The 55,930-nt window shown below is 70.7% G+C and carries 56 protein-coding genes and 1 pseudogene (2 of these 57 running past the window's edge); 35 read left to right on the top strand and 22 right to left on the bottom strand.

Going from position 1 to position 55,930, the window contains the following annotated elements; genetic code table 11:
• The 17 genes from rpmE to ACZ64A_RS15015 form a co-directional block, all read left to right on the top strand.
• Positions 1–23, top strand: partial view of a 50S ribosomal protein L31 gene (rpmE, locus tag ACZ64A_RS14935; protein ID WP_190013247.1) — the end only. 199 nt of this gene lie to the left of the window's left edge; only the last 23 of its 222 coding nucleotides appear in the window; the start codon falls outside the window, past its left edge; it ends in the stop codon at positions 21–23.
• Positions 24–133: 110 nt separating this feature from the next.
• Positions 134–1,201, top strand: coding sequence for a peptide chain release factor 1 (gene prfA / locus ACZ64A_RS14940; RefSeq protein WP_469810614.1), 1,068 nt, complete (start codon positions 134–136; stop codon positions 1,199–1,201).
• A gap of 29 nt (positions 1,202–1,230) precedes the next feature.
• Positions 1,231–2,076, top strand: coding sequence for a peptide chain release factor N(5)-glutamine methyltransferase (prmC, locus tag ACZ64A_RS14945; protein ID WP_469810615.1), 846 nt, complete (start codon positions 1,231–1,233; stop codon positions 2,074–2,076).
• A gap of 52 nt (positions 2,077–2,128) precedes the next feature.
• Positions 2,129–2,776, top strand: coding sequence for an L-threonylcarbamoyladenylate synthase (locus ACZ64A_RS14950; RefSeq protein WP_363262500.1), 648 nt, complete (start codon positions 2,129–2,131; stop codon positions 2,774–2,776).
• On the top strand, positions 2,773–3,450 hold the full coding sequence (locus ACZ64A_RS14955; protein ID WP_469810616.1) for an arsenate reductase/protein-tyrosine-phosphatase family protein: 678 nt from the start codon (positions 2,773–2,775) through the stop codon (positions 3,448–3,450). Before ACZ64A_RS14950 ends, ACZ64A_RS14955 begins: the two co-directional genes overlap by 4 nt.
• A 364-nt stretch (positions 3,451–3,814) precedes the next feature.
• Positions 3,815–5,071 (top strand): serine hydroxymethyltransferase, encoded by a 1,257-nt coding sequence (locus ACZ64A_RS14960; protein WP_469810617.1) that lies wholly within the window; start codon positions 3,815–3,817, stop codon positions 5,069–5,071.
• A gap of 179 nt (positions 5,072–5,250) precedes the next feature.
• A complete protein-coding gene (locus tag ACZ64A_RS14965; protein ID WP_469810619.1) occupies positions 5,251–6,594 on the top strand; it encodes an MraY family glycosyltransferase in 1,344 nt (447 codons plus the stop codon).
• Between the two features lie 315 nt (positions 6,595–6,909).
• Positions 6,910–7,332 carry a hypothetical protein gene (locus tag ACZ64A_RS14970; RefSeq protein WP_469810620.1) on the top strand — a complete coding sequence of 141 codons (423 nt, stop codon included), beginning with the start codon at positions 6,910–6,912 and terminating at the stop codon, positions 7,330–7,332.
• A gap of 225 nt (positions 7,333–7,557) precedes the next feature.
• The gene (gene atpB / locus ACZ64A_RS14975; protein WP_469810621.1) at positions 7,558–8,382 is read left to right on the top strand and encodes a F0F1 ATP synthase subunit A; all 825 of its coding nucleotides are present in this window, start codon (positions 7,558–7,560) and stop codon (positions 8,380–8,382) included.
• A 74-nt stretch (positions 8,383–8,456) separates the two neighbouring features.
• A complete protein-coding gene (atpE, locus tag ACZ64A_RS14980; RefSeq protein WP_228623583.1) occupies positions 8,457–8,681 on the top strand; it encodes an ATP synthase F0 subunit C in 225 nt (74 codons plus the stop codon).
• Between the two features lie 51 nt (positions 8,682–8,732).
• Positions 8,733–9,263 carry a F0F1 ATP synthase subunit B gene (locus ACZ64A_RS14985; protein WP_469810834.1) on the top strand — a complete coding sequence of 177 codons (531 nt, stop codon included), beginning with the start codon at positions 8,733–8,735 and terminating at the stop codon, positions 9,261–9,263.
• The gene (locus ACZ64A_RS14990; protein WP_469810623.1) at positions 9,260–10,081 is read left to right on the top strand and encodes a F0F1 ATP synthase subunit delta; all 822 of its coding nucleotides are present in this window, start codon (positions 9,260–9,262) and stop codon (positions 10,079–10,081) included. Before ACZ64A_RS14985 ends, ACZ64A_RS14990 begins: the two co-directional genes overlap by 4 nt.
• Before the next feature lie 139 nt (positions 10,082–10,220).
• Complete coding sequence (atpA, locus tag ACZ64A_RS14995) at positions 10,221–11,810, top strand: F0F1 ATP synthase subunit alpha (RefSeq protein ID WP_469810625.1); 1,590 nt, start codon at positions 10,221–10,223, stop codon at positions 11,808–11,810.
• A gap of 21 nt (positions 11,811–11,831) precedes the next feature.
• The gene (locus ACZ64A_RS15000; protein ID WP_469810627.1) at positions 11,832–12,749 is read left to right on the top strand and encodes a F0F1 ATP synthase subunit gamma; all 918 of its coding nucleotides are present in this window, start codon (positions 11,832–11,834) and stop codon (positions 12,747–12,749) included.
• Positions 12,750–14,186 carry a F0F1 ATP synthase subunit beta gene (gene atpD / locus ACZ64A_RS15005; RefSeq protein WP_469810629.1) on the top strand — a complete coding sequence of 479 codons (1,437 nt, stop codon included), beginning with the start codon at positions 12,750–12,752 and terminating at the stop codon, positions 14,184–14,186.
• 113 nt (positions 14,187–14,299) lie between these two features.
• Complete coding sequence (locus ACZ64A_RS15010; protein ID WP_469810631.1) at positions 14,300–14,674, top strand: F0F1 ATP synthase subunit epsilon; 375 nt, start codon at positions 14,300–14,302, stop codon at positions 14,672–14,674.
• A gap of 132 nt (positions 14,675–14,806) precedes the next feature.
• Positions 14,807–15,253 carry a DUF2550 domain-containing protein gene (locus ACZ64A_RS15015; RefSeq protein WP_469810633.1) on the top strand — a complete coding sequence of 149 codons (447 nt, stop codon included), beginning with the start codon at positions 14,807–14,809 and terminating at the stop codon, positions 15,251–15,253.
• 62 nt (positions 15,254–15,315) lie between these two features.
• Here ACZ64A_RS15015 and ACZ64A_RS15020 read toward each other — a convergent pair whose 3' ends face one another.
• The 4 genes from ACZ64A_RS15020 to ACZ64A_RS15035 form a co-directional block, all read right to left on the bottom strand.
• The gene (locus tag ACZ64A_RS15020) at positions 15,316–17,136 is read right to left on the bottom strand and encodes a glycosyl hydrolase family 18 protein (RefSeq protein ID WP_469810634.1); all 1,821 of its coding nucleotides are present in this window, start codon (positions 17,134–17,136) and stop codon (positions 15,316–15,318) included.
• 225 nt (positions 17,137–17,361) lie between these two features.
• Positions 17,362–17,934 (bottom strand): cob(I)yrinic acid a,c-diamide adenosyltransferase, encoded by a 573-nt coding sequence (locus ACZ64A_RS15025; protein WP_469810636.1) that lies wholly within the window; start codon positions 17,932–17,934, stop codon positions 17,362–17,364.
• A 13-nt stretch (positions 17,935–17,947) separates the two neighbouring features.
• Positions 17,948–18,697 carry an ABC transporter permease gene (locus tag ACZ64A_RS15030; RefSeq protein ID WP_469810637.1) on the bottom strand — a complete coding sequence of 250 codons (750 nt, stop codon included), beginning with the start codon at positions 18,695–18,697 and terminating at the stop codon, positions 17,948–17,950.
• Between the two features lie 13 nt (positions 18,698–18,710).
• Positions 18,711–19,496, bottom strand: a complete 786-nt coding sequence (locus ACZ64A_RS15035) for an ABC transporter ATP-binding protein (protein WP_469810638.1) — start codon at positions 19,494–19,496, stop codon at positions 18,711–18,713.
• Positions 19,497–19,576: 80 nt separating this feature from the next.
• Here ACZ64A_RS15035 and ACZ64A_RS15040 point away from each other — a divergent pair, with 80 nt between their 5' ends.
• The 5 genes from ACZ64A_RS15040 to ACZ64A_RS15060 all read left to right on the top strand — a co-directional run bounded on the left by ACZ64A_RS15040 (position 19,577) and on the right by ACZ64A_RS15060 (position 25,574).
• On the top strand, positions 19,577–20,215 hold the full coding sequence (locus ACZ64A_RS15040) for a TetR/AcrR family transcriptional regulator (RefSeq protein WP_469810640.1): 639 nt from the start codon (positions 19,577–19,579) through the stop codon (positions 20,213–20,215).
• A 312-nt stretch (positions 20,216–20,527) separates the two neighbouring features.
• Positions 20,528–20,998 (top strand): hypothetical protein, encoded by a 471-nt coding sequence (locus ACZ64A_RS15045; protein WP_469810641.1) that lies wholly within the window; start codon positions 20,528–20,530, stop codon positions 20,996–20,998.
• Between the two features lie 305 nt (positions 20,999–21,303).
• Entirely contained in the window at positions 21,304–22,152 is an 849-nt protein-coding gene (locus ACZ64A_RS15050; RefSeq protein ID WP_469810642.1) for a 3-hydroxyacyl-CoA dehydrogenase family protein, read from the top strand.
• A 146-nt stretch (positions 22,153–22,298) separates the two neighbouring features.
• A complete protein-coding gene (locus ACZ64A_RS15055) occupies positions 22,299–22,622 on the top strand; it encodes an STAS domain-containing protein (RefSeq protein WP_247463973.1) in 324 nt (107 codons plus the stop codon).
• Positions 22,623–23,042: 420 nt separating this feature from the next.
• Positions 23,043–25,574, top strand: coding sequence for an ATP-binding protein (locus tag ACZ64A_RS15060; protein ID WP_469810644.1), 2,532 nt, complete (start codon positions 23,043–23,045; stop codon positions 25,572–25,574).
• Positions 25,575–25,643: 69 nt separating this feature from the next.
• Here ACZ64A_RS15060 and nucS read toward each other — a convergent pair whose 3' ends face one another.
• Complete coding sequence (gene nucS / locus ACZ64A_RS15065; protein WP_361631784.1) at positions 25,644–26,315, bottom strand: endonuclease NucS; 672 nt, start codon at positions 26,313–26,315, stop codon at positions 25,644–25,646.
• A gap of 275 nt (positions 26,316–26,590) precedes the next feature.
• On the opposite strand from nucS, the gene ACZ64A_RS15070 reads away from it, so the two are divergent.
• Positions 26,591–26,983, top strand: coding sequence for an SCO5389 family protein (locus tag ACZ64A_RS15070; RefSeq protein ID WP_361631786.1), 393 nt, complete (start codon positions 26,591–26,593; stop codon positions 26,981–26,983).
• A gap of 82 nt (positions 26,984–27,065) precedes the next feature.
• Here the strand turns inward: ACZ64A_RS15070 and ACZ64A_RS15075 are convergent, their stop codons facing one another.
• Positions 27,066–28,094, bottom strand: a complete 1,029-nt coding sequence (locus ACZ64A_RS15075; protein WP_469810645.1) for an LLM class flavin-dependent oxidoreductase — start codon at positions 28,092–28,094, stop codon at positions 27,066–27,068.
• 241 nt (positions 28,095–28,335) lie between these two features.
• Here ACZ64A_RS15075 and ACZ64A_RS15080 point away from each other — a divergent pair, with 241 nt between their 5' ends.
• Positions 28,336–28,668, top strand: coding sequence for an ATP/GTP-binding protein (locus ACZ64A_RS15080; RefSeq protein WP_469810646.1), 333 nt, complete (start codon positions 28,336–28,338; stop codon positions 28,666–28,668).
• A 6-nt stretch (positions 28,669–28,674) separates the two neighbouring features.
• Here the strand turns inward: ACZ64A_RS15080 and ACZ64A_RS15085 are convergent, their stop codons facing one another.
• From ACZ64A_RS15085 to mce, 7 genes are all read right to left on the bottom strand, one after another.
• Positions 28,675–29,538 (bottom strand): ABC transporter permease, encoded by an 864-nt coding sequence (locus ACZ64A_RS15085; RefSeq protein WP_469810648.1) that lies wholly within the window; start codon positions 29,536–29,538, stop codon positions 28,675–28,677.
• Entirely contained in the window at positions 29,535–30,851 is a 1,317-nt protein-coding gene (locus ACZ64A_RS15090; protein ID WP_469810649.1) for an ABC transporter ATP-binding protein, read from the bottom strand. Before ACZ64A_RS15090 ends, ACZ64A_RS15085 begins: the two co-directional genes overlap by 4 nt.
• Before the next feature lie 139 nt (positions 30,852–30,990).
• A complete protein-coding gene (locus tag ACZ64A_RS15095; protein WP_469810651.1) occupies positions 30,991–31,761 on the bottom strand; it encodes an ABC transporter permease in 771 nt (256 codons plus the stop codon).
• A 3-nt stretch (positions 31,762–31,764) separates the two neighbouring features.
• Positions 31,765–32,724, bottom strand: coding sequence for an ABC transporter ATP-binding protein (locus tag ACZ64A_RS15100; RefSeq protein ID WP_469810652.1), 960 nt, complete (start codon positions 32,722–32,724; stop codon positions 31,765–31,767).
• A gap of 97 nt (positions 32,725–32,821) precedes the next feature.
• Positions 32,822–33,757, bottom strand: a complete 936-nt coding sequence (locus ACZ64A_RS15105; RefSeq protein ID WP_469810653.1) for a cellulose-binding protein — start codon at positions 33,755–33,757, stop codon at positions 32,822–32,824.
• A 239-nt stretch (positions 33,758–33,996) separates the two neighbouring features.
• Complete coding sequence (gene scy, locus ACZ64A_RS15110; RefSeq protein WP_469810654.1) at positions 33,997–38,229, bottom strand: polarized growth protein Scy; 4,233 nt, start codon at positions 38,227–38,229, stop codon at positions 33,997–33,999.
• A 234-nt stretch (positions 38,230–38,463) separates the two neighbouring features.
• Positions 38,464–38,904, bottom strand: coding sequence for a methylmalonyl-CoA epimerase (gene mce / locus ACZ64A_RS15115; protein ID WP_469810655.1), 441 nt, complete (start codon positions 38,902–38,904; stop codon positions 38,464–38,466).
• Positions 38,905–39,053: 149 nt separating this feature from the next.
• Here mce and ACZ64A_RS15120 point away from each other — a divergent pair, with 149 nt between their 5' ends.
• The gene (locus tag ACZ64A_RS15120; protein ID WP_469810656.1) at positions 39,054–40,253 is read left to right on the top strand and encodes an acetyl-CoA C-acetyltransferase; all 1,200 of its coding nucleotides are present in this window, start codon (positions 39,054–39,056) and stop codon (positions 40,251–40,253) included.
• A gap of 43 nt (positions 40,254–40,296) precedes the next feature.
• Positions 40,297–41,253 (top strand): methylmalonyl Co-A mutase-associated GTPase MeaB, encoded by a 957-nt coding sequence (gene meaB / locus ACZ64A_RS15125; protein ID WP_469810657.1) that lies wholly within the window; start codon positions 40,297–40,299, stop codon positions 41,251–41,253.
• Between the two features lie 103 nt (positions 41,254–41,356).
• Here meaB and ACZ64A_RS15130 read toward each other — a convergent pair whose 3' ends face one another.
• From ACZ64A_RS15130 to ACZ64A_RS15145, 4 genes are all read right to left on the bottom strand, one after another.
• Positions 41,357–41,833 (bottom strand): MarR family winged helix-turn-helix transcriptional regulator, encoded by a 477-nt coding sequence (locus ACZ64A_RS15130; RefSeq protein WP_361631810.1) that lies wholly within the window; start codon positions 41,831–41,833, stop codon positions 41,357–41,359.
• 92 nt (positions 41,834–41,925) lie between these two features.
• On the bottom strand, positions 41,926–42,726 hold the full coding sequence (locus ACZ64A_RS15135; RefSeq protein ID WP_469810659.1) for an AIM24 family protein: 801 nt from the start codon (positions 42,724–42,726) through the stop codon (positions 41,926–41,928).
• Positions 42,723–43,373 (bottom strand): AIM24 family protein, encoded by a 651-nt coding sequence (locus ACZ64A_RS15140; RefSeq protein WP_469810660.1) that lies wholly within the window; start codon positions 43,371–43,373, stop codon positions 42,723–42,725. Before ACZ64A_RS15140 ends, ACZ64A_RS15135 begins: the two co-directional genes overlap by 4 nt.
• Before the next feature lies 1 nt (position 43,374).
• Positions 43,375–44,007, bottom strand: a complete 633-nt coding sequence (locus tag ACZ64A_RS15145) for an AIM24 family protein (RefSeq protein WP_469810835.1) — start codon at positions 44,005–44,007, stop codon at positions 43,375–43,377.
• 161 nt (positions 44,008–44,168) lie between these two features.
• Here ACZ64A_RS15145 and ACZ64A_RS15150 point away from each other — a divergent pair, with 161 nt between their 5' ends.
• Together ACZ64A_RS15150 and ACZ64A_RS15155 are read left to right on the top strand one after the other, a co-directional pair.
• Positions 44,169–44,513 carry a DUF3817 domain-containing protein gene (locus ACZ64A_RS15150; RefSeq protein WP_469810662.1) on the top strand — a complete coding sequence of 115 codons (345 nt, stop codon included), beginning with the start codon at positions 44,169–44,171 and terminating at the stop codon, positions 44,511–44,513.
• Entirely contained in the window at positions 44,510–44,806 is a 297-nt protein-coding gene (locus ACZ64A_RS15155; protein ID WP_469810663.1) for an MTH1187 family thiamine-binding protein, read from the top strand. The genes ACZ64A_RS15150 and ACZ64A_RS15155 overlap by 4 nt, the downstream gene beginning before the upstream one ends.
• Positions 44,807–44,810: 4 nt before the next feature.
• Here ACZ64A_RS15155 and ACZ64A_RS15160 read toward each other — a convergent pair.
• Positions 44,811–44,915: pseudogene (locus tag ACZ64A_RS15160) on the bottom strand (transcriptional regulator); the annotation flags it as partial.
• A 150-nt stretch (positions 44,916–45,065) separates the two neighbouring features.
• Here ACZ64A_RS15160 and ACZ64A_RS15165 point away from each other — a divergent pair.
• The 3 genes from ACZ64A_RS15165 (at position 45,066) to ACZ64A_RS15175 (ending at position 47,767) form a co-directional block, all read left to right on the top strand.
• The gene (locus ACZ64A_RS15165) at positions 45,066–45,575 is read left to right on the top strand and encodes a MarR family winged helix-turn-helix transcriptional regulator (protein ID WP_469810664.1); all 510 of its coding nucleotides are present in this window, start codon (positions 45,066–45,068) and stop codon (positions 45,573–45,575) included.
• A gap of 57 nt (positions 45,576–45,632) precedes the next feature.
• On the top strand, positions 45,633–45,971 hold the full coding sequence (locus ACZ64A_RS15170; protein WP_469810665.1) for a DUF3817 domain-containing protein: 339 nt from the start codon (positions 45,633–45,635) through the stop codon (positions 45,969–45,971).
• Positions 45,972–46,066: 95 nt separating this feature from the next.
• Positions 46,067–47,767, top strand: a complete 1,701-nt coding sequence (locus ACZ64A_RS15175; protein ID WP_469810666.1) for an acyl-CoA mutase large subunit family protein — start codon at positions 46,067–46,069, stop codon at positions 47,765–47,767.
• 42 nt (positions 47,768–47,809) lie between these two features.
• Here the strand turns inward: ACZ64A_RS15175 and ACZ64A_RS15180 are convergent, their stop codons facing one another.
• Entirely contained in the window at positions 47,810–48,430 is a 621-nt protein-coding gene (locus ACZ64A_RS15180; RefSeq protein ID WP_469810668.1) for a TetR/AcrR family transcriptional regulator, read from the bottom strand.
• A 261-nt stretch (positions 48,431–48,691) separates the two neighbouring features.
• On the opposite strand from ACZ64A_RS15180, the gene ACZ64A_RS15185 reads away from it, so the two are divergent.
• From ACZ64A_RS15185 to ACZ64A_RS15200, 4 genes are all read left to right on the top strand, one after another.
• Complete coding sequence (locus tag ACZ64A_RS15185; RefSeq protein ID WP_469810669.1) at positions 48,692–49,663, top strand: tetratricopeptide repeat protein; 972 nt, start codon at positions 48,692–48,694, stop codon at positions 49,661–49,663.
• A gap of 642 nt (positions 49,664–50,305) precedes the next feature.
• Positions 50,306–50,971 carry a DUF6230 family protein gene (locus ACZ64A_RS15190; RefSeq protein ID WP_469810670.1) on the top strand — a complete coding sequence of 222 codons (666 nt, stop codon included), beginning with the start codon at positions 50,306–50,308 and terminating at the stop codon, positions 50,969–50,971.
• Between the two features lie 149 nt (positions 50,972–51,120).
• Positions 51,121–51,663: a DUF6114 domain-containing protein gene (locus tag ACZ64A_RS15195; protein WP_469810672.1), complete on the top strand. Its 543-nt coding sequence runs from the start codon at positions 51,121–51,123 to the stop codon at positions 51,661–51,663.
• The gene (locus ACZ64A_RS15200; RefSeq protein ID WP_469810673.1) at positions 51,653–53,014 is read left to right on the top strand and encodes a hypothetical protein; all 1,362 of its coding nucleotides are present in this window, start codon (positions 51,653–51,655) and stop codon (positions 53,012–53,014) included. The genes ACZ64A_RS15195 and ACZ64A_RS15200 overlap by 11 nt, the downstream gene beginning before the upstream one ends.
• Positions 53,015–53,098: 84 nt before the next feature.
• Here the strand turns inward: ACZ64A_RS15200 and pyk are convergent, their stop codons facing one another.
• From pyk to pta, 3 genes are all read right to left on the bottom strand, one after another.
• Positions 53,099–54,529 carry a pyruvate kinase gene (pyk, locus tag ACZ64A_RS15205; RefSeq protein WP_469810674.1) on the bottom strand — a complete coding sequence of 477 codons (1,431 nt, stop codon included), beginning with the start codon at positions 54,527–54,529 and terminating at the stop codon, positions 53,099–53,101.
• Positions 54,530–54,612: 83 nt separating this feature from the next.
• Positions 54,613–55,824 carry an acetate kinase gene (locus ACZ64A_RS15210; RefSeq protein ID WP_469810676.1) on the bottom strand — a complete coding sequence of 404 codons (1,212 nt, stop codon included), beginning with the start codon at positions 55,822–55,824 and terminating at the stop codon, positions 54,613–54,615.
• Positions 55,821–55,930 carry the end of a phosphate acetyltransferase gene (gene pta / locus ACZ64A_RS15215; protein WP_469810677.1) on the bottom strand. The gene runs 2,005 nt beyond the window's last position, so the window shows 110 of its 2,115 coding nt (coding positions 2,006–2,115); its start codon lies beyond the right edge, outside the window — the gene reads right to left on this strand; it ends in the stop codon at positions 55,821–55,823. The genes ACZ64A_RS15210 and pta overlap by 4 nt, the downstream gene beginning before the upstream one ends.

A 55,930-nucleotide genomic window follows, 5' to 3' on the forward strand; every position in this document is an offset into this window, starting at 1 on the left:
AGGCCGCCGGCTCCAAGAAGTAGCGAGCCCCATTTCGCCGGTCCACGGCCGCACGCCCGCATGGCGTGCGCGCCGGGACCGGCGTTTTTGGTCGTCCGCCTTCCCCCTCACCACGCAGTAGCAGGAGCCCAAGATGTTCGAGGCCGTCGAGGAACTCGTCAGCGAGCACGCCGACCTGGAAACGAAGCTCGCCGACCCGTCGGTCCACGCCGACCAGGCCAACGCGCGCAAGCTGAACAAGCGCTACGCCGAGCTCACCCCGATCGTCGCCACGTACCGCTCCTGGAAGCAGACCGGCGACGACATCGCCACCGCGCGCGAGCTGGCCGCCGAGGACCCCGACTTCGCCGCCGAGGTCAAGGAGCTGGACAAGCAGCGCGAGGAGCTGACGGAGAAGCTGCGCCTCCTCCTCGTCCCGCGCGACCCCAGCGACGACAAGGACGTCATCCTCGAGGTCAAGGCCGGCGCCGGCGGCGACGAGTCCGCCCTGTTCGCCGGCGACCTGCTGCGCATGTACCTGCGCTACGCCGAGCGCGTCGGCTGGAAGACCGAGATCATCGACGCCACCGAGTCCGAGCTGGGCGGCTACAAGGACGTCCAGGTCGCCATCAAGACCCGCGGCCAGACCGAGCCCGGCCAGGGCGTGTGGGCCCGCCTGAAGTACGAGGGCGGTGTGCACCGCGTGCAGCGCGTCCCCGCCACCGAGTCCCAGGGCCGTATCCACACCTCCGCGGCCGGCGTGCTCGTCACGCCCGAGGCCGAGGAGGTCGACGTCGAGATCAACCCGAACGACCTGCGCATCGACGTCTACCGGTCCTCCGGCCCCGGCGGGCAGTCCGTGAACACCACCGACTCCGCCGTGCGCATCACGCACCTGCCGACCGGAGTCGTCGCCTCCTGCCAGAACGAGAAGAGCCAGCTGCAGAACAAGGAGCAGGCGATGCGTATCCTGCGCTCCAGGCTGCTCGCGGCGGCGCAGGAGGAAGCGGAGCGGGAGGCCGCGGACGCCCGGCGCAGCCAGGTCCGCACCGTCGACCGCTCCGAGAAGATCCGCACCTACAACTTCCCGGAGAACCGCATCTCCGACCACCGCGTCGGCTTCAAGGCGTACAACCTGGACCAGGTCCTGGACGGCGACCTCGACGCGGTGATCCAGGCCTGCGTCGACGCGGACTCGGCCGCGAAGCTCGCCGCCGCGTAAGCCACTACGAGTACCTCCGGAGGACGTGCGTGAATTTGCTGCTCGCAGAGGTGGCCCAGGCCACTCAGCGGCTCGCCGACGCGGGCGTGCCCTCGCCGCGCACCGACGCGGAGGAGCTCGCCGCGTTCGTGCACGGCGTCAAGCGCGGCGAGCTGCACTCCGTGAAGGACTCCGACTTCGACGCCCGGTACTGGGAGGTCATCGCCCGCCGTGAGCAGCGCGAGCCGCTGCAGCACATCACCGGCCGGGCCTACTTCCGCTATCTGGAGCTTCAGGTCGGCCCGGGCGTCTTCGTGCCCCGCCCGGAGACCGAGTCCGTGGTCGGCTGGGCCATAGACGCGGTCCGGGCCATGGACGTCGTCGAGCCGTGCATCGTCGACCTGTGCACCGGCTCCGGCGCCATCGCGCTGGCCCTCGCCCAGGAGGTGCCGCGCTCACGCGTGTACGCCGTCGAGCTGTCCGACGAGGCCCTGCACTGGACCCGCAAGAACATGGAGGGCTCCCGGGTCGAGCTGCGCCAGGGCGACGCCCTGACCGCCTTCCCCGACCTCGACGGCCAGGTCGACCTCGTCATCTCCAACCCGCCGTACATCCCGCTCACCGAGTGGGAGTACGTCGCCCCCGAGGCCCGTGACTACGACCCGCAGCTCGCCCTGTTCTCCGGCGAGGACGGCCTCGACCTCATCCGCGGCCTGGAACGCACCGCGCACCGCCTGCTGCGCCCCGGCGGCCTCGTCGTCGTCGAGCACGCGGACACCCAGGGCGGCCAGGTGCCGTGGATCTTCACCGAGGAGAAGGGCTGGGCCGACGCGGCCGACCACCCCGACCTCAACAACCGCCCCCGCTTCGCCACCGCCCGCAAGGCGCTGCCGTGAGCACCACCCAGTCTTCGACCCCGCAGTACGTGTACGAGGAGGCCCGCTAGCTATGGCACGGCGATACGACACCAACGACGCGACCGACCGTGTGACGGGTCTGCGCGAGGCCGCGTCCGCCGTCCGCCGCGGCGAACTCGTGGTGCTGCCCACGGACACGGTGTACGGCATCGGCGCCGACGCGTTCTCCAAGGAGGCCGTCGGAGACCTGCTGCAGGCCAAGGGCCGTGGCCGCAACATGCCCAGCCCCGTCCTGATCGGCTCCCCGAACACGCTGCACGGGCTCGTCACGGACTTCTCCGAGCAGGCCTGGGAACTGGTCGACGCGTTCTGGCCGGGTGCGCTCACCCTCGTCGCGCGCCACCAGCCGTCCCTCCAGTGGGACCTCGGCGAGACCCGTGGCACGGTGGCGATCCGCATGCCGCTGCACCCGGTCGCCATCGAGCTGCTCACCGAGTTCGGGCCCATGGCCGTCTCCTCCGCGAACCTCACCGGGCACCCGGCGCCGGAGACCTGTGACGCCGCCCAGCAGATGCTCGGCGACTCCGTCTCCGTCTACCTCGACGGCGGGCCCACCCCCGGCAACATCCCCTCCTCCATCGTGGACGTCACCCGCGAGGTGCCCGTCCTCCTGCGCGAAGGCGCCCTCTCCCCGGAGGAGCTGCGCAAGGTCGTACCCGACCTCGAGGTGGCGAATTGACGGCCCCTGACGCGGGGCGTGGCATAGCCGGCGGGGGCTTCAACGCGGAGGAGACCACGACCTTCGGCTTCCCCCGCGACACCTTCCGCATCCTCCACGTCAGCACCGGCAACGTGTGCCGCTCGCCCATCACCGAGCGGCTGACCCGGCATTTCGTCTCCGAGCGGCTTGGCATCCTCGGCGGCCCGATCATCGCGGAGAGCGCGGGCACGTGGGGCCACGAGGGCGCGCCCATGGAGTCCCACGCCGAGACGGTGCTGGCCGACTACGGGGCGGACCCGTCCGGCTTCATGGGCCGCGAGCTGCACGACGAGCACGTGATCCGGGCCGACCTGGTCCTCACCGCGACCCGCGACCACCGTGCTCAGGTGATCTCGATGGGGCACTCGGCGGGGCTGCGCACGTTCACGCTGAAGGAGTTCACGCGGCTGGTGCGGGCGATAGACCCCGCGACGCTGCCGCCGCTGGAGGACGGCGTGGTCAACCGCGCGCGGGCGCTGGTGCGGGCCGCGGCGGCTCTACGCGGGTGGCTCCAGGCGCCGACGGCCGAGGCGGACGAGGTGTACGACCCGTACGGGGCGCCGCTGGGCTTTTTTCGCAGCGTGGGCGAGGAGATCAGCGAGGCGCTGGACCCGGTGGTGACAGCTCTGACGGGCGTACCGGCGCGGATGTAGCGACCGACGTCTGCGGGTGCCGTGCCGTTGGGCTGCGCGCCCGGCGTTTCCGGGTGCCGCCTGTTGGGCTGCGCGCCCGGCGTTTCCCCGCACCCGGCGCTGATGCGGGCCGGGGGTCGGGGCGCTCCATGCCCGCGGCGTGCGCCGACGGCACTGCAGCCGACCCAGGGGCGCGGGGAACTGCGCGACCAGCCCCCACCGGCCCGCACCCGCGAGACGACCCCACTCGGCTGCACGCACCGCGCCCCCCCCACTCGGCTGCACGCACCGTGCCCCCCACTCGGCTGCACGCACCGCGCCCCCCAAGCCGCCGCAGGCTTACCGTGGACGTACGTCACCGTCGACGCCATGCCCGGAGCCCACCATGACGGTCACCCACGCCACCGAAGCCGACCCCGGCAGCGCCGCAGGCACCCTGCGGCGGCAGGACCCCGAGCTGGCCGACATCCTGCTCGGCGAGCGCACCCGGCAGGCGACGACGCTCCAGCTGATCGCCGCCGAGAACTTCACCTCGCCGGCCGTCCTGGCCGCCCTCGGCTCCCCCCTCGCCAACAAGTACGCCGAGGGCTACCCGGGCGCCCGCCATCACGGCGGCTGCGAGATGGTCGACGTCGCCGAGCGCATCGCCATCGACCGCGCGAGGAGCCTCTTCGGCGCCGCCCACGCCAACGTGCAGTCCCACTCCGGTTCCTCCGCGGTCCTCGCCGCGTACGCCGCCCTGCTGCGCCCCGGCGACAAGGTCCTCGCCCTCGGCCTGCCGTACGGCGGTCACCTCACGCACGGCTCCCCGGCGAACTTCTCCGGCCGCTGGTTCGACTTCGTGCCCTACGGAGTCGACGCCGAGACCGGCCTCATCGACCACGAACAGGTCCGCACGCTGGCCCGCGCCCACCGCCCGAAGGCGATCGTGTGCGGCTCCATCGCCTATCCGCGCCACCCCGACTACGCCTTCTTCCGCGAGGTCGCCGACGACGTGGGCGCCTATCTCATCGCGGACGCCGCCCACCCCATCGGCCTGGTCGCGGGTGGCGCGGCGCCCAGCCCGGTGCCGTACGCGGACATCGTGTGCGCCACCACGCACAAGGTGCTGCGCGGACCCCGCGGCGGAATGCTCCTGTGCGGCGAGGAGCTGGCCGAACGCGTCGACCGCGCCGTGTTCCCCTTCACCCAGGGCGGCGCCCAGATGCACACCATCGCCGCGAAGGCCGTCGCGTTCGGTGAGGCGGCAGCCCCGGCGTTCTCCGTGTACGCCCATCAGGTGGTCTCCAACGCGCGCGTCCTCGCCGGTCACCTGGCCGCCGAGGGCCTGGTCGTCACCACGGGCGGCACCGACACGCACCTGATCACCGCGGACCCGGCGCCGCTCGGTGTGGACGGCCGTACCGCCCGGGGCCGGCTCGCCGCGGCCGGGATCATCATGGACTGCTGTGCGCTTCCCCACGCCGACGACCGCGGTCTGCGCCTGGGCACGGCGGCCGTGACGACGCAGGGCATGGGCGAGACCGAGATGGTCCGTATCGCCGCCCTGATCGCGGCGGCCCTGCGCGACGGCTCCGAGGCCAAGCGGATCCGCGACGACGTACGCGACCTCGCCGAGGCGTTCCCGCCGTATCCGACGTGACGTGCGCGACGTGTGGCCGTATCCCGCTCGATGCGGGGTAGGCGCACCGCCGTACCCGGCCCGGAACCGGCCGCACAGCCGCGCGTGCAACCATCCTGGCTACCCGGAAGTCCACAACCATATGCGCACCTCGCTAGGGTGTGGGGCTGAGATGGCCAGCGAGACCTGTGGGGAAGCCTGTGCGTGAATACCTGCTGACGCTCTGCATCACGGCCGCGGTGACGTATCTGCTGACAGGGCCGGTACGGAAGTTCGCCATCGTGGCCGGCGCGATGCCGGAGATCCGGGCACGCGACGTGCACCGCGAACCCACTCCGCGGCTCGGCGGTATCGCGATGTTCTTCGGCCTGTGCGCGGGCCTGCTGGTCGCCGACCATCTCACCAACCTCAACGAGGTCTTCGAGAAGTCCAACGAGCCCCGTGCGCTGCTCTCGGGCGCGGCGCTGATCTGGCTGATCGGCGTGCTGGACGACAAGTTCGAGATCGACGCCCTGATCAAGCTGGGCGGGCAGATGATCGCCGCCGGTGTGATGGTCGTCCAGGGTCTGACGATCCTGTGGCTGCCGGTGCCCGGCGTCGGCACGGTCGCGCTCACCCAGTGGCAGGGCACGCTCCTGACCGTCGCGCTCGTCGTCATCACCATCAACGCGGTGAACTTCGTCGACGGCCTGGACGGTCTCGCGGCCGGCATGGTGTGCATCGCGGCGGCCGCGTTCTTCATGTACGCCTACCGCGTCTGGTACTCGTACGGCATCGAGGCGGCCGCCCCGGCGACGCTGTTCGCGGCGGTGCTGATGGGCATGTGCCTGGGCTTCCTGCCGCACAACATGCACCCGGCGCGGATCTTCATGGGCGACTCCGGGTCCATGCTGATCGGGCTCGTCCTGGCGGCGGGCGCGATCTCGGTGACCGGGCAGGTCGACCCGGACGTGATGAACCTGTTCGCCGGTTCCGAGCGCAACACCGTGCACCAGATGGTGCCGGTGTACATCCCGCTGCTGCTCCCGCTGACCATCATCGCGATCCCCGCCGCCGACCTGATCCTGGCGATCGTGCGCCGTACCTGGCGCGGCCAGTCGCCGTTCGCCGCGGACCGCGGGCATCTGCACCACCGGCTGCTGGAGATCGGCCACTCGCACAGCCGGGCCGTGCTGATCATGTACTTCTGGTCGGCGCTGATCGCGTTCGGCGCGCTGGGCTACTCGGTCAACTCGGCCTCGATGTGGATCGTGCTGGGTGTGGTCGCGCTCAGCGCCATCGGCCTGGTGCTGCTCCTGCTGCCGCGGTTCACGCCGCGCACCCCGGTCTGGGCGGAGCGGTTCGTGCCGCCGCGCTACCGGCGCCGCCGTCGCCGCGTCATCGCCGAGCCCGCGGCCCGTCTCGGCCACCCCTCCGACGGGGACGAGCCGGAGCGCACCCCTCTCGCCGCAGGCACCCCCGGGGTCTCGGGGGTCAACGGAGCGACGGCCATCGGCCCCCGTTCGCGTCTGCACGACCGGCGGAAGGCCGGCACCTCGCGCTGACCCCCGGCGCTGACGCCAAGGTAAGAATCTGACTAGAGCATTGCCAACTCGTGGGGGAGCGTTTCGGTGCAATACCAGACAAAGAGGCACCGAAATTGCACATACGCGCGCTCTCACTCTCATGTGTGACAGCAAGCACACCCTACAGGTAAAGACTGCATCAAATAGTTTGTGATACGGTTCACGAGAACCCCGGATAGAGCCGAAGGACCCTAGTGCGAGGGTCCGTCGACGCGAGGGCTGCACGCCCCCGGCCGGGACTACGCTCGTCCATGACGACACCCCTTGCCCCCTGTGAAAAGCGGAGTTGCCGCCATGCCGTCCAACGACGTCCGGATCCTGGCCCAGGCTGCCGTGCCCACGGCCGCCGTCGGCGCTGTCGCCGCCGTCGTGAGCGGCGTGGTCGCCGGCGGCAAGGGCGCGCTCGGAGCCGTCGTGGCGACGCTGGTGACGATCCTCTTCATGGGCATCGGTCTCTACGTCCTGCAGCGCACCGCCAAATCGCTTCCGCACCTCTTCCAGGCGATGGGCCTGATGCTCTACGCGGCACAGATCCTGCTGCTGTTCGTCTTCGTCGCGGCTTTCAAGCACACGACGCTGTTCCACCCCAAAGCTTTTGCGCTGACGCTCGTCGCGACCACCCTGGCGTGGATCGCCGCGCAGACGCGCGCCCATATGAAGGCCAAGATCCTGTACGTCGAGCCCGACGAGCACGAAAAGACGGGGCATTCGTCGTGAGGGGTAGGGCCGGGATAAAGACGCTCAAGAGACCCTGCTATCGTCCGGTGCCAACTGCGGCATCGCGGGCGCGGGCATCTGAGCTGACGCCTGCTCATTCGCGAGGCGAGATGCCCCCCAGCCGCCCCCACATCCGTAACACCAGTCCCGTGCCGAACCGCGGCCGCACGCCGCGCCGACACAACGAGGTTGCCGTACCTATGCGCCACGCTGAAGGAGCCCGCGGTGAGTGCTGACCCGACGCAGACGCTCGCTTTCGACTCGAGCTGCCACCTGTTCGACGGGTGTGGTTTCGACACCGTCGCTCCGGGCCTGCACTCGTTCCTCTTCAAGCCGCTCTGGGGCGACACCGACGGCATCTACTTCAACAAGCCGATGCTGCTGGCCCTGCTGGGCTCGATCATCGTCGTCGGCTTCTTCTGGGCCGCGTTCGGCAAGCCCAAGGTCATCCCGGGCAAGATGCAGATGGTGGCCGAGGCCGGCTACGACTTCATCCGCCGCGGCGTCGTCTACGAGACGATCGGCAAGAAGGAAGGCGAGAAGTACGTACCGCTGGTCGTCTCGCTGTTCTTCTTCGTCTGGATGATGAACCTCTGGTCGGTCATCCCGGTCGCCCAGTTCCCGGTCACCTCGATCATCGCCTACCCGATGGTCCTGGCCGCGATCGTGTACCTCGTGTGGGTCCCGCTGACCTTCAAGCGACACGGCTTCGTCGGCGCCTGGAAGAACATCACCGGCTACGACAAGTCGCTCGGTGCCGTCCTCCCGCTGGCCATGACCATCGAGCTCTTCTCGAACCTGCTGGTCCGCCCGTTCACGCACGCCGTCCGGCTCTTCGCGAACATGTTCGCCGGCCACACGCTGCTCGTGCTCTTCACGGTGGCGAGCTGGTACATGCTGAACGGCATCGGCATCGCCTACTCCGGTGTCTCGTTCATCATGACGATCGTGATGACCGCCTTCGAGCTGTTCATCCAGGCCGTCCAGGCGTACGTCTTCGTCCTGCTGACCTGCTCCTACATTCAGGGCGCGCTCGCCGAGCACCACTGAGCCACCCCGCCCCGCACCCCCTGGTCGTCCGGTGGCCAACCCCCACCGGTCCGTAAAGAAAAGGAAGAACTGGCATGTCCCAGACCCTTGCCGCTGTCACTGGCTCGCTCAGCTCCGTCGGTTACGGCCTGGCCGCCATCGGCCCCGGTGTCGGCGTCGGCATCATCTTCGGCAACGGTACCCAGGCCCTCGCCCGCCAGCCCGAGGCGGCCGGTCTGATCCGCGCCAACCAGATCCTCGGCTTCGCGTTCTGTGAGGCGCTGGCCCTGATCGGCCTCGTCATGCCGTTCGTCTACTAAGACGAACGACAGCGACAGCCCCATTCGACGAAAGGCATTGATGTGAACCTCATGGTTCTGGCGGCCGAGAAGGAGAACCCTCTCGTTCCGCCGTGGCCCGAGCTCGTCATCGGCCTGATCGCCTTCGTCATCGTCTTCGGCTTCCTCGCCAAGAAGCTCCTTCCGAACATCAACAAGGTTCTGGAAGAGCGCCGCGAGGCCATCGAGGGCGGTATCGAGAAGGCCGAGGCCGCGCAGACCGAGGCCCAGAGCGTCCTCGAGCAGTACAAGGCCCAGCTCGCCGAGGCCCGGCACGAGGCCGCGCGCCTGCGCCAGGAGGCGCAGGAGCAGGGTGCCGCGCTCATCGCCGAGATGCGCGCCGAGGGCCAGCGGCAGCGTGAGGAGATCATCGCTGCCGGCCACGCGCAGATCGCGGCCGACCGCAAGGCCGCCGCGTCGTCGCTGCGCCAGGACGTCGGCAAGCTCGCCACGGACCTGGCCGGCAAGCTCGTCGGCGAGTCCCTGCAGGACCACGCCCGGCAGAGCCGCGTGATCGACCGCTTCCTCGACGAGCTTGAGGAGAAGGCCGAGGCGACTCGATGACCGCGCACGGAGCGAGCCGCGAGGCCCTTGCCGCCGCACGCGAGCGTCTGGACGCGCTGACGGACAACACGGCTGTGGACTCGGCGAAGCTCGCCGACGAACTGGCCGCCGTCACCGCGCTGCTCCACCGCGAGGTGTCGCTGCGTCGGGTCCTCACCGACCCGGCGCAGGCCGGTGAAGCCAAGGCCGAGCTGGCCCAGCGCCTGCTCGGCGCCCAGGTCAGCGGCGAGACCGCCGACCTGGTGGCCGGCCTGGTCCGCTCCCGCTGGTCGCAGTCCCGCGACCTGGTGGACGTGCTCGAGGAGCTGGCGGATGTCGCCGACCTCACGGCCGCCCAGCGGGCGGGCACGCTCGACGACGTCGAGGACGAGCTGTTCCGGTTCGGCCGGATCGTCTCCTCCAGCACCGAGCTGCGCGCCGCGCTGACCAACCGGAAGGCCGGCGTCCCGGCCAAGGGCGAGCTGCTGCGCAGCCTGCTCGGCGGGCGCGCCAAGCCGACCACCGAGCGTCTGGTGACGCGCCTTGTGACCGCGCCGCGGGGACGTAGCCTGGAAGCGGGACTCGAGTCCCTGTCCAAGCTCGCCGCCGACCGCCGGGACCGCACGGTCGCCGTCGTCACCTCGGCGGTGCCGCTGAGCGACGGCCAGAAGCAGCGCCTCGGCGCCGCGCTGACCAAGCTCTACGGCCGTCGGATGCACCTCAACCTCGACGTGGACCCCGAGGTCCTCGGCGGGATCCGGGTGCAGGTCGGTGACGAGGTCATCAACGGCTCCCTCGCGGACCGGCTGGAAGACGCCGCCCGCCGCATGGCGAGCTGAGCGGCGCTCGGCAAACAAAGACAGCAGTACGTACTTACGGCCCTGGTTGGGCCGTGCAGAGGATTCACCTCCTGTTGGGGGGAGTCCCCATCCCCCCAAAGTGAAACTTCGGGCCCAACAAGGAGAGCAGGGAACCCAGATGGCGGAGCTCACGATCCGGCCGGAGGAGATCCGGGACGCACTGGAGACCTTCGTCCAGTCGTACAAGCCGGACGCGGCCTCGCGCGAGGAGGTCGGCACGGTCACCCTTGCCGGCGACGGCATCGCGAAGGTCGAGGGCCTGCCCTCGGCCATGGCCAACGAACTGCTGAAGTTCGAGGACGGCACCCTCGGCCTCGCCCTCAACCTCGAGGAGCGCGAGATCGGTGCCATCGTCCTCGGTGAGTTCAGCGGCATCGAGGAGGGTCAGCCGGTCACCCGTACCGGTGAGGTCCTCTCCGTGGCGGTCGGCGAGGGCTACCTCGGCCGTGTCGTCGACCCGCTCGGCAACCCGATCGACGGCCTCGGCGAGATCGAGACCGACAGCCGCCGTGCGCTGGAGCTGCAGGCCCCCACGGTCATGCAGCGCAAGTCGGTGCACGAGCCGATGGAGACGGGCTACAAGGCCGTCGACGCCATGACCCCGATCGGCCGTGGCCAGCGTCAGCTGATCATCGGTGACCGTCAGACCGGCAAGACCGCGCTGGCCGTCGACACGATCATCAACCAGCGCGACAACTGGCGCTCGGGCGACCCGAAGAAGCAGGTCCGCTGCATCTACGTCGCCATCGGCCAGAAGGGCTCCACCATCGCGTCGGTCCGCCGCGCGCTGGAGGAGAACGGCGCGCTGGAGTACACGACCATCGTCGCCGCCCCGGCCTCCGACCCGGCCGGCTTCAAGTACCTGGCGCCCTACACCGGTTCCGCCATCGGCCAGCACTGGATGTACCAGGGCAAGCACGTCCTGATCATCTTCGACGACCTGTCGAAGCAGGCCGACGCCTACCGTGCCGTGTCCCTGCTGCTGCGCCGCCCGCCGGGCCGTGAGGCCTACCCGGGTGACGTCTTCTACCTGCACTCCCGTCTGCTGGAGCGCTGCGCGAAGCTCTCCGACGACATGGGCGCGGGCTCGATGACCGGTCTGCCGATCGTCGAGACGAAGGCCAACGACGTCTCGGCGTTCATCCCGACCAACGTCATCTCCATCACCGACGGCCAGTGCTTCCTGGAGTCCGACCTGTTCAACGCCGGTCAGCGTCCGGCCCTGAACGTCGGTATCTCGGTCTCCCGAGTCGGTGGCTCCGCGCAGCACAAGGCCATGAAGCAGGTCTCCGGCCGTCTGCGCGTGGACCTCGCCCAGTTCCGTGAGCTGGAGGCGTTCGCCGCCTTCGGTTCCGACCTGGACGCGGCCTCCAAGTCCCAGCTGGAGCGCGGTCAGCGCATGGTCGAGCTGCTGAAGCAGGACCAGTACCAGCCGATGTCCACCGAGGACCAGGTCGTCTCCGTGTGGGCCGGCACCACCGGCAAGATGGACGACGTCCCGGTCGCCGACATCCGCCGCTTCGAGAAGGAGCTGCTGGAGTACCTGCACCGCAAGGAGCAGGGCCTCATGACCTCCATCCGTGAGGGCGGCAAGATGTCCGACGACACCCTGACGGCCGTCGCGGACGCGATCGCGGAGTTCAAGAAGCAGTTCGAGACCTCGGACGGCAAGCTGCTCGGCGAGGACGCCCCGTCCGCCGCCAAGTGACGTAAGGAAGGGACCTGACTCATGGGAGCCCAGCTCCGGGTCTACAAGCGTCGCATCCGATCCGTCACCGCGACCAAGAAGATCACGAAGGCGATGGAGATGATCGCCGCCTCGCGCGTCGTCAAGGCGCAGCGCAAGGTGGCGGCCTCCACTCCCTACGCGACCGAGCTGACGCGCGCTGTCACGGCCGTCGGTACCGGTTCCAACACCCGGCACCCGCTCACCACGGAGGCGGACAACCCGACCCGTGCCGCGGTCCTGCTCCTCACGAGCGACCGCGGTCTGGCCGGCGCCTTCAACTCCAACGCCATCAAGGCCGCGGAGCAGCTGACCGAGCGCCTGGAGCGCGAAGGCAAGCAGGTCGACACGTACATCGTCGGCCGGCGTGGTGTGGCCCACTACAACTTCCGTGAGCGCACCGTCGCTCAGTCGTGGACGGGCTTCACCGACGAGCCGTCGTACGCGGACGCCAAGAAGGTCGCGGCGCCCCTGATCGAGGCGATCGAGAAGGACACGGCCGAGGGTGGTGTGGACGAGCTCCACATCGTCTTCACCGAGTTCGTCTCGATGATGACGCAGACGGCGCTCGACGCCCGGCTGCTTCCGCTGCGTCTCGAAGAGGTCGCGGAAGAAGTCAAGCCGCAGGGCGAGATCCTGCCGCTGTACGACTTCGAGCCCTCGGCGGAGGACGTCCTCGACGCCCTGCTGCCGCGCTACGTGGAGAGCCGCATCTACAACGCGCTGCTCCAGTCGGCCGCTTCGAAGCACGCCGCCACGCGGCGCGCGATGAAGTCGGCCACCGACAACGCGGGCGAGCTGATCAACACGCTCTCCCGTCTTGCCAACGCGGCCCGCCAGGCCGAAATCACCCAGGAAATCAGCGAGATCGTCGGTGGCGCGAGCGCTCTCGCCGACGCGACCGCGGGGAGTGACCGATAAATGACCACCACTGTTGAGACCGCGACGGCTACGGGCCGCGTCGCCCGGGTCATCGGCCCGGTCGTCGACGTGGAGTTCCCCGTCGACGCGATGCCGGAGATCTACAACGCCCTCCACGTCGAGGTCGCCGACCCGGCCAACGCGGGCGAGAAGAAGATCCTGACCCTGGAGGTCGCCCAGCACCTGGGTGACGGCCTGGTCCGCACCATCTCGATGCAGCCGACCGACGGCCTGGTCCGCCAGGCCCCGGTCACCGACACCGGCGACGGCATCACCGTCCCGGTCGGCGACTTCACCAAGGGCAAGGTGTTCAACACCCTCGGTGAGGTGCTGAACGTCGACGAGACCTACGAGGGCGAGCGCTGGTCCATCCACCGCAAGGCCCCGAACTTCGACGAGCTCGAGTCGAAGACCGAGATGTTCGAGACCGGCGTCAAGGTCATCGACCTGCTGACCCCGTACGTCAAGGGCGGCAAGATCGGTCTGTTCGGCGGCGCCGGCGTCGGCAAGACGGTGCTCATCCAGGAGATGATCTACCGTGTCGCCAACAACCACGACGGTGTCTCCGTGTTCGCCGGTGTCGGCGAGCGCACCCGTGAGGGCAACGACCTGATCGAGGAGATGTCCGACTCGGGCGTCATCGACAAGACCGCGCTGGTCTTCGGTCAGATGGACGAGCCGCCGGGCACCCGTCTGCGCGTCGCGCTGGCCGGCCTGACCATGGCCGAGTACTTCCGTGACGTCCAGAAGCAGGACGTGCTGTTCTTCATCGACAACATCTTCCGCTTCACGCAGGCCGGTTCCGAGGTCTCCACCCTGCTCGGCCGTATGCCGTCCGCGGTGGGTTACCAGCCGAACCTGGCCGACGAGATGGGTCTCCTCCAGGAGCGCATCACGTCGACCCGCGGTCACTCGATCACCTCGATGCAGGCGATCTACGTCCCCGCCGACGACCTGACCGACCCGGCCCCGGCGACCACCTTCGCCCACCTCGACGCGACGACGGTTCTGTCCCGTCCGATCTCCGAGAAGGGCATCTACCCGGCCGTGGACCCGCTGGACTCCACGTCCCGGATCCTGGACCCGCGCTACATCACGCAGGACCACTACAACGCGGCCATGCGCGTGAAGAACATCCTGCAGAAGTACAAGGACCTCCAGGACATCATCGCGATCCTCGGTATCGACGAGCTCGGCGAGGAGGACAAGCTCGTCGTCCACCGTGCCCGTCGTGTGGAGCGCTTCCTGTCCCAGAACACCCACGTCGCCAAGCAGTTCACCGGCGTGGACGGCTCGGACGTGCCGCTCGACGAGTCGATCGCCGCGTTCAACGCGATCTGCGACGGTGAGTACGACCACTTCCCCGAGCAGGCGTTCTTCATGTGCGGTGGCCTCGAGGACCTCAAGGCCAACGCCAAGGAGCTGGGCGTCTCCTGAACTCCCTGAGTTCGGTGTGAGGGGGCGGGTACGTCCCGCCCCCTCACGCACGCCCCCTAGAATTGACCCCAACACCCGGCACCCCCGCCGGGTGGTGACCCGAGGAGCCACCCTTGGCTGCTGAGCTGCACGTCGAGCTGGTCGCCGCCGACCGCCAGGTCTGGTCCGGCGAGGCCACCCTGGTCGTCGCGCGCACCACGTCCGGCGACATCGGCGTCATGCCCGGTCACCAGCCGCTGCTCGGTGTGCTGGAGTCGGGCCCGGTGACCATCCGGACGAGCGAGGGAGGGACGGTCGTCGCCGCGGTGCACGGCGGTTTCATCTCGTTCGCCGACAACAAGCTGTCCCTGCTCGCCGAGATCGCGGAGCTGTCCGACGAGATCGACGTCCAGCGCGTGGAGCGAGAGCTCGAGCGCGCGAAGGCGGAGGGCGACGCCACGGCCCAGCGCCGCGCCGACGTACGACTGCGTGCGGCGGCGGCCCGCTGAGACGCGAGCACGCCTTACGATGACCTACTCAGCCGCGGTCGGCACCGGAGAGATCCGGAGCCGACCGCGGCTGAGGCAGATCTGGATGTTTTTTCCGTTCCGTTACCTAGGAGTCGAGGAGGTCGGTAGTCGATGGTCCTCGCTCTGACTGTGTGCGGAATCGTCGTCGCCCTCGTGGTGCTGGGTTTGTTCGTCTTCGGTCTGCGGCGCAGGCTGATCCAGCGCTCCGGGGGCACGTTCGACTGCAGCCTGCGCTGGGGGGTGCCGGAGAATGCCGACACCAGCGGCAAAGGCTGGTCGTACGGCGTCGCGCGGTACAGCGGCGACCGCGTCGAGTGGTTCCGGGTCTTCTCCTACGCCCCGCGTCCGCGCCGGGTCCTGGAGCGCGGCTCCATCGAGGTGGCCGGCCGCCGGCTGCCGGAGGGCGAGGAGGAGCTGGCGCTGCTGTCCGACGCGGTGATCCTCGCCTGTCTCCATCAGGGCACGCGCCTCGAACTGGCGATGAGCGAAGACGCGCTGACCGGTTTCCTCGCGTGGCTGGAAGCAGCCCCGCCCGGACAGCGAGTGAATGTGGCGTAGCGACATTCACCCTCCCCCAGACGAAGCCCGGGGGAGGGTGAGGAGGTGTGGTGCTTCAGCTGTTACAGGTTGCTGCTGATCGCGTTCACCAGTTCGCCGTTCGCGGTGTCGCCGCTGAACTCCCAGAAGAACGCTCCGCCGAGGCCCTGGTTCTTGGCCCAGCTCATCTTGCCGGCGATGGTGGCGGGGGTGTCGTAGGACCACCAGTTGCTGCCGCAGTGGGCGTAGGCGGTGCCGGCGATCGTGCCGGTGGCCGGGCAGGACGTCTTGAGGACCTTGTAGTCCTCGATGCCCTGCTCATAGGTGCCGGCCGCAGGTCCCGTGGCGGTGCCGCCGGGGGCGTCCTGGGTGACGCCGGTCCAGCCGCGGCCGTAGAAGCCGATGCCGATCAGGAGCTTCTTCGCGGGGACCCCGACCGCCTTGAACTTGGCCATGGCGTCGGCGGTGGTGAAGCCCGCCTTCGGGATGCCGCTGTACGAGGTGAGCGGGGAGTGCGGGGCGGTCGGGCCCTTGGCGTCCCAGGCGCCGAAGAAGTCGTACGTCATCACGTTGTACCAGTCGACGTACTGGGAGGCGCCCGCGTAGTCCGCGGCCTCGATCTTGCCGCCGGCCGAGCCGTCCGCGGTGACCGCGGCGGTGACCAGGTTGTTCGCGCCGAACTTGGCGCGCAGTGCGGACATCAGGTTCTTGAAGGCCGCGGCTCCCGAGGTGTCACAGCTCAGACCGCAGGCGTTCGGGTACTCCCAGTCGATGTCGATGCCGTCGAAGACATCGGCCCAGCGCGGGTCCTCGACCAGCTTGTAGCAGGAGTCCGCGAACGCGGCCGGGTTCTGCGCCGCCTGGCCGAAGCCGCCGGACCAGGTCCAGCCGCCGAAGGACCACAGCACCTTGATGTTCGGGTACTTCGCCTTCAGCTCGCGCAGTTGGTTGAAGTTGCCGCGCAGCGGCTGGTCCCAGGTGTCGGCGACGCCGCTGACGGACTGGTCGGCGGTGAACGCCTTGTCGTAGTCGGCGTAGGAGTCGCCGATCGCGCACTGGCCGTTGGTGACGTTGCCGAAGGCGTAGTTGATGTGGGTGATCTTGGCCGCGGAGCCGGACGTCACGAGGTTCTTGACGTTGTAGTTGCGGCCGTAGATGCCCCACTCGGTGAAGTAGCCGAGCTTGACCTTGTCGCCGGTGGGCGGGGGAGTGGTGGTGCCGCCGGTGGTGTGCACCTTGACCGCGCCGCTGACCGGGCCGGTCTGGTCGGCGGTGTCACGGGCCTGGACGGTGTAGGAGTAGTCGGTGCCGGCGGTCAGGCCGGTGTCGGTGTACGACGTGGTCGTCACCGTGGCGACCTTGGCGCCGTCGCGCAGGACGTCGTAGTTCTTGACGCCCTTGTCGTCGGTGGCCGCGCCCCAGCTGAGCTTCACCGAGGTGTCGGTGACGGAGGAGGCGGTGGGGGTGCCGGGCGCGGAGGGCGCCGCGTCGCCGGGGACGGTCGTGCCGTCGCAGCTGTCGCCGTTGAGCTTGCAGTTGGCAGGGGAGCCGGGGCCCGAGCCGTTGAAGCCGAAGGAGACGGAGGCACCGGGGGCGATGGTGCCGTTCCAGCCGACGTTCTTGGCGGTCCAGTGGTCACCGGAGTTGGTGACCGTGGCGTCCCAGGCCGAGGTGACCTTGGTGCCGGAGGGGAAGTCCCACTCCACGGTCCAGGAGCTGATGCTGCTGGTGCCGGTGTTCTTGACGGTCCACTGACCGCCGAAGCCGGTACCCCAGTCGCTGGTCTTGGTGAAGGTGGCGGTGGCGTTGCCCGCGGCCTGGGCGGGGGCCGCGAGGCCGACCATGCCGGCCAGGGGGAGCAACAGGGTCGCGAACCCTGCCGCGGCTCTGTGGGTGAAGCGCATGGTGCGCCTCCTCTGTATGTGGGGATGTCAGGGGCATGACTGAGCCTTCATGCCCACGGTGCCGCGAGAATAGAAAGGTCTGGACCACGGGTCAATAGGTCTGGACCAGTTGACATTGACGCGGTGGTGTCCCCAACTCCTGTGACTCCACGATCGTTTGCGGCCCGTGACCCTCCCCGGGGGGAAGGTCACGGGCCGCTGGTTTCTCGGACGGGCCGGCGGAGCCTAACGCTCGCCGCCCGGGACCCACAGGACGTCACCCGTCTGCTTGTTCGCCGTGCGGGCGAGGATGAAGAGGAGGTCGGAGAGGCGGTTGAGGTAGGTCGCCGTGAGGGGGTTCATGGCATCGCCGTGGGTCTCCAGGGCCGCCCAGGTGGAGCGTTCGGCGCGGCGTACGACCGTGCACGCCTGGTGGAGGAGGGCCGCGCCCGGCGTGCCGCCGGGGAGGATGAAGGAGCGCAGTTTCTCCAGCCGCTCGTTGAAGTGATCGCAGTCCGCCTCGAGCCGGTCGATGTAGAACTGCTCGACCCGCAGGGGCGGGAACTCCGGGTTCTCCACGACCGGCGTCGACAGGTCCGCGCCCACGTCGAACAGGTCGTTCTGGACGCGGGTGAGGACCTTGACGACCTCCTCGTCGAGCCCGCCCAGCGCGATCGCCGTGCCGATCACCGCGTTCGCCTCGTTGGCGTCGGCGTACGCGGAGATCCGCAGGTCGGTCTTGCGGACCCGGCTCATGTCGCCGAGGGCGGTGGTGCCCTGGTCGCCGGTCCTCGTGTAGATGCGCGTCAGATTGACCATGCGGCCAGCGTAGTTACGCGCCGGCCTTCCGGAACACTCGTGTGCCCACTGTCACGGCGAACGCCGCGAATCCGGCGGCCACGAGGACGCCGTAGAGCATGTGCGCGGTGGCGTACTCGCCGACGTAGGCGTCACGCATGGCGTCCACCAGATAGCGGAACGGTACGAAGTGGGACAGGACGTCCAGCCAGGCCGGGGCGAGCGTCATCGGCAGCATCAGGCCCGACAGCAGCATCGACGGCATGGAGACCGCGTTGATCAGCGGCCCGAACTCCTGCGGGGTGCGTACCTTCATCGCCACCGCGTACGACAGCGACGCCAGGGACACGGTCAGCAGCGCGACGAAGGCGAAGCCGATCAGCACCCCGGCCAGGGGTGCGCGCAGGCCCATGACCAGGGCCGCGAGGACGAGCAGGACAGCCTGGAAGACGAACACCGTGGCGTCCCGCAGGACCCGCCCGAGCAGCAGCGCCAGCCGGCTGACGGGCGTGACCCGCATCCGCTCGACCACGCCCACTCCGTTCTCCAGGATGATCATGAACCCGGCGAACAGGGCCCCGAAGAGCCCGAGTTGGAGCAGCAGGCCGGGCACGAGCACCTGCCACGAGCTGCCCTTGCCGCCGAGTGGCAGACCGGTGAGCAGCGGCCCGAAGAACAGCAGGTACAGCAGCGGCATCAGCACGCCGAAGAGCATCGCGAAGCGCGAGCGCAGGGTCTGGCGCAGATAGCGGCCGTAGATGAGGCCGGTGTCGTGGAGCAGCATCGGTCGGGGTGTCCTATACGGCTACGGGGGCGGCGTCGGCCGGGGCGGCACCCCGGCCGGTGATGGCGAGGAACGTGTCCTGGAGTGTGGCGTCGATCGATCCGCCGTGGCGCAGCTTGAGCGCGGTCGGCGTGCCCTCGGCGGCGACCGTGCCCTGGTCGACGACCACCAAGCGGTCGGATAGGGCGTCGGCCTCGTCCAGGTAGTGCGTGGTGAGGAAGACGGTCGTGCCGTGCTCGTCCCGCAGCCGCCGCACGAGGTCCCACAGGCCGGCGCGGCTTGCGGGGTCAAGGCCGGTGGTCGGCTCGTCGAGGAAGAGCACGCGCGGGCGGTGGGTGAGCGCCATGGCGATGTCCAGCCGGCGTCGCTGCCCGCCGGAGAGCGCCCCGCACCTGCGGTCGAGCAGCTCGGTGAGGTGCAGATCGCGGGCGAGCTCGTCGGCGCGGGCGACGGCCTCGCTCCTGCTCAGCCGGTACATCCGTCCCTGGGTGACCAGCTCCTCCCGGACGCTGATCTGAGGGTCGACGCCGCCGGACTGGGCGACGTAACCGCAGGCCCGCCGTACGCCGACCGGGTCGCTCGCGAGGTCGTGCCCGGCGACCGTGGCGCTGCCGCCCGTCGGTTTCAGCAGGGTGGTCAGCATCCGCAGGGTGGTCGTCTTCCCCGCGCCGTTGGGTCCGAGGAAGCCCAGGATCTCGCCCTCGTGCACGGTGAGGTCGATGCCGCGCACGGCCTCGACGGGACCGTGCTTGGTCGTGAAGGTGCGCGCCAGTGAAGCCGCGCTGATGACTGCTGGCATGCCATCCAGAAAAACAGAGTCCCTGAAATTTTGCAACGACTCCAACTTTTGGGTGGCCCCAGCGAAGTTAGGATGAGGGCATGGCAGAGGGGCTGAGGGAGCGGAAGAAGCGGCAGACCCGGCAGTACATCTCGGATGTCGCCACGGGGCTGTTCCTGGAGCGCGGCTTCGAGGCGGTGACGGTCGCGGAGATCGCCGACGCGGCGGACGTCTCCGTCAACACCGTCTACAACTACTTCCCCGCCAAGGAGGACCTCTTCCTGGACCGCTCGGCCGGCGTGGTCGACCGGCTGGCCCGCTGGGTCCGGGGCCGCGACGTGGGGGAGTCCGCCGCGCGCGCCGTCCTGCGGGAGCTGCGCGAGGAGATCGAGGCGGTCTCCCCGCGCGTCGGTCTGATGGAGGGCTACAGCCGCTTCATGCGCGTCATCCAGGACGCACCGACACTGCGCTCGCGGCTGTGGATGCTCCAGCAGGACAGCCACGACAACCTGCGGGCGGCCCTGTGCGAGGAGACGGGCGCGGCGGAGGGCGACCCGCTGCCGGACCTGATGGCCGGCCAGATCTGCTGGATCTACGAGACGGTGTTCGCCGCCATCGGCCGCGAGATGCTCAAGGAGCGGGCGCCGGCCGAGGTGTCCCGCGAAACGCTCCAGCTCCTCGACGAGGTCGAGGAGCTGCTGAGTGAACGAGTCCTGGAGTACGCGGTACGCGAGGCCTAGGGGGTGTCTCGCCGACGAACGCCGGCCCGGGCGGCTCCGCCGATGAGCAGGACGGGGCCGGCGGGGTTGTTCACGCGGGTGACCCCGTGTCAAGCAAGCTCGCATATCCGACAGTTCGTCAATTCTGGATAGCTGTGCCCGGTTTGTCCGCTCGGTTGCGCGCGCGGCTCGCCGTCGCGTACAAGGAGCCGTTTCCGTAACGGGAAAGGGAATGCCGTGGGCGAGAGAAAACCGCCGCTTGCCGCAGCCGTCGCAGCGCTGGAGGCCGCGCTTCCGGCGATGACACGGTGGCGGGTGCCCGGTGGGCGCCGCGTGGACTGGGCTGTTCTGGAGGCGGTCCTCGGTACGGCGCTGCCCTCCGACTTCCGTGCCCTGGCGGAGGCGTACCCGGTGCTGGTCGTGGACGACTTCCTGAGCGTGGCCGTTCCGACGCCCGGCGCCGAGGCGGCGTGGGCGTCCGGGGCCCGGGAGGACGAAATCCTCCAGGATCTGTACGAGATGGGGGACACCGCGGGATACGTCCCCTTTCCCGAGCCGGGCGGCCTGATCGGCTGGGCGTCGTCCTACTCGGGCGACGACTTCTACTGGAGGACGAGCCCCACGGACCCGGACGCCTGGCCGGTGGTGGTCCGTACGGACAACGCCGAGTGGTTCGAGTTCCCGGTCGGCGCCGTCGGGTTCCTGGCCGGGGTGTACGGGCGCACCCTGGATGTGCCGGGCCTGCCCCGGAACTTTCCCGGCCTCCACCCGCAGGTGCTGGGCCTGGACGACCGCGTCGGCTGACCGGGAGCCCGAGGGGCGCCGGGGCGGGGCGCGGTCCGGGCGCCGCCGACGCCGCGTCAACTCCCCCCGCCACCGGACGTGACCGGCGTCTCACCCCGTGAGACGTGAAACGCGTTACTAACTCCGCCGCGCCGCCCCTCACGGGCGCTAGTGTCCGCCGAAGAGAAGTTGGCCCCTGCGTGACCCTCCCCCTGCCCGGTGGCGCCCCGGTGATGTCCTGCCCGGGGTGCCGGGCGCACCCTCCGAGCGGACGAGGGGACGGGACGCCGGGGCCTGACGACAGCGCGTATCAGGGGAGTCGCACAGTGGCACGGAAGCTCGCCGTCATCGGGGCCGGTCTCATGGGGTCCGGCATCGCCCAGGTCTCCGCGCAGGCGGGCTGGGACGTCGTCCTGCGCGACGTCACCGACGAGGCACTCACCCGCGGCACCGACGGCATCAAGGCGTCGTACGACAAGTTCGTGAGCAAGGGCAAGCTGGCGGCCGAGGACGCCGAGGCCGCCCTCGCCCGGATCACGCCCACCACCGATCTGGACGCCGCCGCCGACGCCGATCTCGTCGTCGAGGCCGTCTTCGAGAAGCTCGAGGTCAAGCACGAGATCTTCCGCGCCCTCGACAAGATCGTGCGCCCGGAGGCCGTCCTCGCCTCCAACACCTCCGCCATCCCGATCACCAAGATCGCCGCGGCCACCGAGCGCCCGGAGCGGGTCGTCGGCGTGCACTTCTTCTCGCCGGTGCCGATGATGCAGCTCGTCGAGCTGGTCCGCGGCTACAAGACCAGCGACGAAACCCTCGCCACCGCCCGGGAGTTCGCCGAGTCCGTCGGCAAGACCTGCATCGTCGTCAACCGCGACGTCGCCGGGTTCGTGACGACCCGTCTGATCTCCGCGCTCGTCGTCGAGGCCACCAAGCTGTACGAGTCCGGCGTCGCCACGGCCGAGGACATCGACATCGCCTGCAAGCTGGGCTTCGGCCACGCGATGGGACCGCTCGCGACGGCCGACCTCACCGGCGTCGACATCCTGCTGCACGCCACCAGCAACATCTACACCGAGTCCCAGGACGAGAAGTTCGCCCCGCCGGAGCTGATGCGCCGGATGGTGGACGCCGGTGACATCGGGCGCAAGAGCGGGCAGGGCTTCTACACGTACTGATCACCGCACTCACCCCGGAGAGGTCACTCTCCGGGGTGAATCAGGTATCGGTTCGCTTACAGCCAGCAACCGCACCGCCACCGGCGCAGTCAGACCTGGCACACCCACGTCATGGAGTAGCCACCGCACTCACCCGAGGAGCGCATATGCACATCAGGGGCGACCACGTCGAGCTGGTCGTCGGGGGCCGCCTCGACGTCCGCAGCGCGGCGGACGCCCGTACGGTCCTGCACTCGGCGGTCGACGACGGAGTCGGCGACCTCGTGCTCGACCTGTCAGAGCTGGACTCCTGGGACGCCACCGGGCTGGGCGTCATCATGGGCGTCCACCGCCGGGCCGGCCGCTGCGGCCGCCGCCTGGTGCTGCGCGGCGTACCCCCGCAGATGCAGCGCCTGCTGGTGGCGACCCGGCTGCACCGCATCCTCGCCATCGAAGGCGGCCTCGCCGTGGACTCCCTGCCCCGGGTGTAACCCCGGAGCCCTGGCACGGGCTTCCCGCAGCGGATGCGGCCCGACGCGGGCCTCGCGCAGTGGGTGCGGCCCGGCGCGGACTTCCCGCCGCGGATGCGGCCCGACGCGGGCCGGCCGCCCCGTCCGTGGCCTCGGCGCGGGCTGCCGCAAGGGTGCGGCCGGGTGTAGTGCCGGCGCGCGGGGGCACCCGGCGCACGGCCCAGACCGGCGAAACGCCCCACGCGCCCAATCCTCACCGGACTGTGACGTCTCGGGCGGCACGGTACCCCGGGCTGTCGGAGATACTGAGCGAAGGTTTACGGTTCGTCTGCCCGCCGCCCGCAACCCTCGACCGGGCACCGGACCAGAAGCGACAGCGCAGTGTGCAGCAAGGCCGGGAGGGGCTACCGCCACACGACGCTTTTGGGGGGCTTGAAACCTATGGACCCGAACACCCGGGGGCCCGAGGAGCACGGCCGCGAGGGTGACGGCCACGCGCCGCGCCCGCGCCCGTCCAGGGATCCCCTCGCACCCGACCTCGGCCAGCACGGGCCCGCGCAGGCCCGCATGGTCCAGGTCGTCTCCGGGGATCTCCTGCTCACCGTCAACCCCGTCGACGGCAGCGAGATAGAGCCCTGCCCGCCCGCCGGACGGCCCGAACGGCCCGCCCGGCGCACCGCAGCCGACCGTGCCGACGCCGACCGCGCCGCAGCGCCGCCCGTCCCGCCCGGACCCGCCCGGCCCGCGCTGCCGCTGCTGGGCCGCGACGAGGAACGCGAGCGCCTGGTCCGCCTCCTGGCCCGCGGCCGCTCGGTACGCCTCACCGGCCCCGCAGGCTCCGGCCGCACCAGCCTCCTCGACCTGGTCGCCGAGGACTGCGCGGACCTCGCCCCCGACGGCGTCGTCCGCCTGAACGGCTTCCACCGCACCGCCGACGAACTGCTGCACCACCTCCTGCGCACCGTCCACAGCGCGCCCCGGCACCGCCCGGCCCGCGAGGAACTGCTGGAGTGCGTCCGTGACATCGGCGCCGTCGTCGTCCTCGACGACCTGGAGTTCGGCGGGGCGGCGCTCGACGAACTGCTCGACGCCACCCCCGAGTGCGCCTGGCTGCTGGCCGCCACCCCGGACGTGGCAGCGCCGTCCGCCGACTCCGCCGTCGAGGAGGTCTTCCTCAGCGGACTGGACCGGGCCGGCGGCGTCGACGTCATCGAGCAGTCCCTCGGCCGTGTCCTCACCGAGGACGAGGCCAACTGGGCCGGTGACCTGTGGTTCGAGTCCGAGGGACTGCCGCTGAGGTTCGTCCAGGCCGGCGCCCTGCTGCGGCAGCGCGACCGGCTGCGCGCGGGCGCCGACGCGGTCGACGAGTACGGCGTCTTCGAGGACGCGGTGCCCGACGACGCACCCGTCCCGGCCGAACCGGACGAGGACATACCGCTGCCCGCCCTCGGTGAGGCCGCCGCGCCCGCCCCGCTGCTCGCGTCGCGGCTCAGCGCGTCCGCCCGGGCCACCCTGCGCTTCGCCGTCGCCCTCGGCGGCGAGGTGCCGCACCAGGCGCACCTGCCCGCCCTCGTCGGCGACACCCACGCCGATGCCGCGCTCGGCGAACTCGCCGCCTGCGGACTGGTCTCCCCGGTCGGCACCCGCTACCGGCTCGCCGCCGGCGTCCAGACCCAGCTGGAGGCCGCCGGGTACGCCGACGACGCCACCGAGCAGGCCCGTACCGCCGCCCGGCACTACACCTGGTGGGCCGGACACCCCTCGGTCACCCCCGAACGGGTCTGCGCCGAGGCCGACGCCGTACTCGCCGCCCTCACGCCGCTCGTCTCCGCGGGGCCCGACGAGGAGGACGGCGAGCACACGGCCGTCGCGCTCGCCCGCGCCGCCGCGCCCGCGTTCGCCGCGGGACTGGAATGGGGCGCCTGGGAGCGGGCCCTGCGTGCGGGCGCCGAGGCGTCACGGCTCGCCGGCGAGGTCGCCGAACAGGCCTACTTCCACCACGAACTGGGCGTCCTCGCGCTGTGCGCCGGCCGGCTCGACCGGGCCCGCGCCGAACTTGAGGCGTCCGTCGGGCTGCGCGGCGCGGTCTCCGACAAGCGCGGGACCGTCGCAGGCCGCCGCGCCCTCGCCCTGGTCGCCGACCGCGCCGGTGACGTGCCGGGCCTCCCGGTGACGGCGGGGGAGGAGGTGGCGGCCGCCCGCTCGGAGGAGTCCGCGTCCCCGGCGGCCGGTGTGCTCGCGCCGATTCCGCCGCTGCCCCGGCCCACCCCGGACGACGGCGTCACCGTCGTCACCCGCCAGGCCGCGCCGGGTCCCCACGGCCCCGCGGCGGGGCGCCGCGGCGGCATCAGGAACCTGGCCCGCCGCAACCTCGTCGCGGCCGGCGCGGGAGCGCTGCTCGTCGCCGTGCTGGGTACGGTCGTGACGCTGGGCGCCACCTCCGACAACGACGCGCACACCCCGTCCGACCAGGTCGGCGTCAACCCGTCCGCGAGCCAGGACATCGACGACGGCACCCTGGGCGCCGACGCCCCGCAGAAGAACGGCGACGCCCCCCGCGGCGCCACCGGCACCCCGACCGGCCGCCCCACGGACCCGGGCCCCGACGGCACCTACGGCACAGCGGACGACCCGACGCCGGCCACGACGGCGGGGCCGTCGGACCGGCCCACGGGGACGCACCAGACCGGGGGAGGGGCTCCTGCCGAGCCGTCGGATCCGGGGACGAACCCCCCGACGAAGACCTCACCGAAGCCGACGACGTCCTCGAAGCCGTCCACGTCCACTTCGTCATCTCCCTCGCCCACCGACACGGAGACGACGGGGCCGTCCGAGTCGCCGACCGACACGTCGTCCCCTTCCACCTCCAACACCGCGAGCGGCCCCGCCTCCTCCAGCGCCCCCGCGGGGTCCAGCAGCTCGGCGAGCGCGCCGCAGAGCGGCACGGCCGGCAGCACGGAGTCGGTGATCTGACCCGGCAACGGCGAAGGGCCGGGCCCCGTCCGGGTCCGGCCCTTCGCCGTCGTACGGCGTTGGGGTTGCTCAGAACAGCCGCAGCTTGTCGTCCTCGATGCCGCGCAGGGCGTTGTAGTCCAGGACCTGGCAGCCGATGCCGCGGTCCGTGGCGAGGACGCGGGCCTGCGGCTTGATCTCCTGCGCCGCGAAGATGCCGCGCACCGGCGCGAGGTGCGGGTCGCGGTTGAGCAGCTCCAGGTAGCGGGTGAGCTGCTCGACGCCGTCGATCTCACCGCGCCGCTTGATCTCCACCGCGACGGTCCGGCCCTCGGCGTCCCGGCACAGGATGTCCACGGGGCCGATCGCGGTCATGTACTCGCGGCGGATCAGCGTGTAGCCCTCGCCGAGGGTCTCGATGCGGTCGGCGAGCAGTTCCTGAAGGTGCGCTTCCACGCCGTCCTTGATCAGGCCGGGGTCGACACCGAGTTCGTGCGAGGAGTCGTGGAGGATCTCCTCCATCGTGATGATCAGTTTCTCGCCCGCCTTGTTGACGACGGTCCAGACGCCCTCCTCCTCGCCCGTGCCCTCCTTCAGCGTGCACGGCGGCGACATCCAGTTCAGGGGCTTGTAGGCCCGGTCGTCGGCATGGATGGAGACGCTGCCGTCCGCCTTGACCAGGATCAGTCGGGGCGCGGAGGGCAGGTGGGCGGTGAGCCGGCCGGCGTAGTCCACGGAGCATCGGGCAATGACGAGACGCATGGTCGGCAACGCTACTCGACGGACACCCGTGCACGCGATTCGCCCGGTGAGCCGCCCCTAATCTCCCTGATTCCGCCTGTTCCACACTGGCCGATTGTGTGCCCAACTGGGCGTTCCTATCTGCCCATTCGCCTGGTGCCGTCACGGTCTGTTGCCTACCGTAGAAAACGGGAGGTCGCTATGCGTGTACTCACCGTGTTCGGTATCTCGGCATCGCGGGCTCCCCTTTCCGTGTCCGGCAACCCCTGCTGTGCGGGGGTGCGAGAGGAGAACCCATGTCGCTCGACGTCTCACCGGCCCTACTCGAACAGGCCGAGCGAGGCGAGGTCGACGAAGCAGCATTCGTCGACTGCGTCCGGACCTCCCTGCCCTACGCATGGGAGATGATCAGCTCCCTGGTGGCCCAGCTGAAGGTGGACGGCGGCGAGTTCGCCGACAACCAGACGCCCCCGCCGGACGAGCAGGCGCGCGGCCAGCTGCTGCGCGCGCTCGCCAGTGACGCGATACGCGGTGCGCTGCAACGGCACTTCGGAGTGCGGCTGGCCTTCCAGAACTGCCACCGCGTGGCGGTGTTCCCGCTCGACTCCTCGGTGGACGAGACGCTGGCGCGCTTCACCTCGATCCGCAACCAGCTGCTGAACCAGTCCCCGGAGCTGCGGGACTGCTGACGCAGTGCGGTCACCCGCTTGCCGCTCCGCCCGTGGGAGGTGCAGACATCGAAACCGGAGCGGCAAGCTCCCCGGGACGCCCTCAGGACAGATGGGGGAGTACCTCGGCGCCCAGACGCCGGACGTTCTCCTCCGTCGCCGCGAGATCGCCCGAACCCTCCACCAGCAGGGCGAACCGGGAGATACCGGTCCGCTCGCTGGTCGCCGTGAGCCGGTCGACGGCGAGCCGCGGCGTGCCCACCGGGTGCAGCCCGCACAGCAGCTCGGTGTACGCCAGCGGGTCCCGCATCCGCCGCTGCCGGCCGTCGACGGTGACATGGGCGTCGAGCCCCTGTTTCAGCCAGCCCGGCATGGCCTTGGTCAGCGTCTCCACCGCGTCCGTGCGCCGGTCGGCGAGCTGGCAGACGCCGGCCGAGACATGTGCGGCCGACCGGATCTCGTCCTCACCGCGGCCCGCGGCCCGCGCGGACCGCCGCCACAGGGCGACCATCTCGGCCTTCTCCTCGTCCCCGACGTGCATCCCGAGCAGCATCGGCAGCCCGCGCTCGGCCGCCAGCCGCACACTCGACGGGGACGTGCACGCCACGATCACCTCCGGGCCCGGGTCGTCGGTCAGTGCCTCCGACGGCCTCGGCACGACGGGCACTTCGCGGAAGCGGAACCGCTCGCCGTCCGCCGACACCCGCGCGTCGCGCAGCCAGCGCGTCAGCAGATCGAGTGATTCCGGGAAGCCGTTCTCGTACGCCCCGAGGCCCGAGCCGAACACCTCCAGATCCACCCACGGCCCGCCCCGCCCCACGCCCAGCGAGAACCGGCCGCCGCTCGTCAGATGCAGCAGCGCGGCCTGCTCGCCGAGCGCGACGGGATGCGCGGTCGGCAGCACACTGACCGCCGTGCCCACCCGCAGCCTGCGGGTACGGCCCAGCAGCAGCGCGGCCAGGGTGACGGCCGACGGGCATGTGCCGTACGGCACGAAGTGGTGCTCCGCCAGCCAGGCTGTGTCGAGCCCCGCCTCCTCGGCGACCTCCGCGGAGCGGACCGCGCGGTGCAGCGCCTCTCCCGGGCCCTGGCCGGGGAACTGGGCCGCCAACACGAAACTTCCAACGCGCATCGCTTTTCCTGCTTCCTCGGCTCCGACGCGGAGCTCCCCCACCCGGCATAACCGTCTGACACGTGCCGAGGACACGGCCTGACGGAGTAATTTGCGGATTGTCGGGAGAATCGCCGGGAACGGCAGGCCCCGCAGGGGCACTTGGCGGGGTCCCACCGGCCCTTGAGCGGGGAGTACCCCGGAACGCTCCGCGTACGCTGGAAGCGGCCCGTGCTCCCTGTACCGCTCCGTGAGGTGTCCCGTGTCCCCGCGTCGCAACCGCCCCAAGGACTCCGGCTCGCTCGGCCGCAGCGCCGAGGACGACCCGTCGAGCCGTTACGGCGGCTGGCAGTCGTCGGTGAGCTGGCAGGGCGAGCACTGGAACGTGCGGCACGTGGCGGGCGCGAGCGCCCAGGGCAAGAGCTACCGCTGCCCGGGCTGCGACCAGCTGATCCCCGACGGCGTCCCGCATGTCGTCGCCTGGCCCGAGCACGTGGGCGTCGACGACCGCCGCCACTGGCACAAGGCCTGCTGGAACGCCAGGGACCGCCGCACCACGCGGGTGCAGCGGTCCCGTAACGCGCCGAAGTTCTAGTACGCCCTACACGTCCCGCTTCTCCAGCAGCGCCCACGCGGCGGCGAACGCGGCGGCCGTCGCGCCGAGGGCGATCCACAGCGGGTCCCAGCCGGAGGGGCCGTTCTCGCCGATGGACGTCGTGTAGAACACGCCGAGCTGGGTCGGGATCGAGTAGTCGAACAGGAACTCGCGGACCTTCTGCAGCGACTCCGTGACCATGAACAGGGCGATCACCAGCGGGGCCAGTACCAGACCGATCATGATCGTGATGGCGCCGGCGGAGTGCCGGATGATCGAACCGATCAGCAGGGAGAACAGGGCGAGCAGCGCCAGGTAGAGCGAGACGCCGACGGTGGCCTTGAACCACTCCCCGCCGGAGGGCTCCTTCGCGTCGGAGAGGATGCCGGTCAGCGCGAACGAGACGAACGCGGTCGACACCAGCGTGACCGTGAACACCACCGTGAACAGCACGATCGCCTTCGCCGTTAGCACCCGGCCGCGCGTCGGGCAGGCCACCGTCGTGGTGCGGATCATGCCGGTGCCGTACTCGGAGGCCGTCGTCAGCACGCCGAGGGTGATGACGCACACGCTGCCCAGCAGCACGCCGAAGAGGCCGTACGGCAGCGGGCTGCTGCCCGCCAGGTCGTCGGACGAGGCGTTGGCGGCGATCAGCGCGCCGGTCATCAGGCCGATGCCGACGACGAGCAGCACGAACACACCGAGCGTCCACAGCGTGGAGCGCACCGAGCGCAGCTTGGTCCACTCGGAGGCCACGGCGTGCCCGAGGTGGGTGCGCACGATCGGGATCGGCGAGGTGTAGGCGGGGGCGCCGGGCGCCGGCTGCCAGGTCGGCGCGGCCTGCGGCGTCGGGATCTGGGGCGAGCTCATCGGGCGTCCTCGGAGGGGGCGGTGGTCGGTTCGGCGGAGGATGCGGCGGCGGACGCGGGCGGCTGAGCCTGCGGCGCGGGGGCCTCGGCGGGCCGCGCGGGAGCCTGCGGCGGCTGCGCCTGCGGGGCGGCCGGCTGGGCGGGGGCCTGCGGGGCGGCCGGCTGGACGGCGGCCGGCTGGGCGTACGGGTTCGCCGGGGCCGCGCCCGGTGCCTGCGGGGCGCCGTAGGGAGAGGCGGCCGGTGCCTGCGGGGCGCCGTAGGGGCCCGGCGGGAACGGCTGCCCGCCCTGCTGGGGCGGCGGCGGGGCGTACCAGCCGGGCTGTCCCTGCCCGGGGACCGGCATCGGCGGCTCGGCGCCCGGCGGCAGCGGCTGCTGGAGAGCTGCCTTCTGGTCGATCGTGGAGCGGTAGTCGACGGCGCCCTGCGTCATCCGCATGTACGCCTCCTCCAGCGAGGCCTGGTGCGGGCTCAGCTCCCACAGGCGTACGTCGTGCTCGTGGGCGAGGTCCGAGATGCGCGGCAGCGCCAGTCCCGTCACCCGCAGCGCGCCGTCCTGCTCGGGCAGCACCTGGCCGCCGGCCTCGGTGAGGGCGGCCGTGAGCTTCTCGCGCTGCTGCGGCTCGCTGTCGGGGGTGCGCACCCGCGCGAAGCCGGCGGAGTTCGCCGCGATGAAGTCCTGCACGCTCATGTCGGCGAGCAGCTGCCCGCGCCCGATGACGATGAGGTGGTCGGCGGTGAGGGCCATCTCGCTCATCAGGTGGGAGGAGACGAACACCGTCCGCCCCTCGGCGGCGAGCGCCTTCATCAGGTTGCGCACCCACAGGATGCCCTCGGGGTCGAGGCCGTTGACCGGCTCGTCGAAGAGCAGCACCTGCGGGTCGCCGAGCAGCGCGGCGGCGATGCCGAGCCGCTGGCCCATGCCGAGGGAGAAGCCCTTGGAGCGCCGCCTCGCCACGTCCTGCAGGCCGACCACGCCGAGCACCTCGTCGACGCGGCGGGCCGGGATGCCGGACAGCTGCGCCAGGCTCAGCAGGTGGCTGCGGGCGGAGCGGCCGCCGTGCACGGCCTTGGCGTCCAGCAGGGCGCCGACCTGGCGGGCGGCGTTGGGCAGCCGGCGGTAGGGGTGGCCGCAGATGGTGACCGACCCGGCGGTGGGGTTGTCCAGGCCGAGGATCATCCGCATCGTCGTCGACTTGCCCGAGCCGTTCGGTCCGAGGAAGCCCGTGACGGCACCGGGCCGCACCTGGAAGGAGAGGTTGTACACAGCGGTCTTGTCGCCGTAGCGCTTTGTCAGGCCGACTGCTTCGATCATGCTCCGCACCCATCGCAAGGTTCAGGACAGCAGGGCACACGCCCCCGTAAGGGTTAGGAGGATATCCAGGCGCTGACGGTTCCGCCCAAGAGAAGGCAAAGACCGGGGCGCAGACCCGGGCGCAGTCCCGGGCCGGGACTCAGGCGTCGCGCCGCTTCAGCAGGACGTACCCGCCGACGAGGACGGCCGCCACCCACGCCACCATGATCCCGAGCCCGCCCCAGGGGCCGTACGGGGTGTCGTCGCCGACCGGCGTGACCACCTGCATGATCTTGCTGCCGGCCTGGTCGGGCAGGTACCGGCCGATCTTCTTCGTCGCGCTGACGTTGCCGAGGATGTTCGAGATCAGGAAGAAGAACGGCATCAGGATGCCGAGCGACAGCATCGGAGAGCGCAGCATCGCGGCCACGCCCATCGAGAACATCGCGATCAGCGTCATGTACAGCCCGCCGCCGAACACCGCGCGCAGCACCCCGGGGTCGCCGATCGAGGCCCGGTGCTCGCCCAGCATCGCCTGCCCGAGGAAGAACGTGGCGAAGCTGGTCGCCATGCCGACCACCAGCGCGAGCCCGGTCGCGACGGCCATTTTGCTGAACAGGAACGTGCCGCGCCGGGGCACCGCGGCGAGCGAGGCGCGGATCATGCCGGTGCTGTACTCGTTGGAGACCACCAGCACCCCGAACACGATCATCGCGAGCTGGCCGAGGGTCATCCCGGCGAAACTGATGAAGGTCGGATCGAAGGAGAGCCGGTCACGGCGGCTCATGTTGTCGAACTCGTTCTTCGACAGCGCCGAGATCAGCATGCCGAGGGCGATGGTGACGACCACGGCGAGGGAGAGCGTCCAGACCGTGGACGCCACCGACCGGATCTTGGTCCACTCCGAGCGGATGACCTGGACCGCCGCCATGGCTCAGTCCCCTTTCTGCCGGCCGGCGCCCCAGGGCTGCTGCGGTGCCGGGGGTGTGCCGTCGTCCGCGTGGTACTCCACCGCCTGCGCGGTCAGCTGCATGAACGCCTCCTCCAGCGAGGCCTGCTGACCGCTCAGCTCGTGCAGCACGATCTGGTGCCGCGCCGCCAGCTCACCGATCTGCTCGCTCTTGCCGCCCTCCACCTCCAGCACCCCGCTGCCCGTCTCCACGACGGTGATGCCCTCCCGGTGCAGCACGTCCAGCAGCCGCTCGCGCTGCGGGGTGCGGATCCGGACGAAGGCGCGGGAGTTGCGGGCGATGAAGTCGGCCATCGAGGTGTCGGCCAGCAGCCGGCCCTGCCCGATGACGACGAGATGGTCCGCGGTGAGCGCCATCTCGCTCATCAGATGGGACGAGACGAACACCGTCCGCCCCTGGCCCGCCAGGGACTTCATCAGATTGCGGATCCAGTGGATGCCCTCCGGGTCGAGGCCGTTGACCGGCTCGTCGAACATCAGGATCCGCGGATCGCCGAGCAGCGCGGCCGCGATGCCGAGCCGCTGCCCCATGCCGAGCGAGAAGCCCTTGGTCTTCTTCCTCGCCACCCCCGTCAGACCGACGGTCTGCAGCACCTCACCCACCCGGCGGGCGGGAATGCCGTTGCTCTGCGCGAGGCACAGCAGGTGGTTGTAGGCGCTGCGCCCGCCGTGCCAGGCCTTCGCCTCCAGCAGCGCGCCGATGTACGTCAGCGGGTCCTTCAGCTGGTCGTAGTGGTTGCCGTCGATCCGCACATCCCCGGCCGTGGGCCGGTCCAGGCCCAGGATCATCCGCATGGTGGTCGACTTGCCCGCGCCGTTGGGACCGAGGAAGCCGGTGACGATGCCGGGTCTGACGGTGAAGCTCAGATTGTTCACCGCCACCTTCTCGCCGTACCGCTTGGTCAGCCCCTCGAGCTCGATCATGCGGCCACGCTAAGACGGAACGAAGCCCTCCGCCAGTGGACAGGCAGAGGGCTTCGGCAGGCGTTCGGGCGCCGTATTCCGGGCGTTGGCGAACGGGTCAGCGCGACTGCTGCGCCGGCACCCCACGAGAGACCTGCTCGTCGTCAGCCGGGGAGCCCGCGGCAGCGACGGCCGCACCGGTCAGCGTGGCGAGCATCTCGCGGACGTTCGTCAGCTGGGCGTTGATGGAGTCGCGGCGGTTGGTGAGCGCCGCCAGCTCGCGCTCGGATTCCGAGCGGATGCGGTCGGCCTTGGCGTTGGCGTCGGCCACGATGTCCTCGGCCTGGCGCTGGGCCGTCTCCACCGTCTGGCGGGCGCGGCGCTCGGCGTCCGTGCGCAGCTTCTCCGCCTCCAGACGCAGCTGCTCGGCGCGGTGCTCGATCTCCGCGAGCCGCTTCTCGGCCTTGGCCTGACGGGAGGCCAGGTCGCGCTCGGACTGCTCACGGCGCTTGGCGAGGTTCGTCTCGAAGTCGGCGGCGGCCTGCGCGGCCTTGGCGCGGGTCTCCTCGAAGAGGGCGTCCGCCTCCTCACGCTTGGACTGCGCGTCCTTCTGCGCCTCGGTGCGCAGCTGCGCCGCGTCGGCCTTGGCCTTCTCGACGATCCGGACGCCCTCGTCCTCGGCCTTCGCCTTGCGGTCGGCGGCGTACGACTCGGCGTCGTTGCGCACCTGCTGGGCCGCCGACTCGGCGAGGTCGCGGTGCTGCTCGGCGGCGCGCCGGGCCTCCTCGCGCAGCTCCTTGGCCTCTTCCTCGGCAAGGCGCAGGATCTTCTCGACGCGCGCGCCGAGCCCGGCGTACGACGGCTCGGCATCCGTCACCTGGGCCTGGGCGTTCTGCGTCTCGAGGTGCAGTTCCTCGATGCGCTTCTCCAGAGCGGTGATACGGGAGAGGGCCTGGTCACGGTCGGAGACGAGCTTGGAGATACGTTCGTCCACCTGAGCGCGGTCGTACCCACGCCGCACAAGCTCGAAGCCGTAGGGGGAAGTGTCGCTCATGGGGTTCCTGTCGAATGAGACCGGTGAGGTGATAGGTGGAATCCTAGGGGTCAGAACGGCGTGTCATCGAGCGGATACGTGTTTGATCTGGAGAATGACACCCCTTTTGAGTGGCTGATCGGCGGACCACTTGCCAAGACACCGTCAAAGGGCCTGCCCAGGACCGTGGAACACCGCCGCGTCACTTCCGCTTCCCCTCCGTGCCGTTGGTCCAGGCTGACCCCTGCGGTCCGTCCACGCTAGCCGTCTGACGACTTGCCACCCGAACGGGGGGCGCCGACCGTCGCACCGGCCTTGACCGCGGAGTCCTTGGCCGGCGAGGGGGCCTCGAAGGACTCCAGCGCTTCCAGGACGTCCTGGACGCGGGAGATCTCGGCGTTGATGTCCTCGCGGCGCCGCACCAGGACCTCGAGCTCGCGTTTGCCCTCCTCGACCGTGCGCCGCGCCTCGCGGACCGCCTCGGCCTTGAGCTCCTCGGCCTCCTTGACCAGCCTGCCCTTCTTCAGCTCGGCCTCCTTGAGCAGCCCCTCGGCCTTCTTCACGGCGGCGATACGGACCTTGCCCGCCTCGGAGTTGGCCTCCGAGACGATCTCCTTGGCCTTCGCCTCCGCCTTGGCCAGCTGCTCCTCGGCGGCCTTGATGAGCGCGTCGCAGCGGTCGCCGGTCGACTTCATCGTCTCGGCGGCCTCGCGGCGGGCCCGCTCGTGCAGCTCCTCGATCTCGGAGGTGATGCGGTCGCGCAGCTCCTCCGCCCGCTCCCTTATCTGCGTCGCGTCCCGGCGCGCGCCGACCAGCAGCTCGTCCGCGTCCGAACGGGCCTTCTCCACCATCTGGTTGCCCTCGATGGTCGACTCGGAGACGATCCGCTCGGCCTCCTTGCGGGCCGCGCCGACCATCGTGTCCGCCTGGGACTCGGCGTCCGCCGTCGTCTTCAGCGCCTGCTGCTGCGCCTCGGTGAGCAGCTTGTCCGCCTCGGCCGTGGTCTCCGTGATGAGCTTGTCGACCTGCTCGGCGGCCTCGCTGCGCCGCTTGTTGGCGTCCTTGCGGGCCTCGTCCAGGGTGCGCTCGGCCTCCTCGCGGGCGGCCGTGACCAGCCGGTCGGCCTCCTTCGCCGCCTCCGCCTTGACCCGCTCGGACTCGGTACGGATCCGCTCGGCGTGCTGCTGGGCGCTGCCCACCGTCTCGGCGGCCTCGGCACGCAGCCGTTCCGCCTCCGCCGTGGCGTCCCCGACCAGCTTCTCCGCCGCGGCGATCGACTCCGTACGGACCCGCTCGGCCTCCTGGAGCGCCTCGGTGCGCACGCGTTCGGCCTCGGCGGCCGTCTCGGTGCGCAGGCGGTCCGTCTCGGCGACCGTCTCGGCGCGCAGCCGGTCGGTCTCGGTGATCGTCTCGGTGGTGAGGCGTTCCGCCTCGCCGCGGGCCTCGCTGATGAGGGTGTCGGCCTGCGTCGCGGCGTCCGAGCGGATGCGGTTGGCGTCCTCCCGGGCGTCCGCCCGCGTACGCGTCGCGTCCTGGTCGGCCTGCGCCCGGACGTCGGCGGCCTCGGTGCGCAGCCGCTCGGCCTCCTGACGCACCTGCGTGCGGACCTGCTCGGCCTCCTGCAGCGCCTCGGTGCGGACGCGTTCGGCCTCCTCGACGGTCTCCGTGCGCAGCCGGTCGGTCTCGGTGATCGTCTCGGTGGTGAGGCGCTCGGCCTCGCTACGGGCCTCGCTGATGAGGGTGTCGGCCTGCGTCGCGGCGTCCGAGCGGATGCGGTTGGCGTCCTCCCGGGCGTCCGCCCGCGTACGGGCCGCCTGCTGGTCGGCCTGCGCGATGGTCTCCGAGGCCTCCGTGCGCACCCGCTGGGCGTGCTCGGCGGCGTCCGAACGCACCCGCTCGGCCTCCGCGACGGCCTCCGTCACCGTGTGCTCGGCGAGCGCCTTGGCCGCCTGGGCCTCCTCGTTCGCCTCCCGGCGCAGCCGCGCGGCGTCCTCGCCCGCCCGCTCCCGCTCGGCGTAGGCGTCCGTGCGGACCCGGTCGGCCTCCTCCTGGGCCTCGCGGCGGGTGCGCTCCGCCGCGTGCTCGGCCGCGCTGCGCAGCCCGGCGATCTCGTCCTGCGCCTGTTCGTGCAGCCCGGCCACCGAGTCCCGCACCTGCTGCGCGTGCTGCTCGGCCGCGGACACCATCTCGCCCGCGCGCCGCTCGGCCTCCTCGACGAGCCGGGTCGCCTCGGTCTGCGCCTCCTCCACGCGCGTGCGCGCCGCCGCGAGCAGCTCCTCGCTCTGCGCGCGGGCCCGCTCCCGCTCCTGGTCGGCCTCCTGGCGCGCCGAACCGAGGAGTTCCTCGGCCTCACGGCGGCGGCGGGCCGCCTCCTCCTGCGCGGCGGCCAGCGTCTCCGACGCCTCCGCCGCCAGCCGCTCGGCCGCGGCCTGCGCCTCGGCGCGCAGCCGGTCGGCGCTCTCCTGCGCCTCCGTCTTCAGCCGCTCCGCCTCGGCCGCCGCCTCGGAACGCAGCCGTACGGCGACGGCCTCGCCCTCGGCGCGGGAGGCGGAGGCGTCCGCGGCGGCCTCGGTGCGCAGCCGCTCGGCCTCGGTCTCGGCCTGCTGCTGGAGCGTACGGATGCGTTCGGCGGACTCGCCGCGCAGCCGCTCGGTCTCCTCGGCGGCCTCCCGGCGGATTCGGGCGGCCTCCTCACGGGCGTCCGCGAGGGACTGCTCGGCCGCGGCGAGCCGCTCCTGCGCCTCCGACTGAAGACGGGTCAGCTCCCCGGCCGCCTCCGCCTGCCGGGCGGCCATCGCCCGCTCGGTCTCCTCGCGCAGCTCGCGTGCGGCCCGCTCGGCGTCCTCCTTCAGCGCCTCCGCCTGCTCCGCGGCCTCCGCACGGTGCCGTTCGGCCTCCGCGCGGGTGCGCTCCAGGGTCTCCTCGGCCTGCCGGCGCAGGCTCGTCGCCCGCTCGATGGCCTCGGTGCGCACCTTCTCGCTGTCCGCGGTCGCGGTCTTGCGCAGCTCGTCGGCGTCCGCCTTGGCCTTGGCGAGCAGTTCCTCGGCGGTCCTGGCCGCCTCGTCGATCTGCTGGACGGCCTCCTTGCGGGCCTCGGCGCGGATCTTCTCGCCCTCGGCGACCGCGTCGGCGCGCAGCTGCTCGGCCTCGCCGCGCAGCCGGCGGGCCTCCTCCTGCAGCTCGACCGTCTTGGCCCGGTACTCCTCGGTGTCGTCCTTGGCCGCGCCCTTGAGCTGTTCGGCGATCTCGTGCGCCTGGGCGCGCAGCCGGTCCGCTTCGGCCTCGGCCTCGGTGCGGATGCGCTCCGCCTCCTCGGCGGCCGCCTTCCGGGTCTGCTTGGCTTCCTCGGACGCCTTGTTGAGCACGTCCTCGGCGGTCCTGGCAGCCTTGGACAGCTGGGTGGCGGCCTCCTCGGCGGTGGCGCTGCGCGCCTTCTCCGTGGCCTCGGCGAGCAGCTTCTCCGCCTCGGCGCGGGCGTCGGCGAGCAGCTGCTCGGCCTCCTCCTTGGTGGACTCGGCCTCCTTGGTGGCCTCGCCGACCAGCCGGGCGACCTGCTCCTTGGCGGTGCGCGTGCGGGTCTCGTTGGCGGCCTCGGCGCTCGCCAGCGCCTTCGCGGCGGCCTCCTTGGCCTCGGCGACCAGCTTCTCCGCCTGGGCGCGGGCCTCGCGCAGCGCGGTGTCGGCCTCGGCGATGCGGGCTTCCGCGGTGCGGCTCAGTTCCTGTGCCTGACGGCGCGCGGCCTCCGACTCGCTGGCGGTGGAGGTGCGCAGCTGCTCGGCGTGGTCGGTGGCCTCCTGGGCCTGCGTGGAGGCGGCGTTGAGCAGCCGTTCGGCGTCCGCGCGGGCCCGGCGCAGGATCTGCTCGGCCTCGGCGCGGGCGGACTCGGCCTCACCGGTGAGCCGCTGACGGGCCTCCGCGGTCAGCCGCTCGGCCTCCGCACGGGCACTGGCCAGGGCCTGTTCGGCCTCGGCGCGGGACTCCTCCAGGAGCCGGCGGGCCTGCGCCTCGGTGCGGGCGCGCAACTGCTCGGCCCAGGCGACGTTCTCGTTGACGTGCGACTCGACCGTCGCCCGGCGTTCGGCCAGCTCCTGGTCGAGCTGCTGGCGCCGGGTCACCGCCTCCTGGTGCAGCTCCGCCTGCAGCCGCGCGGCCTGCTCGGCGTGTTCCTGCAGGATGCGCTGGGTCTGGGCGCGGGCCTGGCTCAGCTCGCGCTCGGCGTCGGCGCGGATCTGGTCGGCCTGCATCTGGGCCTGGCGCAGCAACTGCTCGGCCTGATAGCCGATGTCACCGCCGTCGAAGGCGGGCCGGGACATGATGGTGCGGCGCGCCTCGTGCAGCTTGGCGCGCAGCACCTCGACCTGGTAGCCGAGGTCCTCGGCGTGCTGGATCGCCTTTTCCCGCTCGGTCTTCAGCCGTTTCATCTCGGCTTCGAACCGAGTGAGGTGGTCGACGTCAGCCGCCGGCTCCCGCTCCTGGCTCTCGTAGCCCCGCACTGCGCGGTCCCATCCGTCCCCTGGTCGCAAGTCTCTCCAACGAGCACCGTCCATCCGCCGAACGGGGCCCCCGGGTGAATGGTGTCAGATCAACGGCGGAGCATGGGCTGCTGCCCCGTCGCTCGCCCCCCTGAACCGGACCCCGGACTGGTCCCGCCGACGAACGGAGGGACCGGGCCACCGCAGGGTTGGGCGGCGACCGCACCCAACCCTACCGGCCCTTATGTACGAGGGTCAGTGCTCGTCCGACTCAACGGGGGCCGAAGTGACCAGTTCTGTCAGGACGCCATGGCAGTCCTTGGGGTGCAGGAAGGTGATCCGCGAGCCCATGGAGCCGATGCGCGGCTCGTCGTAGAGCACGCGGACGCCCTTGCCGCGGATGGCCTCGGAGTCCGCGTCCACGTCCGCGGTGCCGAAGGCGATGTGGTGGACACCCTCGCCGTTCTTCGCCAGCCACTTGCCGACCGCGGAGTCCTCGCGGGTCGGTTCGAGCAGCTGGAGGTAGGAGGCGCCCCCGTCGGAGGTCTCGTTGATCTTGAGCATGGCCTCGCGCACGCCCTGCTCCTCGTTGACCTCGGTGTGGAACACCTCGAAGCCGTACGTGGCCCGGTAGAACTCGACGGTGGCGTCGAGGTCGTGGCAGGCGATCCCGATGTGGTCGATTCGCGTCAGCATGCTTGTAGTGGAGCGCTCCCGGCATGGTTACGCAACGTGCGCGCGATCACACCGACGGGCCGGTGACGGCACGGAGTGCCACTCAGTACATTCGAAGTAAACCCTCGTTCACTCCTCGGTCGTGCAGGCCGGTAAGGGGATCGCAGCTCATGGCAACTGCAACGAACAGCTCGGTGATCGTCTCGGGCGCGCGGACGCCCATGGGGCGACTGCTGGGCTCTCTGAAGTCCTTCTCCGGAGCCGACCTCGGCGGCTTCGCGATCAAGGCCGCCCTCGACCGCGCGGGCATCGGCGGCGACCAGGTGCAGTACGTGATCATGGGCCAGGTGCTCCAGGCCGGCGCGGGCCAGATCCCGGCGCGCCAGGCGGCCGTCAAGGCGGGCATCCCCATGAACGTCCCGGCGCTCACCATCAACAAGGTCTGTCTGTCCGGCCTCGACGCCATCGCGCTCGCGGACCAGCTGATCCGCGCCGGCGAGTTCGACATCATCGTCGCGGGCGGCCAGGAGTCCATGACCAACGCCCCGCATCTGCTGCCGAAGTCCCGCGAGGGCTTCAAGTACGGCGCGGTGCAGATGCTGGACGCGATGGCCTACGACGGCCTGACCGACCCGTGGGAGAACATCCCCATGGGCGAGTCCACCGAGAAGCACAACACCCGCCTCGGCATCGGCCGCGCCGAGCAGGACGAGATCGCCGCCCTGTCCCACCAGCGGGCCGCCGCAGCGCAGAAGAACGGCGTCTTCGAGGCGGAGATCACCCCCGTGGAGATCCCGCAGCGCAAGGGCGACCCGGTCCTGTTCAGCAAGGACGAGGGCATCCGCGCCGACACCACGGCCGAGTCCCTCGGCAAGCTGCGCCCGGCGTTCTCCAAGGACGGCACGATCACGGCCGGCACCTCCTCGCAGATCTCCGACGGCGCGGCCGCCGTGGTCGTGATGAGCAAGGCCAAGGCCGAGGAGCTGGGCCTGGACTGGATCGCCGAGATCGGCGCCCACGGCAACGTCGCCGGTCCGGACACCTCGTTGCAGTCGCAGCCGTCGAACGCGATCCTGCACGCCCTGAAGAAGGACGGCCTGGAGGTCTCCGACCTCGACCTCATCGAGATCAACGAGGCCTTCGCGGCGGTCGCCGTGCAGTCAATGAAGGACCTCGGGGTGTCCACGGAAAAGGTGAACGTCAACGGCGGCGCGATCGCCCTCGGACACCCGATCGGCATGTCGGGCGCCCGTCTGGTGCTGCACCTGGCACTGGAGCTCAAGCGCCGCGGCGGCGGGGTCGGCGCGGCCGCGCTGTGCGGCGGCGGCGGCCAGGGTGACGCGCTGATCGTGCGGGTACCCAAGGCCTGAGCAGTCCGTATATTCGTACGATCCTGATCTGAACGGAGCTGTGATGCAGGACGTCTCCTCGCTGGTGGCCCAGGCCAGGGAAGGCCGGCCGAGAGCCGTGGCCCGGCTGATCTCCCTGGTGGAGGGGGCGTCCCCGCAGCTCAGGGAGGTCATGGCGGCACTGGCCCCGCTGACCGGCAACGCCTACGTCGTCGGGCTCACGGGCTCGCCCGGCGTCGGCAAGTCCACCTCCACCTCCGCGCTGGTCACGGCGTACCGCAAGCAGGGCAAGCGGGTCGGCGTCCTGGCCGTCGACCCCTCGTCACCGTTCTCGGGCGGCGCCCTGCTCGGCGACCGGGTCCGGATGTCGGAGCACGCCTCCGACCCCGGCGTCTACATCCGCTCCATGGCGACCCGGGGCCACCTGGGCGGCCTCGCCTGGGCTGCGCCGCAGGCGATCCGGGTGCTGGACGCGGCGGGCTGCGACGTGATCCTGGTGGAGACGGTCGGCGTGGGCCAGTCCGAGGTGGAGATCGCCTCCCAGGCCGACACCTCCGTCGTCCTGCTGGCCCCCGGCATGGGCGACGGCATCCAGGCGGCGAAGGCCGGAATCCTGGAGATCGGCGATGTGTACGTCGTCAACAAGGCGGACCGTGACGGCGCCGACGCCACCGCCCGCGAGCTGAACCACATGCTGGGCCTCGGCGAGGCCCGCGGCCCGGGGGACTGGCGTCCGCCGATCGTCAAGACGGTGGCGGCACGGGCGGAGGGCGTCGACGAGGTCGTTCAGGCCCTGGAGAAGCACCGCGCGTGGATGGAGGAGCACGGGGTGCTCGTGGAGCGCCGGCGTGCGCGGGCCGCCCGCGAGGTCGAGACCATCGCGGTGACGGCTCTGCGGGAGCGGATCGGTGATCTGCACGGGGACAGTCACCTGCCGACGCTCGCGCAGCGCATCGTCGCCGGGGAGCTGGATCCCTACCGGGCGGCGGACGAGCTGGTCGCGGGTCTCACCGAGGGCTGACGCGGCGCCCCGCAAGGGGCGCGGGGAACTGCGCGACCATGGCCCACTCGGCCGCACCCGTCGAACGACGGGTGCGACCGAGCCGGCGGGGCCCCGCGTTCGCTCAGGGGCGGCCGCGTTGCGTTCGCAAGTGGTCGGCGATGGGCCTGAGGGACTTGTCCAGTTCCGTCAGGGCCTCCGGGGACAACAGGTCGATGAAGTGGCGGCGCACCGAGTCCACATGGTGGGGTGCGACCTTCTTCATCGTCTCCATGCCGTGCTCGGTGAGGACGGCATACAGCCCGCGCCGGTCGGACTCGCAGTTCTCCCGGCGTACGAGGTCGGCGTTCTCCATGCGCGTGATCTGGTGGGAGAGCCGGCTCTTGGACTGCAGCGTGGCGGAGGCGAGGTCACTCATCCGCATCCGCCGGTCCTCCGACTCGGAGAGATTCACCAGGATCTCGTAGTCGTTCATCGTCAGGCCGAACGGCTGCAGATCCTTTTCGAGCTGGTACGTCAGCAGCCTGTTGACCTCCAGATGGGTACGCCAGGCACACTGCTCCGCATCCGTCAGCCACCGCGTGGCCGTCTCGGTCTCCATGAATGAAGTCTACCTAAGAAGTTGAAAGGCGAACTACTGAGGGTGGTGTGACAGTGCGCACGCGTTCGACGTCACACTCCGCAGACTACCGCTCACAGCCCGAAGCGACGCTGGAGGTCGCCCAGCTGTCCGGGAAGGCGCGGTACCCCGGACTGCCCTCCGGCCGGACCGTGCGCCCCGCCTCCCCCGGGTACCCCGGGTTCCGGTGGAACCGCCCCCGTGGCCTGCTCGGCCATGAGTGTCTCGGTCGACTGCAGGAGGACCGTGCCGGCGCCCACGAACTCGAACTGATGCTCCTCTCCGGACACCCCGCCGAGGCCCGTCATCGCACGTAGACCGCCCCATACGCCCGTCAGATACCCGTGGTCGTAGTGATGGCACGGGGACGGGCAGTCGGCCCACCCGACGAGCGCCTGCGGATCCACCCGGATCGGGGGTTCCATGAACACCACCGGCCCGTTAGATGCGGCCACGAACTTTCCGGTTCCGATGAGTGTCAGAAAGCCCGGCACGATCGACTGCTTGAGCGAAAGAGTTGGCTGAAAAGCGAGCAGGTTGCCGGAGCGAATGGTCAGATTGCCGTCATCCAGGTCGTAGGAGTTGACATCGAAGGCCCGGTCGGCCAGCAGCATCTTGCCCGAGCCCGCCGCCACCACCCAGTCGCTCGCGTGCAGAGGCGAATGGAACGAGGTACGCACCAGACGCTCCAGCCGGCCGTGCCCGATGCCGTTGAACTCGATCGCCCCGTAGTAGGCGATCATCTTCCCCTTCTGCAGGAACCACTGGCTCCCCTTGAGCTCCACGCAGAAGGTGTACGCGTTGACGTTGTCGTCGGCGGGCAGGGTCGACGGGTCGTGCACGACCGGGCCGGCGCCGCCGTAGGGGGTGCTCACAGCTTCTCCTCCGAGGCCTGGACGTAGACCGCACCGCTGCCGCTCAGCTCCAGCTGGAACGCCTCGCCGGAGCCGCGGCCCACCATGTCCCGCCAGCCGAGGGCGGTGGACAGCTTGTTGCGCACGTCGCCGTGGTGGGCGACGTAGGCCTGCGGGTCGACGTGCACGGGCCGCTGCGGGGTGATCGGGATCTCGAAGACGCCGCCGTGTGCCATCACGGCGACCGCGCCGTGTCCCTTGAGCGTCGTGGTGAACAGTCCCTGGCCGCTGACCTGGCCCCGGACCATGCCCATGACGCCGCCCTGTGCGCCCAGGAACACCGTGCCCTGCGTCAGGGTGCCCTCGAAGGCGAGCAGCCGGTCGGCCTCCACGTAGAGCGTGTCGCCGGTGAGGTGGATGAGCTGGACGTGGTGGCCGCCGTGCCCGAACAGCACGGTGCCGCTGCCCTCCACGGTCATCAGCGGGGTCGCCTCGTTCGCGATCCGCCGCCCGATCATCGACATGACCCCGCCCTGGCCGCCCTGGACGTTGGGCGTGAAGCTCACCTCGCCCCGGTAGGCGAGCATCGCGCCGCGCTGGCTGTACAGCCGCTGTCCCGGCCCCACGGTCGCCTCGACCATCTTGGAGTTGATCTCACGGAAGGCCATCTCAGACGTCCCCCGCGATCGTGTTGCGCTCGCTCGGCTGCACGTACACCAGTCCGTCCCCCTCGAAGCGGATCTGGAAGGCCTCGCCGCCGCCCTCGCCCATCAGCGTGCGGAAGGTCACACCGGACTGGAAGGACTGGCGCAGGCTGCCCTGGTGGGCGACGTAGGCGCCCGGGTCGACGCTCAGCGGGTACTGCGGCGACACCCGCAGCACCACCGCCGGGCCGTCGGAGGTGATCGCCGCCTGCCCGTGCCCCTCGACCGTGGTCGTGAACAGACCGTTGCCCTGCGAGGCCCCGCGCAGCCCCGTGAAGGTCGTGCCCGTCCGCAGGCCGGCGTCGGTCGCGAGCAGATTGCTGGACTCGACGTACAGCGTGTCCCCCTGGAGGGTCACCAGGTTGATCTCCGACGCGCGGTCGGCGAACCAGCAGGTCCCCTGCCCCCTCACCTCCATCACCGTCATCTGCTCGCCGGTGAGCCGCCGGGTCACCATGCCCCGCAGGCCCTCACCGCCGCCCGTCATCTTCTTGAACGCCATCTGCCCGTCGTACGCGACCATCGAGCCGTTCTTCGCCTTCACGGCGTCCCCGGTCATGTCGACGGCGAGCACCTTGCTGCCTTGCAGTCGGAACATCGCCACGCAAGGAAAGTAGCGGGCGGGCGGACGGAGAGGACAGCACCCGTGGGTGGAGAGCGACCCTGAGCGGACCCCTACGGGGGCGGTTTGCCACAATGGGGGAACGCTTGTGCGTGCGTTCACAAACGGCAGCCGCAACTCCCGACCGAAGGTGACCCGTGGACATCAAGACCGCCACCGCCCTCCGCCGCCTCCGACTGGTCTCCGCACCCGAGGCCGTGTCCTTCCTGATCCTGCTCGTCTGCTCGGTGCTGAAGCGGACCACGGACTTCGACGCCGTGCCGGTCATGGGCATGGTCCACGGCGTGCTGTTCGTCCTGTACGTGCTCTTCTGGGCGGACGCCTGGAACCGGGCCAAGTGGCCGCTGAAGACCGCCGCGCTCTACTTCGTGCTCTCGGTCCTGCCCACCGGCGGCTTCTTCGCCGAGCGCAAGCTGCGCCGCGAGGCCGAGGACGCCGTCATCGCCGCCCGCGCCCGCCAGGAAGGCGTGGTGAACGCGTGATCGTCGCCTTCTCCGTGACGCCCCTCGGCGTCGGCGAGGACGTGGGGGAGTACGTCGCCGACGCCGTCCGCGTGGTCCGCGAGTCCGGGCTGCCCAACCGCACCGACGCCATGTTCACCTCCGTCGAGGGCGAGTGGGACGAGGTCATGGACGTCGTCAAGCGCGCCGTCGCCGCCGTCGAGGCACGCGCCCCGCGCGTCTCCGTGGTCCTCAAGGCGGACATCCGCCCCGGTGTGAGCGACGGCCTCACCTCCAAGGTGGAGACGGTCGAGCGGCACCTGGCCGCCGAGTAGTCCCTCAGGTCCCGCCCGCCGCCGGCGCCATCCCCAGCGGGGTCCGCTCGTACAGCACCTGATGGCCGTAGCGCCGCGCCACCAGCCCGGCGTCGCGCAGCGCCGGCAGAGAGCGGCTGGTGCGGGACGTGCCCGAGGAGCTGCGCGGGCGGGCGATCGGCCCGGGGCCGCCGGACGCACCGGGAGACGCCCGCGGGGGAACGACCGAAGGGCGAGACAGGGCTGACCGCCATATGACCGGCGGGTAGGGTCTCGTGACGTGCCGAAGCCTCTCAGCCTTCCGTTCGACCCCATCGCCCGCGCCGACGAGCTGTGGAAGCAGCGCTGGGGCAATGTCCCGGCCATGGCCGCGATCACGTCGATCATGCGCGCGCAACAGATCCTGCTGTCCGAGGTGGACGCGGTGGTCAAGCCGTACGGGCTGACGTTCGCGCGCTACGAGGCGCTGGTGCTGCTCACCTTCTCCAAGGAGGGCGAGCTGCCGATGTCCAAGATCGGGGAGCGCCTCATGGTGCACCCGACGTCCGTGACGAACACGGTGGACCGCCTGGTCAGGTCCGGTCTGGTGGCCAAGCGGCCCAACCCCAACGACGGCCGCGGCACGCTCGCCTCCATCACCGCCAAGGGCCGCGAGGTCGTCGAGGCCGCCACCCGCGACCTGATGGCGATGGACTTCGGCCTCGGCGCCTACGACGCGGAGGAGTGCGGCGAGATCTTCGCCCTGCTGCGCCCGCTGCGGATCGCGGCGAAGGACTTCGAGGGGGAGTGACACGGGGCACCTGACCCCGGGCAAGATCTCCCACAACGGGCGGTTACGCTCGAAGCCATGAAGAAGAGCGTGCTGACCCGCTACCGCGTCATGGCCTACGTCACCGGCGTGCTGCTGGTCCTGCTGACCCTCGGCTGCGTCGCCAAGTACGGCATCCACATGGACGGGGCCGACAGCTTCGTCCGGGCCGTCGGCATCGCGCACGGCTGGCTGTACGTCATCTACCTGATCTTCGCGTTCGACCTCGGTTCCAAGGCGAAGTGGCCGGTCGGCAAGCAGCTGTGGGTGCTGATCGCCGGCACCATCCCGACGGCCGCCTTCTTCGTCGAGCGCAAGGTCAGCCGCGAGCTCGAGGCCAAGGCCGACGCTCCGGCCCCCGCGGCCGCCAAGGCCTGACACGGCCGTCCGTCCGGCTCCGGCCGCCACCGCCGTACACCTGTACGGCGGTCAGCCATCGACATTTACTAGGACGTCCTAGTAAATTCGAGAGCATGGACGCTGACGCCATCGAGGAAGGCCGCCGACGCTGGCAGGCCCGGTACGACGCCGCACGCAAGCGCGACGCTGACTTCACCACGCTCTCCGGCGACCCCGTGGAGCCGGCGTACGGCCCCCGGCCGGGGGACACGTACGAGGGCTTCGAGCGGATCGGCTGGCCCGGGGAGTACCCCTTCACGCGCGGGCTGTACCCGACCGGCTACCGAGGGCGGACGTGGACCATCCGGCAGTTCGCCGGGTTCGGCAACGCCGAGCAGACCAACGAGCGCTACAAGATGATCCTCGGCAACGGCGGCGGGGGCCTGTCCGTCGCCTTCGACATGCCGACGCTCATGGGCCGCGACTCCGACGACCCCCGCTCGCTCGGCGAGGTCGGGCACTGCGGTGTCGCCATCGACTCCGCCGCCGACATGGAGGTGCTGTTCAAGGACATCCCGCTCGGGGACGTCACCACCTCCATGACCATCAGCGGCCCCGCCGTGCCCGTCTTCTGCATGTACCTGGTGGCCGCCGAGCGGCAGGGCGTCGATCCGGGGGTGCTCAACGGCACGCTCCAGACCGACATCTTCAAGGAGTACATCGCCCAGAAGGAGTGGCTCTTCCAGCCCGAGCCCCATCTGCGCCTCATCGGCGACCTGATGGAGTACACCAGCGCGAAGATCCCCGCCTACAAGCCGCTGTCCGTCTCCGGCTACCACATCCGCGAGGCCGGCGCGACGGCCGCGCAGGAGCTGGCGTACACACTCGCGGACGGCTTCGGCTACGTGGAGCTGGGGCTCTCGCGCGGGCTGGACGTGGACGTGTTCGCGCCGGGCCTGTCCTTCTTCTTCGACGCGCACGTCGATTTCTTCGAGGAGATCGCCAAGTTCCGCGCGGCGCGCAGGATCTGGGCGCGCTGGATGCGGGACGTGTACGGCGCGAAGAGCGAGAAGTCGCAGTGGCTGCGCTTCCACACGCAGACCGCCGGTGTCTCGCTGACCGCCCAGCAGCCGTACAACAACGTCGTGCGTACGGCCGTGGAGGCGCTCGCCGCGGTCCTCGGCGGCACCAACTCGCTGCACACCAACGCCCTCGACGAGACCCTCGCGCTGCCGAGCGAGCAGGCCGCCGAGATCGCGCTGCGCACCCAGCAGGTGCTGATGGAGGAGACCGGGGTGGCCAACGTGGCCGACCCGCTGGGCGGTTCGTGGTACATCGAGCAGCTCACCGACCGGATCGAGGCCGACGCCGAGAAGATCTTCGACCAGATCAAGGAGCGGGGTCTGCGGGCGCACCCGGACGGGCAGCACCCGATCGGGCCGATCACCTCCGGCATCCTGCGCGGGATCGAGGACGGCTGGTTCACCGGCGAGATCGCGGAGTCCGCCTTCCGCTACCAGCAGGCGCTGGAGAAGGGCGAGAAGCGGGTCGTGGGCGTCAACGTCCACACCGGATCGGTCACCGGGGACCTGGAGATCCTGCGGGTGAGCCACGAGGTGGAGCGCGAGCAGGTGCGGGTGCTCGCCGAGCGCAAGACGGCCCGGGACGAGTCCGCGGTGCGTGCGGCGCTGGACGGCATGCTCGCCGCGGCCCGCTCCGGCGCGAACATGATCGAGCCGATGCTCGACGCCGTGCGCGCCGAGGCGACGCTGGGCGAGATCTGCGGGGTCCTGCGGGACGAGTGGGGGGTGTACACCGAGCCGGCGGGCTTCTAGGGGGCGGGGCGGCCCCCCTGAGAGGGGCGTTGCCGGCACCCCCTAGCCCGCCGACTCCTTCAGCCCCATCAGCAGGACGCGGGTGAAGCTGCGGACCCATTCCTCGTCCGCCGGTTCCGCGCTGAACAGGGTGCGGTGGACCACCGCGCCCGCCACCACGTCGAAGATGAGGTCGGCCGTACGGGCTGCCTCCCGGGCATCGGTCTCGGGGGGCAGCTCGCCGCGTCGCTGGGCGCGGGCGCGGCCCTCCAGGACCAGCCGTTTCTGGCGCTCCACGACGGACTCGCGGATGCGCAGCCGCAGGGCGTCGTCCCGGGTCGACTCCGCCACCACCGCCATCAGGCCGCTCTTGGCCTCCGGGCGGGCGAGGATCGCGGCGAACTGGAGCACCACGCCCTCGATGTCGGCGGCCAGGCTGCCGCTGTCGGGCAGCCGGAGCTCGTCGAAGAGTTCCGCGACCGCGTCGACCACCAGTTCGTTCTTGCCCGACCAGCGGCGGTACAGGGTCGTTTTGGCCACTCCGGCGCGGGTGGCCACGTCTCCCAACGTCAGTTTGGACCAGCCCAGTTCGACCAGCGCCTCGCGCGTCGCCGCCAGGATCGCGGCGTCCGCGGCGGCACTGCGCGGACGGCCGGGGCGGGCGGCGGGGGAGCGGCTCGGCATACGTCGACCATATCCGGCCGTTCCGGCGCCGTCGTGAGGGAGATCACCGGGGGGTGGTGTCGCACGGGACCCCGTTGGCATTACGCTACGACTCGTAGCGAAAGCTCGTGAGGGACGTACACGGGCGACGACCACCGGCGCGTGGGTGGGGACCCGGCGCCGACCAGGAGACATCCGCCGGTCCGGCTCCGTACACATCGGGCGGGCCCGGCTTTTCACATCGTTTTTCACGCAGGCACCTGGACGGGGGAGGATAGACGCATGCAGCCACGGAACATGTCCATGAGCGGCGTCGTCGACCTCGCCGCGGTGAAGGCGGCCCAGGAGGCCAAGGCCAAGGCCGAGCAGGCGCGCGCGGAAGCGGCGCGGCAGGGCGGGACGGGTGCCGTCTCCCCCGCCGACCTCGTCATCGACGTCGATGAGGCCGGATTCGAGCGGGATGTCGTGCAGCGGTCGGCCGAGGTGCCGGTCGTCATCGACTTCTGGGCCGAGTGGTGTCAGCCCTGCAAGCAGCTGAGCCCGCTGCTCGAGCGCCTGACCGTCGAGTACAACGGCCGGCTCGTCCTCGCCAAGATCGACGTCGACGCCAACCAGATGCTGATGCAGCAGTTCGGCATCCAGGGAATCCCGGCCGTCTTCGCCGTCGTCGCCGGTCAGGCGCTGCCGCTCTTCCAGGGAGCGGCCGGCGAGGAGCAGATCCGCGAGACCTTCGAGCAGCTGGTGGCCGTCGCCGAGCAGCGCTTCGGCATCACCGGTCTGACCGTCGACCCCGAGGCCGAGCCGGGCGGCGCGTCCGTCGCGGCGCCGGCCGAGGGGCCCTACGACGCCGCGCTGAACGCCGCCGCGCAGGCGCTGGACGCGGGCGACATGGCCGGGGCGATCCGGGCGTACCAGAACGTACTGGCCGACGACCCGGCCCACCCGGAGGCCAAACTGGGCCTGGCCCAGGCGGAGTTGCTCCAGCGGGTGCAGCACCTCGACCCGCAGCAGGTCCGCAAGGACGCCGCCGAGAAGCCGGCGGACGTGCAGGCGCAGATCGCGGCCGCCGACCTGGATCTGGTGGGCGGTCACGTCGAGGACGCCTTCGGGCGTCTGGTCGACACGGTGCAGCGCACGGTGGGCGACGACCGCGAGGCCGTACGGCTGCGGCTGCTGGAGCTGTTCGAGGTCGTCGGGGCCGACGATCCGCGGGTGACCGCGGCGCGGCGGGCGCTGGCGCGGGCCCTGTTCTGAGCCGCGCGAGGACCCGTCCCCCGACCAGTCGGTAAACGCCCGGGCATGTGATGCCCGGGTGAAAAGTTCGCCGAGACGCCTCCACCGCGGCCGCGCTTTACCAAATCTTGGTAATCGCGGCCGCTGTTACTGCGAGTAAGTCCAGGCAGTGGTTCTGTCGGATTCTGTCCAGCGATCAACGGTTTTGTCCCCGCACCTGGAGCCACCCTGCGTCGCCGCCCGAGACCTCTGGGTCGCCGGGCGGTGATCCGGCCGTTACTAGCGAGTAACGAACCCCCTTGTGTCGGCGGCGAGAATGCACCACGATCGGCGACGCTCGGTCCATTCCCGCAGCCCGACAGCCAATCGGGTCACGGGACTTCCTGGGTCCCCACCGAGCAGAGCCGGCGGCAGTGGCGCCGGTTCTTGGACAGGGGGGTCTTCGCCTGGGCGAAGCCTGTCCGGCAAGGTTGTGCGTGATGCGTGTCAGGCGCGACCAGTGGTTGTCGCTCGGGGGTGATCGCCGGTGATTCGGGCGCGTACCAGCGCCGCCGAGCGCGGGCGCTCCTTCCCGAGGACGTAGCACTTCTCCCATCCCTGCCCGGTGAGCCGCCGTCAAGGGGGCCAGGTGGTCAGGAGATGTACGTCCGAGAAGGAGGAAATATGGAGTCCCAGGTGCGTGGCGGGACCAGATGGAAGCGGTTCGCTGTGGTCATGGTGCCCAGCGTGGCCGCCACGGCTGCCATAGGCGTCGCCCTGGCGCAGGGCGCGCTGGCCGCGTCGTTCAGTGTGTCGGGGCAGTCGTTCAAGGTCACCGCCGACGAACTGCACGGTGACGGTTTCGAGCAGTACGGCGCGATCGACAGCGGGTACACCCTCAGCGGTGAGAAGACGATCCACCCGGTGGCGGTGTCGGGCTTCAAGTCCGCGACCATCAAGAACCTGTGCCAGTCCGTCGTCACGCCGAACATCCCGCTGCTCGGGTCGGTCACCCTGACCCTGTCGGCGGGCGACAGCGACGACAAGAAGAAGCAGGTCTCGGCGGACCGCCTGTACATCGACGTCGCCGACCTCGAGACCACCGGCGGAGCCGTGTTCCACGGCCTCGACATCGGTGTCCCGGCGGGCGAGACCGGCGCCGACAAGGGCGGCAAGGGTCCCGGCATGGCGGGCGGCAAGGAGCAGTCCAACCCGTACGGGTTCGCGCAGCAGGCCACGGGCGCCGACCTGTACGGCGTGCGGCAGACGGCGTGGGCGACCACGGCCGGAACCTTCACGCTGCCCGGTCTGAAGATGAAGCTGCAGACGGGCACCCACGAGTGCTACTAGGCATCGGGTGACGGGCGGGGGGAGCCTTCAGGCGCCTCCCGCCCCTCCGCTCCCGGGCCTTGTGCACACCTGCTCCACGCAGACGCACACCCCCCACACCCGCACCACATCCCCACCACAGCGATGCCGCACCAGGGAGCTGTTTTCCTATGAGCGCCGAGACTTCTGCCGTACCCGGCCAGTTCACCCGCCGGAGGCTGCAGTTCCGCGCCTGGCGGGGCACCCGGCCGTTCTGGGCCGGACTGTTCGTCATGCTCGGTGGCTTTCCGATCATGTACTTCCCGTACGCACACCTGCAGGTGGGCCACCTGACGCTGGCCATGGCCACGACCGCCGGGGCCGGCTCGCTGATCATCGGTGTGCTGCTGGTCGTCCTGGGCATCAGCCTGTGGTTCCAGAAGCACATCCGCGTCTTCGCGGGCGTCGCCTCGATCCTGCTCGCGCTGGTGTCGATCCCCGTGTCCAACTTCGGCGGCTTCGTCGTGGGCTTCCTGTTCGCGCTGATCGGCGGGGCCATGGCCGTGTCGTGGGCGCCGGGCGCCGCGCCCAAGGACGGGCAGGCCGTGGACGCCGGCACCGACGGTGCTCCCGAGCCCGGTTACGAGCAGACGCCGGACGGGGCGGGCGAACCGAACGATCTGTCAGGAACGAGCCCGGGCAACGGGGCGAACGGGAGGCACAGTGCCGGCTGACGAGGTGACCCACGGGACTGACGCCGAGGCGTTCCGTGGGAGAACCGGCCCGCGTCATGCGGCCCCCAGGAAGCCTCTGTTCACCAGGTTCCACATGCCGGCCGGCCGCGCGATAGCCAGCGTGGCGATGCCCACGGCGGTCCTGATCGGCATGGGGTTCACGGCGTCCCTCGCCGTGGCCGACAACAACCCGGCGTCGTCGAAGATGGCCGACGAGTACAAGGACTGCGTCGCCGCCCTCGCGAAGGACGGCACGGACGCCTCCGCCACCCCGTCGCCCTCCGCCTCCGCCTCCGCGAGCAAGGACGCCACCGGCGGCGCGCAGGACGGCAAGGACGGGGCGAGCCCGAGCGCGTCGGCCGGCGGGAAGACCTCCGGCCCGGCCGGCTCCGGCAAGGACACGACCTCTTCGCCGGATTCAGGTTCCGGCGACAAGGCCGAGCCCACGCCGTCGGCCTCCGCCTCCACGGCCCCGAAGAGCGGGTCCAGCGCCTCGGTGCCGGCCCCGTCGCCGTCCGCCACGGACAAGAACCTGCTCCAGGACATCGGCGACGCGCTCGACGGTCTGCTCGGCGGCGGCCAGAAGAACTCGCCCTCGCCCACCGCCACGCCGTCCGCCTCCCCGTCGCCCTCCGCCGACCAGTCCACCGGCACGGTCAAGGACACGACCGACAAGGTGACCGGCACCGTCAAGGACACGACCGACAAGGTCACCGGGACGGTCAAGGACACCACGGACAAGGCGGCCGGCACGGTCGAGGACACCACCGGCAAGGTGACCGACGCGGCCAAGGACGCCACCGACGCGGCGCAGAAGGCGGCCGACCAGGCCACCGCGTCGCCCGGTCCTTCGGCCGGCTCCACCACCGACCCCAAGGACTGCAAGGCCGCCACCGACGCCCAGGGCGGCGTCGACAACAAGGTGCCGGTGGCGAACGACCCCTGGTACCTCCAGGCCAGTTCGCTGCTGCTGAAGAGCGCGGACTACCAGGGCGTGGTCGAGGTCAAGACCGCCTCGGGCACCACCAAGAAGGTGCTGAAGTACGTCATCTCCGGCGGCACCGACATCGGCGACCTGCACCAGACGGTGAAGGACAAGGACTCCGGCAAGACCTACCACGTCCAGGCCGGCAAGGGCACCACGTCCACCATCCGTGACGGCGAGACGGTGATGTACACCGAGTCGATCTCCGGCAACCTCTTCGGCCTGATCCCGATCACGTTCAGCCCGGACAACCCGCCGCCGCTGAACATCCCGCTGATCTACTTCACCAACGTGAAGGTGGTCCAGGCCGCCCAGTTCGGCGGCACGCTCACGGTGCCCGGCATGCACCTGTACACCACCGACTGAGCCTCCTCCGAGAGCCGCACGGACACCGAGGGCGCCCCCTGTCGCAGGGGGCGCCCTCGGTGCTGTGCGGTGACTGCCGTGCGGTCAGTCGCGGCCCGCGAAGCCCAGGTGGTGGACGCGGACCATGTTGGTGGTGCCGGGGACGCCGGGCGGGGAGCCGGCCGTGATGACGACGACGTCGCCCTCGTTGAAGCGGCCGAGCTTGACCACTTCCTGGTCGACCAGCTCGACCATTTCGTCGGTGCTGTTGACGAACGGCACCACGTGCGGCTCGACGCCCCAGCTGAGCGTCATCTGGTTGCGCGTGTTCTCGTCCGTGGTGAACGCGATGATCGGCTGCGTCGCGCGGTAGCGGCTCAGCCGGCGGGCCGTGTCACCGGACTGGGTGAAGGCGATCAGGCCCTTGCCGCCGAGGAAGTCGGCGATCTCGCAGGCCGCACGGGCCACCGAACCGCCCTGCGTGCGCGGCTTCTTGCCCGGCACCAGCGGCTGCAGGCCCTTGCTCAGCAGCTCCTGCTCGGCCGCTGCGACGATCTTCGACATCGTCTTGACGGTCTCGATCGGGTACGCGCCCACGCTGGACTCCGCCGACAGCATGACCGCGTCCGCGCCGTCCAGGATCGCGTTGGCCACGTCGGAGGCCTCGGCGCGGGTCGGACGGGAGTTGGTGATCATCGACTCCATCATCTGGGTCGCCACGATCACCGGCTTGGCGTTGCGCCGGCACAGCTCGATCAGGCGCTTCTGCACCATGGGGACCTTCTCGAGCGGGTACTCGACGGCCAGGTCGCCACGGGCGACCATCACGCCGTCGAACGCCATCACGACGTCCTCCATGTTCTGCACCGCCTGCGGCTTCTCCACCTTGGCGATGACCGGGACCCGGCGGCCCTCCTCGTCCATGATCCGGTGGACGTCGTTGACGTCCTTGGCGTCCCGGACGAAGGACAGCGCGACCAGGTCGCAGCCCATGCGCAGCGCGAAGCGCAGGTCCTCGATGTCCTTCTCGCTCAGCGCGGGCACGTTCACGGCCGCGCCGGGCAGGTTGATGCCCTTGTGGTCGGAGACCACGCCGCCCTCGATGACGATCGTCCGCACCCGCGGACCCTCGACCTCGACGACCTTCAGCTCGACGTTGCCGTCGTTGATCAGGATCTGGTCGCCCTTGGCCACATCGCCGGGCAGACCCTTGTAGGTCGTGCCGCAGATCTGCTTGTCGCCCGGGACGTCCTCGGTCGTGATGACGAACTCGTCACCGCGCTCCAGCTCGACCGGACCCTCGGCGAAGGTCTCCAGACGGATCTTCGGACCCTGCAGGTCGGCGAGGACGCCGATGGCCCGGCCGGCCTCCTTCTGCGCGGCACGCAGGCGGTCGTACCGGCCCTGGTGCTCGGCGTGGGTGCCGTGGCTGAAGTTGAAGCGGGCCACGTTCATGCCGGCTTCGATCAGCGAGACGAGCTGCTCGTGGGAGTCGACCGCGGGGCCGAGAGTACAAACGATTTTCGAACGGCGCATGGGGCGATCCTATCGGTTTGTTTCGCTCCGGAATATTCCGTCTGGCGGAAAGTACAAATGAGTGCCCGAATGCTCAGGTGCGCTCAGTTGTTCTTTACGACCAGTGCGTAGGTCTGCGTCGCGATCTCCAGTTCTTCATCCGTCGGCACCACCGCGACCGCCACCCGCGCGCCCTGCGGGGAGATCAGCCGCGGCGCGTCGCCGCGCACCGCGTTCAGCTCGTCGTCGACCGCCAGGCCCAGGCTCTCCAGGCCCTCGACCGCCGCCTGGCGCACCGGTGCCGCGTTCTCCCCGACGCCGGCGGTGAAGGCGACCGCGTCGACCGTGCCGAGCACGGCGTAATAGGCGCCGATGTACTTCTTCAGACGGTGAATGTAAATGTCGAAGGCGAGTCGCGCCTGCTCGTCGCCCTCGTCGATCCGGCGCCGGATCTCCCGCATGTCGTTGTCGCCGCACAGACCGAACAGACCGCTCCTCTTGTTGAGGAGAGTGTCGATCTCGTCCATGGACATTCCGCCGACACGAGCCAAATGGAAGATGACGGCCGGGTCGAGATCACCGGAACGCGTACCCATCACCAGCCCCTCCAAAGGCGTCAGCCCCATGGAGGTGTCCACACAGGTACCGCCCCGCACGGCCGACGCGGACGCGCCGTTGCCCAGGTGCAGCACGATCACGTTCACCTCTTCGGGTGCCTTGCCCAGCAACTGTGCCGTAGCCCGGGAGACGTACGCGTGCGAGGTGCCGTGGAAGCCGTAGCGGCGGATGCGGTGGCGGTCGGCGATCTTCGGGTCGAGGGCGTAGCGCGCGGCGGACTCCGGCATGGTCGTGTGGAACGCCGTGTCGAACACGGCGACCTGCGGCAGGTCCGGGCGCAGCGCCCGCGCGGTACGGATGCCGGTGAGGTTGGCCGGGTTGTGCAGCGGCGCGACCGGGATCAGCCGCTCGATCTCGGCGATCACCTCGTCGTCGATGACGGTGGGCTCGGTGAAGAACATCCCGCCGTGCACCACCCGGTGCCCGATCGCGGCCAGCTCCGGGGAGTCGAGCCCGAGGCCGTCCTTGGCCAGCTCCTCCGCCACGGCCTTCAGCGAGGCGTCGTGGTCGGCGATCGGGCCGTTGAACTCACGGCTCGCGCCGTCGCCGGTGAGCGGCGTGTGCTTGAGGCGCGAGGTCTGCTCGCCGATGCGCTCGACCAGGCCCGCCGCCAGCCGGCTCTCGTCGCGCATGTCGAGCAGCTGGTACTTCACCGACGAGGAGCCGGAGTTGAGGACGAGGATGCGGGTGCCGGTCACTGCTGGGGAGCCTTTTCTACGGAGGACAGGGCGGGGGACGGGGTGTGGGACTGGGCCTGGATCGCCGTGATGGCGACGGTGTTGACGATGTCCTGGACGAGCGCGC

It is taken from the genome of Streptomyces sp. NPDC104814 (assembly GCF_055583185.1).

Coding starts and splice junctions, on each gene's coding strand:
- prfA (WP_469810614.1), top strand. CDS start 134: ATGTTCGAGGCCGTCGAGGAACTCGTCAGCGAGCACGCCGACCTGGAA.
- ACZ64A_RS14950 (WP_363262500.1), top strand. CDS start 2,129: ATGGCACGGCGATACGACACCAACGACGCGACCGACCGTGTGACGGGT.
- ACZ64A_RS14960 (WP_469810617.1), top strand. CDS start 3,815: ATGACGGTCACCCACGCCACCGAAGCCGACCCCGGCAGCGCCGCAGGC.
- ACZ64A_RS14970 (WP_469810620.1), top strand. CDS start 6,910: ATGCCGTCCAACGACGTCCGGATCCTGGCCCAGGCTGCCGTGCCCACG.
- atpE (WP_228623583.1), top strand. CDS start 8,457: ATGTCCCAGACCCTTGCCGCTGTCACTGGCTCGCTCAGCTCCGTCGGT.
- ACZ64A_RS14985 (WP_469810834.1), top strand. CDS start 8,733: ATGGTTCTGGCGGCCGAGAAGGAGAACCCTCTCGTTCCGCCGTGGCCC.
- ACZ64A_RS14990 (WP_469810623.1), top strand. CDS start 9,260: ATGACCGCGCACGGAGCGAGCCGCGAGGCCCTTGCCGCCGCACGCGAG.
- atpA (WP_469810625.1), top strand. CDS start 10,221: ATGGCGGAGCTCACGATCCGGCCGGAGGAGATCCGGGACGCACTGGAG.
- ACZ64A_RS15000 (WP_469810627.1), top strand. CDS start 11,832: ATGGGAGCCCAGCTCCGGGTCTACAAGCGTCGCATCCGATCCGTCACC.
- atpD (WP_469810629.1), top strand. CDS start 12,750: ATGACCACCACTGTTGAGACCGCGACGGCTACGGGCCGCGTCGCCCGG.
- ACZ64A_RS15015 (WP_469810633.1), top strand. CDS start 14,807: ATGGTCCTCGCTCTGACTGTGTGCGGAATCGTCGTCGCCCTCGTGGTG.
- ACZ64A_RS15020 (WP_469810634.1), bottom strand. CDS start 17,136: ATGCGCTTCACCCACAGAGCCGCGGCAGGGTTCGCGACCCTGTTGCTC.
- ACZ64A_RS15025 (WP_469810636.1), bottom strand. CDS start 17,934: ATGGTCAATCTGACGCGCATCTACACGAGGACCGGCGACCAGGGCACC.
- ACZ64A_RS15030 (WP_469810637.1), bottom strand. CDS start 18,697: ATGCTGCTCCACGACACCGGCCTCATCTACGGCCGCTATCTGCGCCAG.
- ACZ64A_RS15035 (WP_469810638.1), bottom strand. CDS start 19,496: ATGCCAGCAGTCATCAGCGCGGCTTCACTGGCGCGCACCTTCACGACC.
- ACZ64A_RS15040 (WP_469810640.1), top strand. CDS start 19,577: ATGGCAGAGGGGCTGAGGGAGCGGAAGAAGCGGCAGACCCGGCAGTAC.
- ACZ64A_RS15055 (WP_247463973.1), top strand. CDS start 22,299: ATGCACATCAGGGGCGACCACGTCGAGCTGGTCGTCGGGGGCCGCCTC.
- ACZ64A_RS15060 (WP_469810644.1), top strand. CDS start 23,043: ATGGACCCGAACACCCGGGGGCCCGAGGAGCACGGCCGCGAGGGTGAC.
- nucS (WP_361631784.1), bottom strand. CDS start 26,315: ATGCGTCTCGTCATTGCCCGATGCTCCGTGGACTACGCCGGCCGGCTC.
- ACZ64A_RS15070 (WP_361631786.1), top strand. CDS start 26,591: ATGTCGCTCGACGTCTCACCGGCCCTACTCGAACAGGCCGAGCGAGGC.
- ACZ64A_RS15075 (WP_469810645.1), bottom strand. CDS start 28,094: ATGCGCGTTGGAAGTTTCGTGTTGGCGGCCCAGTTCCCCGGCCAGGGC.
- ACZ64A_RS15085 (WP_469810648.1), bottom strand. CDS start 29,538: ATGAGCTCGCCCCAGATCCCGACGCCGCAGGCCGCGCCGACCTGGCAG.
- ACZ64A_RS15090 (WP_469810649.1), bottom strand. CDS start 30,851: ATGATCGAAGCAGTCGGCCTGACAAAGCGCTACGGCGACAAGACCGCT.
- ACZ64A_RS15095 (WP_469810651.1), bottom strand. CDS start 31,761: ATGGCGGCGGTCCAGGTCATCCGCTCGGAGTGGACCAAGATCCGGTCG.
- ACZ64A_RS15100 (WP_469810652.1), bottom strand. CDS start 32,724: ATGATCGAGCTCGAGGGGCTGACCAAGCGGTACGGCGAGAAGGTGGCG.
- ACZ64A_RS15105 (WP_469810653.1), bottom strand. CDS start 33,757: ATGAGCGACACTTCCCCCTACGGCTTCGAGCTTGTGCGGCGTGGGTAC.
- mce (WP_469810655.1), bottom strand. CDS start 38,904: ATGCTGACGCGAATCGACCACATCGGGATCGCCTGCCACGACCTCGAC.
- ACZ64A_RS15120 (WP_469810656.1), top strand. CDS start 39,054: ATGGCAACTGCAACGAACAGCTCGGTGATCGTCTCGGGCGCGCGGACG.
- meaB (WP_469810657.1), top strand. CDS start 40,297: ATGCAGGACGTCTCCTCGCTGGTGGCCCAGGCCAGGGAAGGCCGGCCG.
- ACZ64A_RS15130 (WP_361631810.1), bottom strand. CDS start 41,833: ATGGAGACCGAGACGGCCACGCGGTGGCTGACGGATGCGGAGCAGTGT.
- ACZ64A_RS15140 (WP_469810660.1), bottom strand. CDS start 43,373: ATGGCCTTCCGTGAGATCAACTCCAAGATGGTCGAGGCGACCGTGGGG.
- ACZ64A_RS15145 (WP_469810835.1), bottom strand. CDS start 44,007: ATGTTCCGACTGCAAGGCAGCAAGGTGCTCGCCGTCGACATGACCGGG.
- ACZ64A_RS15170 (WP_469810665.1), top strand. CDS start 45,633: ATGAAGAAGAGCGTGCTGACCCGCTACCGCGTCATGGCCTACGTCACC.
- ACZ64A_RS15175 (WP_469810666.1), top strand. CDS start 46,067: ATGGACGCTGACGCCATCGAGGAAGGCCGCCGACGCTGGCAGGCCCGG.
- ACZ64A_RS15180 (WP_469810668.1), bottom strand. CDS start 48,430: ATGCCGAGCCGCTCCCCCGCCGCCCGCCCCGGCCGTCCGCGCAGTGCC.
- ACZ64A_RS15185 (WP_469810669.1), top strand. CDS start 48,692: ATGCAGCCACGGAACATGTCCATGAGCGGCGTCGTCGACCTCGCCGCG.
- ACZ64A_RS15190 (WP_469810670.1), top strand. CDS start 50,306: ATGGAGTCCCAGGTGCGTGGCGGGACCAGATGGAAGCGGTTCGCTGTG.
- ACZ64A_RS15195 (WP_469810672.1), top strand. CDS start 51,121: ATGAGCGCCGAGACTTCTGCCGTACCCGGCCAGTTCACCCGCCGGAGG.
- pyk (WP_469810674.1), bottom strand. CDS start 54,529: ATGCGCCGTTCGAAAATCGTTTGTACTCTCGGCCCCGCGGTCGACTCC.